A 57,671-nucleotide genomic window follows, 5' to 3' on the forward strand; every position below is an offset into this window, starting at 1 on the left:
CTAATTTTTCCTCCACTTGTCTGACCCCCAGTAAACGAATATATATAGTTTACTGAAAATCTATTAGATTAGCGAAAGTGTTCAATGTTATTTAGCAGAAACTGTCCATTTTATTTTAGCGTTTACACGAGTCCATTTGTCATAAACTGAAGTTCAGATTTTTTATCTTTGTTTTATTTATTATATATAAATACAAAACTACATGTTTAGTTGTTTATTACATAATGTTTATATTGTTTAAATGATTAATGTTTGTTTGTTTATTGTTTGTTAATCTCTAATCTCTTAGAGAATAGTAGATTGAGAGAATTTAAAGACAACACTTTTGGTGAGTAATACTACATAATTGGTGTCAACTATAACATTTTTGGTGAGTAATATTACTTTTATGGTGTTAAAGGCAACAGAAATGGTGTGAAAGATAACGATTATGGTGCGCGAAAGGCAACGAAATTGGTGTAAAAGGCAACAATATTGGTGATAATCAATTTAAAGGCAACATTTTTGGTGTAATACTTATAAAGGCAACAAAAATGGTGTCATTAAAATCGATATATTACTATAAATGTCAATAAATTATCTAAATCAAAGAGAAAGGCAACGTAATTGGTGTGAAAGGCAACAAGAATGGTGGAATACAGCGAAAGGCAACGCCAACGTCGCCTATATGTTATACTGTTTTTAACAAAGAAAGTTGGTGGATCAATGTCTGAAATAGTTGAATTAATTATTAGTAAAGATAATACAGTTACTAAATCAAACTTACTAATTGAAGCAGCATATAAACTTACTTCATCTGAGTTCAAACTAATACAAACCATTTTCTCTAATATCCAACCGGATGATACACAAACTAATACATATACTTTTCCAATTAAACAGTTTTTAGAATTACTAGAACTTAAAGGACAATCTGGATACTCCGAATTAAAAAAAATTACCTTTGATTTGTTTAAAAAACCAATTTCTATAACCATCGCAGAAGAAACAACACAAATAACTTGGTTATCTTTGGTTAAATATAACGACAATAAAGGGACGATAACGATTGAAATAAATAAGTTTTGGGAGAAATACTTACTTTCTTTAACAAGTAACTTTACTTCCTATAAGTTATTTAATATCACTAATCTAAAAAGTATTTATTCTCTAAGGTTATATGAGTTATTGAAGTCACGAATTAATCTCAATTCTAAACGAGTGATAACTTTACAAGATCTAAGAGCTAAAATGGGCATTGAGCCAGATCAATATCCTAAATACTCTAACTTTAAGCAACGTATTATCCTACAGGCTCAAAAGGAACTGAAAGCAGAGTCGGATATATACTTTGATTTTGTGGAAATTAAAAAGGGTAGGTCAGTAGATAAAATAGAGTTTCATATATTTAGAAATATCCCCAAAGAACCTAGTCAACAATTAACGGTAGAAACACTTTTAATTGAGCAAAATAATCTAAGTCAATTTGGTTTAAAACCAAAAGTAATAAGTGAACTTATAGATAAATATTCTACAGATCAAATTGATCGCAATATTGCTTATACTATGGAAAAAATGGTATATGGGGAAGTAAAAAAACCAGCTGCTTATGTGATTAAGGCGATTGAAGAGGATTATGCTGCAGATGTTCCTGTTAAAGAGGATTATCAAGATAAACTTTTAGCTAAACTGCAAGGGAACAGTGCTTCAGAAGAAAAAGATAAATATGACCGGACCATAGAGGATTTTGAAAGTCATCTGCTTAGTGTAATAGATTTAAAAGAATCATTAGGGATTAAACCAGACGACATTCAAAAGGCTGCCTATGAGCAGCTTATGGAATATCAAAAATATCAAGAGAAAAAATATGATAAATTGGTTAGTCCTAAGTCTATTAAAAATACCTATCTAAAAAGTATTTGTATTGAGGTTCTTAGTAACATTTATTCATCTAATACATAGATACTAATATAAAGGGGCTTCAAAATAAAAATCAGCACTTTTTCTAAGGCATTGAGAAGTAATTTAGTATATCGAAATTTAAGATACTTTCACTTTGTCTTGTATTTGAATTTTTGCAAAAGTAGTATGCAACTATTAAGTAAATCTGTTTTCAATTCTTGGCTATGTTAAAGGAAAAGGTTGATTTAAAATACACAAAAAATGAGCTAGGTTATTTTCTCCTGGCTCATTTTACTTTGATATTGTTTTTTACTGAAGCACCTCTTTAGTCTTAGTGAAACCTTTCACAAACCTTATAATATTTACTGAACTTCAACTTGCAACATTTACTTTAATTACAATCCTTCACAATAAAAAGTATTTCAAACTTATATCTCTTCTGTATACCATTTAGGTTTTAATTCACTAAAGTAATCATGATCTTCTAAAAAAGTGTAAACTTTGATGCTAGTATGGATGTATGGACACAAGTTAGTTAAGTCTCTATCCTATAAAATAGAGAGGATGTGTCCGGAATGAAACAAAAACGTTATAACCAAGAATTTAAACAAACAATTGTCGAACTCCATAGATCTGGTGCATCTGTGAGTGATTTTAGTAGCGAATATGGTATATCTGAAGTAACTATTTATAAATGGATTAAAGCACTTTCCCCAATCGAAAACAGTGGTGGGTTAACACCGGCGCAAATTGCAGAAATTCAAAAGGAAAACCTGCGGCTTCAACAGGAGGTAGAAATCCTAAAAAAGGCTATGACCATATTCGCCAGAAAGTAACGGACCAAGAGATCATTGATCATATCAAAAAGGAGAAAGAAAATTTTCCTGTTCAAGTTATGTGTAATGTACTTAAAATACCAAAAAGCACCTATTATCAATCACTCCATAAAGTAAAATCTTCGTATGCCCTAGCAAACGAAGCTGTTTTAGCACGGATAAAAATTATACACACGGAGAGTAAAGGTCGCTACGGTGCACCAAAAATTCATTATCTACTAACACAAGAAAAGGTCACTTTCAGCTTAAATCGCGTACAACGAATCATGAAAAAGGCAGGAATTCGATCAACGATTATGAAGAAGTACCGACCAGCCTCCTCCACCGTACAAGTGGTGGAACGTGAAAACCTGTTAGAACAAAATTTTGAAACCACGACCATCAATGAGAAATGGGTGGCAGATATTACGTATATCAATACATTAAGAGACGGCTGGTGTTATTTAGCTTCCGTCCTAGATTTACACACGAAAAAAATTGTAGGCTATTCCTTTTCCAAATCGATGACAACAGAACTTGTTTTACAAGCATTAGCGAACGCCATCGGCGTTCAACAACCAGAAGAAGGACTAATTTTACATACCGATTTAGGCAGCCAATACACCAGTGAAGATTTTGAAAAAGCAGTGAAAGAAGCAAAAATCAAACAATCTTTCAGTCGTAAAGGATGCCCATATGACAATGCTTGTATCGAGTCTTTTCATGCGATTTTGAAGAAAGAAGAAGTATATCAAACTTCTTATATAAACTTTGAAACTGCGCGATTGACCCTCTTTCATTACATTGAGTCGTGGTACAATCGGAAACGGATCCATGGGGCTATTAACTATTTAACACCACAACAAATGGAAGATTTATGTCGTAAAGAAGCAGTTTGATAGAAAAGTTGGCTTGGCTTTCTGATTTATCCTACCTACACAATTATTTGGACGACATCCATGGGTTATATTTCCTGTATCCAGCGAAAGCTGTCAAGTACGGTCTTTCACTTGACTGGTTTCGCTGGATACAGGACACTCCAGAAATGGATGCCGTTCTGAAACTGACTTAACTTTTTTGTGTCCAAGATATTGACGTAAATCCACTTTACCTAACATATCATTTAAGTTGTCTGGAACCGTTTTTAAGGTCCATATTACAGTAGAGAAGACGCACATTGCTAGATAAAGTGAGTAAAGCCTCCAAAAATATTCATCGGGTTCAGTATTATTAAAATATCCCCTTATTTGTCCAATTGAAAAAGGAATGCTTACTTCCCGACTGAAGATACCAATTTTAAGAAATTCATGTATAGGATCGCCCCAATCATATCGGTTAAAATCTATAACTCCAGCGAATTTTTTATTATTTACAATGATATTTCCAACATGAAAATCATCATGTTGAAACACGTTCGGCCGCTCTTTCATGAGGTGTATATTTTCTTCAATAAAATTCATTATTTTATGGTCATTTTCAATTCTAATTCCACACGCTAAATAAGCATCAATATAATTCTTGTGTTTTTCCTCTTTCCTTGAATGCCATGAAGAGACATGGTTTGGAGCCGCAAACTGATGGATTTTCCTCAATTCTTTCCCAGCTTCAAAGCCAATATTAAATTGCTCTAGTTCTGAGTATTTTCGGATTTCTTCCTCGGCATCTTTCCCCTCGATGTATGATGTGATCATATACCCCCGACTCCCTACCTGACCCATAGATATCGGCTGTGAACAATTAACGTTATATTCCTGCATCTTTTCTAGAATAGAATATTCTTTCTTTTTTGATTCAAACTCTTCTAACTTAAAGGTTCTAAGGAGTAACTTTTTGTTTCCATCATTCATATGTATTAAATATTTTTCATCTGAGGAAAACCCTTTTTTAATTTGGATAACGTCTTTACAATTGCTTAATACAGGAATCTGCTTTAATAGTGGTTCAATCATTTTCTCGCCTCTGTTCATTAAGTTTTTTTGAGAACAATCATTGATTTATAATAGATTTATATTTCTTCTTTTACTAACCTGCTGCGTTAGTTTAAGTGTAACACTTAACAAACAAGATCACCTCACGAAAAAACACCCCAAGCCTTTAACATAGCCAAGTTCTTCTACTGTTTAATCCAAGAATTCTAAGGTATGCACATCAACTTAAAAAAGGAGTAAACAATGTTATTGAAAAGCACGCATCTTTTAGTTGAGATGTGTGTTTTTTTGTTATAAATAATCACCGATGAAGGAAAAATTACAAACTCAGTACATAAGATATATATATAATTCTTCTATATATTAAAGAATTTTTATACACTATTAATTAAGAATTTATAAATAAATATAGAACAATTTTCTTTTAATTTATTATTGTAAAAAAAGAACAATAGGAATAATTGTATACCAAAAAAAGCCGTAAAAAAGAGTAACAAGTTACAAGGAAATATGGTTGTTGATACCTATATATATGATGTACTTCTTCCTAAAAAAGCCCACCGACTATTGTCATGTAGGCTTTTTTATTTATTTGCATAGTAAAACAAATCTAAGCAATTACTTAGATAAATATAATTATTTTAATATTTTATTAGACTTTTTTTTATGTAATTTTACTCATATCTAATTATTTTAATATAGTTTATTATAATCCTCGCTATGGAAAATATTCCTGCAATGGATATTAATTTTTTAGGAGGTAATAAGTTTTGTATAAAGCATTATTTAGCAAATATTTATGTAGCATTTTAGCAGCATTACTAATTTTTACATCAATACCTATTAACCATTTGGTAGTAGAGGCGACTGAAAATACAGTAATAGAAAAGGAGGAGGCGTCTGCCCAACTTAAACAAAATGAATTACCTGCTATTTCATCAGGAGAAGCTCCCCCTTTTGAAGAGTCGGAACCAAAGGAGGTGCCGGAACTTCGTACAGAATCCTCTAAGGTTATTGATAATGGGGATGGAACATTTACCATGCAAATGTTCCAAGAACCGGTTTTTCGTAAGAATAGCGGAAAGTGGAGAGAAATACAGCCGGAGATAAAAAAACAAAAAGCTGGAAAGTTTTTTGCAGGTGAAACTACTAGTGAACTTGCAACAGATAATACGCTTCTTGACATTCAATTTTCTCCTAAATTAAATGAAAACAAGTATGCGGTCCTTTCTTATAAGGGACACACGATATCTTACTCATTCATTAAAGCCTCCGGAAAAGAAGGGGTTCAAAAAGCTAAAAGTACAGATGCTACTTATGATGAAAATAAGATTGTTTATAAAGACATTCTCCCTGGTTTAACGTTACGTAATCTTGTATTTGATGGAATAGTAAAAGAAGATATTATTCTAAATCATAATAATGGGACAAATAGCTATCATTTCTTTGTAGAAACGGATCTAAAGGCAAATATAGAAGAAACAGGTGCCATTACCTTCAGAGACACATTGGATGAAATTATCTTTACGTTACCGAAACCATATATGACAGACTCTAATATCAATCCAGAGTCCACAGAACCTGAGCGCTCAGAAAATGTTTACTTTGAATTGAAGCAAGAAGAAAATGGATATGCGTTTACAGTCGTGGCAGATCAAAAATGGTTGGAAGACCCAGCGAGAGTATATCCCATCTATATAGACCCAACGACGAAGGTGCAAGCGACTCAAGATGCTTCTGTGTCGAGTGCTTATCCCGACGCCAACTATGGAAAAGACTGGGATAGTGGATTAGGAGCGTTTATATTAAAGGCAGGGAATTATAGTTCCGCAACGGGTGAAAACTTTGCCTATGTGAAAACACCTACCCCATCATTACCCTATGCAACTATTGAAACAGCTATATTCAACATATACAATGTTCATTCGTATTATCCTGAAACGAATACTGGTATATGGCTTGATCGAGTGAATGGTCCGTGGGACGAATCAACTCTCAAATGGAGTAACAAACCAACATCTTCCTTGTTTACTTCAACAAGTGTCTATAAAGGAAACTGGGCTACTTTCAATGTTAAAAATGCAGTAAATGATTGGATCAAAGGAACAACTCCTAACTATGGATTTAAACTCCATACGAATGGAAATGGCCAAACGTTCTGGAAAAAATTCTATTCCTATGAGCATAGTGTTCTAGATTACCGTCCGCATTTGAATATCTCTTATTCATATCCGTCTCCTAGTAATCTTTCTGCAGAGACCTATAGCTTAGGAAATGATACGGGTTACATTGATTTACAGTGGAGCGCAGTAGCAGGAGCTACTAGCTATAATGTGTGGTTCTTTGACGGGAAAGAGTATAAGCCAGTCAATGTAGGTAAAAACACCAAATGGTCTACAAAAGATAAATCAGTGTGGCCAAAAGAAGGAAGCAATCTTCCAGTTAATCCTCAAGCTGTTTACCAAGCTTCGGGAGGGAATACTTATAACGATAGAACCAACTATGCCATCTCTGTAAGTGCAGTGTTTGCGAATGGAGAAAGTCCAAAAGCAAATCCTATTGTACCGAACATTCCGGACTTAGCGATGCCTCAAATTTCTACAGGAGTTGCCTATAGTAATCAAATCGGGACAAACTCTGGTTATGTTAATTTAGATTGGGAACCAATTGAGGGAGCTACAGGCTACAAAGTTTGGATTTTTAATGGACTTAGTTATGAATCTTTTGATGTGAAAGATGCTACTAGTTGGACGACACAAAATAAAGGTATTTGGCCAACTGCTGAGGAAATAAAAAACGGAAGTCCAGAGAATCTGAAACTACACCAGGATGGTAAAGGACTTGAATTTCCGGTGGATCCTTCACCGATGTACGCTAAAATGGGAACAAAATATGCCAGTTCTAAAAACTACTTCTTCCGATTAAGTGCGTATAATGCACATGGAGAAACAGTATTTTCCAATGATACATTGATCACTAAAATGCCTCAAGGAACTGAGCTTTTAGGAGCAGAAGACTATTGGACAATGATTGGTGTTTCAAATGGTACAGTCAATGCAGCAACAGGAAATTTAATGTTAACAGCAAATGACATTTCTATATCCGGAAATGGGCCTGGCATAGGAATATCTCGAACATATAATAGTCTATCTCCAACAGTTGGATTATTCGGGAAGGGCTGGCACAGTGATGCCGAAATGAGTATTGTTCAACAAAATCAAGATGCTAAATTCACTGACGAAGATGGTACTGTTCATCTATTCAAAAAGCAAATCGACGGAACTTATAAAGCCCCAACTGGTATATATCTCGATTTAACAGAAACAGATGAACAATATAAGCTTGAATCAAAAGACCAGTCAATCTATTACTTTACGAAAAGTAACGGAAACCTATCGAAGATAACGGATCGCTACAATAACTCAACAGAATATCTATTTACTTCTAATCAATTGACAATAAAAGAATCATTTAAGGATGAAACAAAAAATGCCACATCTCGTGAGATAATAATCTCGCTCAATGCAAATGGGCGAGTTGAAAAAATAACAGATCCATTACAAAGAGTCATTTCATTCAAATATAATCCTTTAAATCCTGATTTGCTTGAACAAGTGATTGACAGTAGTGATCAAGTTACAGAATATGAGTATAATGCAAACGCGGAATTGATTAAGTTATATGAGCCGACACATACCACAGTTAAACCAGTAGTAACAACTTACGCATATTTAAATAATCGCTTGGAAAAAGTGACGGATGCCAAAAAAAATGACTATTCTTTAGACTATAACGAACAAAAAAGACAGTTATTGTTGACAAATCCTAATAATTCACAAATCCAATACTCATTTAACGAAGCAGGAAATCCTGTTCAAAAGATTGAAACGGATGAGGATGGATTGAAGCTAATCACTAGCTATGTTTATGTAGGAAACAATTTAGAAGAAATGAGAAGCCCTAAGGATCAAAATACTTTGAATCCAACCGAAACATATAGTTACGATGATAATGGAAATTTAAAGACATCTTCAATCTATCAAGACAATCTGAAATTTAAGTATGATTACAATGAAAATAACGACATTAAAAAGTCTGTTGTGATCGAGGGTGAGAATCCAAAGGAGAAAGAGACAACTATATCCTATGATGAATATAATCCAATATCAGAAGTAGACTTAAGTGGAAATATATCATCTTTTTCAAAATACAACCAATTTGGAGATATACTAGAATCAAGTGCACCAATTGGTGTATCAAATAATTTGCTTATAAACAACAGTTTTGAAGAGGGAACAACATCTTGGACAATATTACGTAAAAATGATAAAGGAACTTTGGCTATCGACACAAATGCTTCCAATGGTTTGTTTGGGGTTAAGACATTAAAGATAAATGTAGATTACAGTTCAACAACTAATGAACTGGGATATGTTGCTGCATCTCAAGAAATGACAGTCGAACAAGATAAAAACTATATACTTAGTGGAAGAGTGAAGACAACTTTAACAAAAGCATATGCATTTTTTAAAATTGAGTTCTTAGATAAGGAAAACAACATTATATCATCGGTACACAATCGTAATAGCACATTGGCTGGAGACAGAGGATGGACAGACCGTCAGTTAACATTTAAAACACCTAAAAATACAGCCAAAGTTCGTGTATTTTTAAATGTGGAACATAAAAATTCAAATGCTTCAGGAGAAGCGTGGTTTGATGCTATCCAATTACAAAAAGGAGAAGTTTCTTCCAGCTATAATCCTATTGTTAACAGTAGCTTTGAGGGAGGGCTTACTAATTGGGCAGGAACTGGTGGTGTCTCAGATACGAGTGCGTTTGACGGAAGTAAGTCATTAAAACTAACAAGATATGCCACACAGGAACCAGGAATTTATAAACAAACAATTAATATTGGACAAGATTCAACAGATGAACCGTTCCCAATAACATTAACTGGATTATCTAAGACAAGCGATATCAGAATGGTTGAAGGGGTGAGTAAAGAAGATTATTCCATCGCCGCATCAGTTCACTATGTGGATGGTACTTCCAAAGAATTTATGGAAGGTTTGAGTAATAATCTGGATTGGAATCTCGCGTTGATTAGCATTCCTTCAACAAAGCCGATTAGTAAAATAGACGTCTCTCTCCAATTTAAGGGGAATTATGCTGGTACTGCATGGTTTGATGCTATACGTTTGACAAAAGGATCGGTCGTTACTAAGACTAATTATGACAGCAACGGATATTTAAATAAAATTGAAGATGAAATGGGATATACGACATCCATTCAGTACGATTCTGTCGGCAATAAGAAAGAAGAGATGGATGCAAAAGGTTCGAAGAAAATTTTTAACTATTACGCAACAGACCTTTTGAAGAATCTTCTACTCTCTAATGGAACGTCCATTCAATACGGATACGATAAAAACGGGAATATGAAATCGAAGTCCATCACAGATAAAGATGGGAAGTCACAAGTTTTTGGATATGAATATGATGAATTGGACAATCTGACCAAAACAACAGGTTCATTAAATGATGTGACTATCAATGAATATGATACTAACAAAAACCTAACGAAAACAATTTTACCAAGAGGAAACGCTATTTCGTGGACTTATGATGGTGTAGATAGAGTTAAAAGTATTTTCTATAATAATGAAGAGTATTTTAACTTTAAGTATGATTTAAATGGAAATGAAGAGTCCGTTATGTATGTAAAGGAAGCAAGGCAGAAATCTAGAGCATTTGATTCCTCTAACCGAGTCAAAGACTTGAAGGATCGGGAAGGGCACCAGCAGTGGAACTATCTTGCCAAAACCGATAAGTTAGATAGTTTCATCTTTTCACATGGGGCCTTTACGCAAACAAATAAATACGAATATAACCAGTTGGATCAAAATACACTTGTTACCACGGGAGACGGCACTTACCATTTTGGCTATAATGATAAAGGAAATGTTCAAACATTCACATCAGCTAACGGGGCAGGGTCAACTTTTAACTTCGATGATCGGGGACTAGTAAGCAACCTTGCCATTGGAACAGCAGACGGAAGAGAAATTTTAACGGAAGACTACTCTTATGACTCGAATGGAAACCGTACAAAAATAGACTATCTTGATGATTCATTTATATCATATGATTACGATGACCAAGAACAATTGATAAAAGAATCTTTAAGAAATGGACAGGTCAATGAATACGCCTATGATGGCTTTGGAAACAGAAAGAAAATAACCATTACAAATAATGGTCAAACTACAAATAAAATTGCAATATATAATATAGCCAACCAATTAACGCAATTTGATGATGAGACCATTACTTATGATACCAACGGCAACCGAGTAATAGATGGACAGTATATCTATGAATGGAATAATGCAGATGAGCTTATTTCTGTTACGAAAATAGGAGAATCTACTCCTTTTGTCACATATCAGTATGATGAGAGTGGAAGACGAATTCAGAAAAATGCTAATGAAGTTGTTACCAACTACCATTATAATGGGGATAGTATCAACGTTCTTTATGAAACAGATGAGAAAAACAATGTCATACGTTCTTACACGTATTCAGAAAATGGTCAGTTGCTTTCGATGAAGAAGGGAGTGCAAACTTTCTTCTATCATTATAATGCCCACGGAGATGTTATAGCTTTAACTAATCGAAATAGTGAAATAGTGGCTACCTATAAATACGATGCATGGGGGAATGTATTAGAATTTGATGAAACAGACCAAGTGAAGGACAATCCTTATCGTTATGCAGGCTACCAGTATGACAAAGAAACAGGATTATATTACTTGATAGCTAGATACTACCAACCAGAATCAGGTGTATTTTTATCGCAAGATCCTGATCCTGGTGATAGCGATGATATGCTTACACAAAATGGGTATAACTATGTATCAAATAACCCTGTCAAGTATGTTGATCCAGATGGTATGAAACAACTGGAACAAGGACCAGGTGGCGGCGGAGGAGTACCTTTCAGCGCTTATAAAACGTTGATGAAGCTTCCAAGTAAAATTAATTTTACAAGAAGTGGTACCAAGCATGTTGCAGAAAGGCATATTGGAAATAAAAAATGGAAACATAAAAGTAAATGGACTGTTAAGGGAGGAGACTGGAGAACATTTACAAGGAAGACCTTTAGAGATCCAACACGTATGTCCAAACAAAGTGATGGTAATATTATTTATGAAAAACGATTTAATAATCCGGTTGGTGTTGATGCAACTGGGAAAAAGCTTTATTATGTAAGAGTTGTGGTTGATAAAAATGGTAATCTAGTGACTGCATTTCCTCAAAGCGGTTTTAAATAAACAAAGTAATGGAGAGAGTAAATATGGGGCTTGATTTGGTAATGTTCGAACATAACAATAAAATCATAGGAATAGTGGAAATCGATTATTCACTACATGAATCAATATTTCAAAGTAATAATAATTGGAAAAGTTACAACTATTTAAAGAAAATTAGTAATTATTATTTAACGGATATTGTATTGGAACGAACAGAAATTAAAAAACTTATAGAAGATTTGATGAATATAAAAATCTTCATTCCTAAAAATTTTCATTCTTCTTTGGAAGAGCTCGTAAAAATATTAAAAAACAATGAAATAGAAAAAATACACATTGGAGGTGATTAATAATTAAATATTTGACGCAAATAGTCGCGACATTGATGTATTAATGACAATAAACATAGTATCTACCTAGTTAAACCGATAGGTTAGCCTTGAACTGACCTAAAAAAATGAGACAAATAAAAACACCTACGAATCGATACACTACTTAAAAGTGTAAAATTGGAGGTGTTTTTATTTGGGAAAAAATTATCTTAAATTTTGGATGAATTTGATTTCTCTACCAGCAACCGTGTTTAGTTGCTGCTTTTAATAGGTGTACATCTCATATTACTTTTCTTTGCGTGAAAAACAGTCATATGAGATGAAATTGTATCTTCTTCAATTATTTCTGTTAATATACTCGTTATTGCCATTGCAGCAAACTTGTTAACGATAAGTCGTTGAGGTTCGCTAGCCGTTAAATCTGTGCAAGATAGCTCACTTGGCCGTAATTCATCTGTATCCTCTAAAATGTCAGGGAATACTTTAGCAACTGGGTCTTGTTTAAATAAATTAAAGTTGACTCCAGTGACTACTTGACCAGTCCAACCACTTGCGTTAAATTCTTCAATTTCATTTTTGGTCCACTCATTTTTGGGTCTGTTCATCCAATCCGCTGGCATTTTAGGAGCCTCATTACCAGCGTCAATATAGATACAAGGTTTGTTTTCCATAAAATACTGATGCATAATTTTTCGGGAGTAATTATTATCAACTGCTCCTATTAAAATTTTAACTCTCATCTGATTGTAAGGATATTGATAGTATTCCGAGGAAAACAGATTCTCAATATCCTTTGTACTTTCAATATACTTTTCACTATAAGTACCAATTCTTAAATCGTAAGCATGAGAATATCGGGCTGCTAAGACATCCGCCTTTTTAAGACCCACTTCCTCTTCTAAGAACAATTGATTACCCAAATTTTTCTCTTCAATAATATCAGGATCTGCTATTACGTATTTTGCTTGGCTTTTTGATACTCCAATTAGTTGGCTAATATGTTGAGCTAAATATCCACCTGTCCCACCTGAGCCGATTTGTAATATGTTATAAAAAACGCCTTTATAGGGTGTATAGTTACTCTTAGCCTTATCTTTTATCTTGATTGATTCAGTCATTACTAAATCACCTCGATTTTACTATCTTCATAGTTTGGTAACTCTAAAAATGGATTCTCAAAAATATCATCCATATGTTTTTCTTTATGACCTATACTCTCTGATATGAACTGGCGAATATATAAGTCAGGAAAATATTTATTTATTCTCCCTACAATTGCATAATGCATACCTGGTATTCGTTCAGATTCATTGTCTTGCTTAGAGGGTGCCACTGCAAACAAGTGATGAGAATGAATTTCTAATATCTTGGTCGCATCGATAAACCTTTCTGCTAGCTCTCTACTACTTTCCGTCACTTCCACGTTGTATCTATTAATATTTTGTTGAGGAAAATCCAAAATAAAAGATTTCGTATGTTTTTGATAATATATATCAGCATGTACTTCTAATTCATGCTCCCCGTATAACTTAGCAACACTAATGAAGTTTGATAGGATTTTGTAAGGAATTTTAAGCAAAGGGAAAGTGTCGCCAGATGGCAACACTCTACAATTCCCTTTCTTTTTAGCTTTCATAGTTGGAATAACTAAATTTTTCTTGGCTAAAAAAATCATTTCTGTATAATCCTTTACCAATTCAGGGAAAACCTTTTCCATTCTTTGGCGAAGCAACTCAGCTGTTAATGGTGCACGGGTAGGTTCTTCATCTTTTTTGTGGATTAATAACCCCTCTGCGAGTTCTTCTGAGCTGAAATACTCTGTAATTTCTATACTCTCTCCAAAGTAACGGATGATAGTTGCCTCATTTGGAGCAAATGGTTCTACCTTTGCTGCAGGCTCTTTCTTGCTACTATCACTTTTATTGTTGCTTTCCTTATTATTTGTTTCTTTTTTCTCCGCAACTTCTGCAGATTTTTGTTCTGCTATAGCTTTCTGTTTTGCTATTTTTTCTTGTCTTTCATTTCTTTCTTTTTCATCGCGTTCTTTTTGTTTTTGTGCATCTGCCTCTTGTGCTTTATTTAACATTGAAAATAGGTCGAATTGTTCTGACATTATAATTTCTCCTCTCATGCCTCCCTATAAGGTGAGGGCTTACAGTTTATATTCACGCTAATTTTTCTTTATTTCTCTCTCAAATATCTTTGAGTGCTTGATTTATCGGTATTAGCCACTCATCATCAAATGGTAGCCCTTCAATACAATCGATTAGTTTTCTGAAATTACCAATCCCATGAGTGGTTCGTACGCCTCTATCTTCATTAAAAGGACTGGAGATAAACATTTGAAACGCACGATTAAGTTCAGATAGTTCCTCTAAGTACAGAGCTGTATTACTTCCCCAACATACAACTCCATTCTGTTTACCTACGTTGGTATATGGAAACGAGTAGAGGGGGGTCTCTTCATTAATTGGTTTACCATCATCCAATACTGCAAATATCTTGGTATCAACTAACTTTCTTTTAGAATTCTCTTGTTTAACCAAACTAAATTGAACAACCATTCTAGGGAACCCCAAGAAAAAGATGTTTTCAGCATTAGTATTTTGGTATTTTATATCAAATTGTTGCTTAGGTAACTCAATAGTAATTTGTTCTTTAGTTTGCTCTTTATTAGTGGCATAGTTGATTACATTCTTAGGTAACACAGGGGAGCAGATTGCCTCTCCGTGTATTAAATATTCTGTTTCTTCATGATCAACTTCCATTTCTTCTCTCATAGCTCGTATAAGTTCATCTATACTCAGATAAAAAGGACCTCTTTTTTCTCCGCTGTCTAATTCTTGATAAGCTATGAGTGGATAAAAAGGATTCTTAGGCAAATCGGTAAACTCAAATAACCATTTCATAATATTCACGCTCCAGATTCTTCTTAAACTCACCATTTTTGCGATACTTATCTAATAACGTGTCATACAGCAAGGCCCAGTCAACTGTCCCATAGTCTGTATCCGCTATTATTACTACACCATCATCGATAGGGTATATCGTTATCTGACCACCTAGTTCACTTAAAGCGGATTCCACTTTTAATGGAATATCAAATAATAATTGGCTATCTAAAATGATTAACACAAAAGAATACAAATGCTTAGTTTTAGATATAGGAACTCTAGCAAGCTCTAACCAATAAAAAATATCAGGCTCATCCTCTTCTGGGAAAAAATAATCCATTACCTCAAAAGTATTCTGGGAAATTTTTAAAAAAGCTTCCCATGATGGTTCATCATTTGAATAATCATCTGGCTGAATAGAGGTATGATGCAGTATTTCCTTAACATCTAACCCTTGCATATGTGCTAGTTTGCATAAATACAAGTTATTAAGATAAGCTTTGGTTTTATAGATTTCCTCCATTGATAACATATTATTTCCTCCCTATAAAAAACGTATGGTGGAGGGGACAATTTTTAAGTTTGCTAGCTCCATTCCAACAGCTTTATATCCTAAATTAATAACACGGCCAAAAGCAGATTCCGAAGAAATACGTACATTGCCGTCCTCATCTTCATAAATAATAGAGTCTTCTAAGTTATTTATGATGTTCTTTAATTTACACAGATTAATTGCTTCAAAGTTTATATTCTTAACTTCTGGTTGGTTGTGTGCCAAGTGATAAATATAAGTCGCTTGAGACAAGTCAGGAACATCTTCTAATAAGCATTCATTCAATTTGTTAGTAAATAGTTGAAAATCAACCATTTTTAATCCTCCTCATAAACTAGAGAAAACCCTAGTCTTTAGTTAACTGATTCTCACAGGTAAAATAAGATGTAAATCTTCAACTGGTTCTTCAGTGACAGCAGTAATAACAAAAGGTCTTAATTGTCCTGTAAAAGAGATTTTTACTGAATTAGTGTTTAAAGTTTGAAGGGCAGCTATGGCATATTTACCGGATAAACCGATTGTAAATCCATCTGTTCCGGTCCAAGATTCAAACGCTATTTCTTTTACACCTTTTGATATAGAACTACTAGTTGAAAACTCAGCAAACAACGTACCTACCTTTAATTTAATCGGAACACTATCGCCTGCTAATGAAAGGAGTAGAGTTAATGTATCAATCAACTCTTGTCTATTCACTACTAATTCCTCTGAAAATTCTTTTGGAATTAATCGAGAAGTATCTGGATAGTTACCTTCTAACAATGTAGAAGTTAGAAGAGTCTGACCGTTAGCAAGTGCAATCTGATTTTGACTAGGAAATATAACCACGGAGCGGGTGAGATCAAAAGATTTTAATGCATGATCTAAGAGATTGGCAGGTACAGTAATACTAATTTCTTCTGTATATGCACCTTGTATGACTTTACCTAGTCGGTGACTATCGGTAGCAACAAAGGTATTCTCTTCACCGAACTTCATATTCACTCCTGTTAAAACTGGTCGAGAATCACTTGTAGAGGCACAATAAATCGTTTTTCTTACAATGTTCTCGAAATCTGCTCCATCAAAAGTGATAGCATTTTTTGTGTTTTCCATACTAATTTTGGGAAACTCATCGGCTTCCATAGTAGAAAACTCTAAACAAGTTTTATCTTCGGTGACTTTAACCGTTCCATCCTGTAAATCAAAGCTAATATTTCCTTTTAATTTTTTAGTTATAGTAAAAGCCTCTTTAGGGAGAATGCTTTTTCCTTCATTCTCAATTACGATTCCTGATTCTTCATTAGTTGGTATCGTATGAATAAGGTTTTCTGTTCCATCACTGATCGTAAAGATAATACAATCTGCTTTAACTTGGACTAGAACACCGTTAAGAATTGGATTTTGTGGTTTCGCATTCATTAATCTTCCGCTTTTGCTGATTACCTCAGTTATTAGTTTATTAGGGACTGTAAATTTCATTTTATTTTTCTCCTCTCAAATCATCTTTGGTTGCTGCTTTGTAAAATAAAAAGGAGACGAAACAAGGTGCTGTTTCTGTCTCCGTTACTCTCTTTTAGCAAAAGAACCTTCCTTAGCTCACTTTTTGAATGGTAGCAAGGTCTTCTTTAGCCAGTATTATTGTTGTATTTGTTAACTCTGGTGTCAGATACAAAGCTAATTCATAAATGTGAATTAGTTGTTGCCGTATCAACGGTGCTAAATTAATATTTGCATAATAGAGCATTTGACTGTCCGTAAGATTTAATTTGTTCCTACAATACTCGACATATCGATAAGCTGGTTCAAGTGACGGAAGAAGATTCTCTAAGTCTTTTTGTGAAGCTTTCTCTAATTGAACAGGCTTATAACCGCTCTTCTCTAAAATCTGAGGAACCAAATTTAATGGAACTTGAAGATATTGAAGAGCTGAGTGTACATTTGCTTGTAACTTATCTAATACGTTTGATTGGTCATCATTACTTTCAACACGTGGCTGTTGCTGTTGCTGTTGGCCTTGTTTTTTGTGATTATTTTTTTCATTATTAGGTAGCGCCCAATTAGGTAAAGAAGGGGTGTTAAAGTACCCTTTAACCTGTTGAAGATTACCTTTAACCTTAAAGTTCCCATCAACAGAGTGTGGGCCTTTTTCTTGTCGTACCTCTACCCAACAATCGGGTAAATCCTTCAGATATCTACCGATTTCCCATTTAGCTCCAGCTCTTTTAAAAGCACTAGAATAACCGCCCTTAATAGGTTCGATTACAGGGAGTTCAGCAGCATCTTGCTTAGAAATCCATTCGTCTCCAATTTTGAGAGACAAAGTACAATGAAAACCAGTATAATCCTTTACTGAGATTGTTTCATATTTGTCTTTCCAGTACACTCCAACTGCTTCATCTAAACGTTCTGCTATAACTCTTGCATTCACAAAAGGAACTACAAGTACTTTTAGTTTTCCGTTTCTTTCAGTTGCAGCTGTTGCTCTCCATTCGATTAATTCTGGTTTGAATGGCTCTTTTAACCTCTGTAATACATTTTGTGATTCAGTGATAGCATCGGCCATCTATAACACCCTTCCTCCCGGTTTTTTAACAATTCTTTTTAAGAAAACGAAAAAAAGGCCTTTGGAAAATTAGTCGGATAGCCAAAAAAAGCTATATACACTAATAGTCCAAAGACCTTTGTTATTCATCACCGCAGAACCACTCATAAAGAGGGCTTGCAAAAAATATAAAAAGAAATATTATATCTTCATTTTAACAAATGATGTTAGAAAAGCACAAGACATAGATTATAAAATCATTACCATATTAATCTTTAAATATGATATAGTGGGATTAATCTAAATATCGGAAAAGCATGTACTGCTCATACTAACCTGTTTAAACAGGCGTAGTATGGGCTTTTTTATTTTAAAAAATAAAGATTGGAGAAATGTTTTATGGAAAATACACGAAAATCTTATGCATTGGTGTATCTATCTCCTTTAACCAATGAGAATGAAATACAAGAGATAGAAAAATTACTAATAGCAAATAACTTAGACTATGATTTTTTGGGCTCTGAAAAAGTTTATCGTGATTGGTGTAAAGATAAAAATTCTATTAACCCTGCTTTGTTTATTTCAAATATGGTTTCACTGGTAGGGGAATATGAGTATTTGTATAAGAAACTTTCTAATGCCATGATGTTACTGGTTGGAAACTTAGAGCATATTCGCCCAGTAGAAGAAAAAGGGACTAACCAAGTAATAAAATTCAATAATATATTGGGAATGATTAATTACCTTGACTCTGCTAAAAATTCCGTGGAATTTAGAAATTTAGTAATAGGTTCACAATTAGCAAAGTCTTCTACTCGCACAATGAATCAAGAGAAATCGCAACCAGCAACAGCAAATATAACGCAACAACACCTGGAAGAACAAAAGAAAGCAGATAATCATGAGGAGGTTAATCCTGGCCATGAAGTAACTATAGAAAAGAAAGACGAAGTAGGGGGCACACTAGGCGGTGGTAATACTAACTTCACATACCCTATGGATAACGAGAACTATGATGATCACAATTTAGAATCTATTTATGAAGTAGCTCAGATGAAAAAGAAGACAAAACAAATAGAAGAAGAAAAAGAAGTAATTGACACAAAAATTCCAACCATCAATAACGAAATACCCGTTATCTACGAAGAAAACCCTTATTTTAAAAGGTCTCGTGATTTACAAAAACAAGTATTTGCAAAACATAAATGGGAACAGCACAAGAAAATCGGTATTTGGTCACCATTACAGCGTACAGGCGTAACCTCTTTTGCGATTAATTTCTCTTTGTTTTTAGCTCAAAATCGAGTGTATACTGCGGTATTAGAAGGGTTAACAGAAAGGCATGCCCTTAAAAGTTGGTTACAAAGGTATACCACTATGCCTGCTAATTGGAGTAGTTATGCTAAAGCAATTCATTCGGATGGATTAACAACTGAAGCGGAATGGATGTATAGAGATGTCATGTTTTTACCTTTAGATACAATGGATCCCCAGTATGAATGGAATGCGAAATCTTTAGAGAGCTATATGACTGCTACAAATATTATTGACGTAACATTGGTGGATTTGCCAACAGGAAAAATGACCGCGTACACAGAGGATTCTTTACATTATTTAGATGAGCTTTGGATCCTAGTAGATGATGCTGCTCAGGAGTACCTAGCTTGGGACGAATATATACAATCTCTGAAGTCCAAAATCCATATTCCATTTTATTTAATATTCAATAAGACATATAAGTTCTCCCAAGTAGAGAGATTAAGCCTAGAGTTAAAGATACCGTTATTGACTCAGATTCCTTCATTACATGAAGAAACTATGAGAAATTATTATGAGAAAGTTCCCCTTTATTATCATCAAGAGGTTCAAGAAATATTAATTAAACCTTTTACAGACTTATCGAAACATATTTTCGGTTCTGATTTTCTTATTAATGAAAAAATTCCTTATTATACAAAGGATCGCCTATTCACTCGATTGATTAAGTTATTGAAATTCACTTAAATAAATGCTATATTCACTGTAGATTAATTATTTCATTTTTTTGGCAAATTACTCATTCGAGTAATTCTGCGGTGATAAACAATAACAGTCTTTGGACTCAGAGTGGAATATATGTATGGCTATGCCTATGTATACTACAAATGAGTTCCAGGACTGTTTTTTTATTTCTTTAGAAAGGAGGAAACAGAAATGGAAATCAAAGAAATTAAGAAAGCTTTACTACGAGGCGACAGTATACGTTTAACTAATCACACATTAAGACGTATAGCAAAGCGTGGCTATACCAAAACAGATTTGATTTCGTGTATTTTAAATGGTGAGATAACGAGGCTACAAACTTATCGGAACAGGCTAAGTGCATTAATAGAAGGAGTAGATAAAGATGGATTACCTATGGTGGTGGTAGTAGGATACGACTTTACTAAAAAGACCAAATTTGCCATAGTTACTGCTCTTCCGCCGATAGAAGAAAAATTTAAGAGAGTTATTTAAAAGATTAGGGAAAGGGTGTTATGCTAATGCAAACGTTAAGAAGAACCAAAATAAAAGGTTGGTTGGAGTATACAAGAGAGTTATGCCCTATTTGCCATAAGTCTGGAGGGTGTATGATTCATGAAAATGGAAATGTGGTTGTTTGTATTCGGACAGAGAGTGACAAACCTTTTTCAGTAGAATTTCCTTCTTGGATTCATTATTTAAAAGAAAAGAGAAAACTGGAGAAAAGAGAATTTATAGAAGGCAACATTAAAGCTGGGAGCGGGCAATTAAATCACGTATATAGATGCCTATTGAATCATTTATCGTTAGAAGAACATCACCTGAATCATTTGTTAAGTGTTCAACGAAAAATGACAGTCAATGAAATAAAAGTTAGAGATTATAAGAGTTTACCAGACAATACTTTTACAATAGTAAAGCGTATGGGTGATTTAATAGCACCTGAATATTTGAAAGGTGTACCAGGTTTTTTTGAAGCAAAATATGGATGGGGAGTATCGGGTAAAAATGGCATTATGATTCCTTACCGTGATGAGGAAAATCAAATTATTGGTTTTCAAGTTCGAGTAGATAACCCTCCAAATGAAGTAGTATTAGATAAAGGTTCTTTTAAAAATTTGAAAGCCTTTGTTGTTGAACAGCCAAACTTAGTTAGAATTCAAGATGGAGAAGAGTTTATAAAAGAAATACAACTAGAAGTAGGGGAAAGTCATTCCATCTACCATGGTAGTAACTATGGATTTATTAGAATGAAAAAAGGGCAACGATATTTTTGGTTGTCTTCCGCTAATAAGGTAAATGGCACTGGAGCAGGAGATCCACTCCCAATCCATGTAGCAGTTCCCACATCGAGGTTAGAGAGATGGGAAACAGGGGAGGCTTTAAAAACAAATGCAGTATGGATAACAGAAGGAGGATTGAAAGCTGATATTACAGCTAACCACCTTCCAAAAGTCTATAATGAAGAAGAAATTGAAGTACTAGGGGATACTGTACTAGGTATACCTGGTATAAATACTTGGAAATATATACTTCCTGTGCTAGAAAAAATGGAAGTTAAACATGTAAACCTTGCAATTGATATGGATTTAATGACAAATCCTGATGTCGCTTTTCATACGAGAAACTTTATTCTCGAATTAAAAAATAGAAATCTTACAGCTAACATGGTTCTTTGGAATGAAGAAGATGGTAAAGGAATAGATGACTTATTTCTTAATGGTAAATACCCACGTTTAGAAAAAATTTTCTAAGAAATGTGTTGATGTCCAGTTACAACATAGTTGGTAACTTTACAACATAGTTGGTAACTTTACAATATAGTTAGTAACTCAAGCAGATATGAACATTAATTTACCATTTCAAAAAAACAATCTTAAAGCATGAAAATGGTTAAAAATCTATAAATCAAAATTACTGTTAAAGACGCCTGTGGATGCTACAAAACCACAGGCTGTTTTTATTTTATGTAAGAGTTAGTATTAAATAAATTTCGAGAGACCTCATCTGTAAAAATAAGACCGAATTAGGTACTTTTTTGCTTATAAGTATATGTGGTCTATATTTAGATGCGTTAACTCCTGAAGTACTTTACTAGAAACATGAGGGACATTGATATATAATTTCTTTTTTGCTACTTAATGCGACATAGTAAACGCGGTGATCTTCTTTACTCATATCAGGTGTCAGCAAAAATTCAAGGCTTTTTACACTATTGGTCTCTGGAATTACAACAAGAACATTATCAAACTCATCGCCTTTTGACTTGTGGATAGTCTTGAATTCACCTATATCATCTGAAATTTTTACTTCAGTTGCTGCTCTCTTATAAAGTAGTTGTTCATAGTAGTCTTTCACTTTTCCACTCGAAATTTTTCCTTTAATTCCATAATGACCAAAAATGTAATTGTTATAAAAATCTTTAATATTTCCCTCGCAAAAATTGTTATATGCTTCTAAGAGTCTTTTCAGATTGCTAAATGCTTTCTTATCCGAGAATCCATCAATCTTTCTGTAAGCTTTTTTCATAAATTTGATTGCATCTTGCAACTTCAATTGTCTGCCGTATTCAATTGCATGAATAATATAATAAACCATCCATCCTCTCGAACTATCTCCAAAAATTAAATCTATTCCCTCAGTGTAATTATCCTTGAAATTATATTTAATAGCATTAGTTTCATTATTTCGGTAAGCCAGTGTATAGAAACTGTTAATCCCAAGAGTTTTTGAAATATACTTATGAGCTGTAAATGAACTCCCAATTAACAATACAGGCATCTCGCCAACCTTTTTGTCAGGACTGCATTGATCAAAGTCCTTCTGGGTTCGTATATGATTTAGTATATTGATGATTTGTTCAGTAGATCGATGATTGTTTTCTAAATAATGAAGTGACATACCATCAAGTTTAAATTGATCAAACAAATTTTCATCAGTACCCTGAAATGAGAATATAGCCTGACAAGGATCTCCAATAACTCCGATTACCGTTTCTTTCTCGGCAATTAATTTAATAATTTCAGCCTGTAAAGGGCTTGTGTCTTGAAACTCGTCTAGTAGAATATAAGGAAATTTTGCTCTAATAATTTCTCGTATTTCATTTTTTTGAAGTAGAAGTAAATATGAAAAGTATAAAACATCATCATGACTCAAAAGTCCATTTTCCCAACATAATTCTTTATAAACTATGTATGAATTTTTTTTGATATTATAGCGTCCAACCTTTGATTGGTATACTTTGAGAAAATTCAATTCTATTGTAGTTCCATTTAACATCCATATTAAATTTCCCAAAGAATTAGCTAGATCCTTATTGAGACTCTCATCAAAATATTGTTTACTTCTAGTTTTGTATTCTTGAAGTAAAGACCTTCCTAATTTCACTTCTTCGTGTCCGTCTAAATGCTCAATTGGAAAAGGACAGTCATCTAGCATCCATAAATACGGTTTTAAAATATGTTTGTAAAGAAAGCTATGTATAGTGCTTACTTCAACATCTTCACCTGTATCTTTGAGACGACTTTTTAAGGTTTCTACACCGATATTAGTGTAAGTAATACAAGCAACTTTTTTACCTTTCGATAGCTTTTTTGATTGATTTAAAATCCAGTGAATATGATGAGTTAAAAACGTGGTTTTTCCTGCACCTGGACCTGCATAAAGTTTGAAGTGATTGTCAATTGGTATATTTTCCTTACTATCTTTTAACTTTACTGCTTTTGAGAAATCCATGTTATCGCCTCTTTAATATAGTCTGGTGGACTAATTTTATCTTTGTTACTTGTAGCAACAATATAAGCTAATTCCTGTGCTACTTCGCCTTTTTTTATAGAATTTAAATATCGTCCGGCTATTATTTTCGCTTTTATCTTTTCCACTGTTTTAGGTTCATCAATTTTTGCACTACTAACATACTCTCTAACTTCCTTTCCATAATTATTATTGCTTAATATATCTGTAATAGTTTGAATTGATTTCCCATCATTAAAAGCGCTCATTAATCGTTTTATTTCTTCTTTATTAGAGACCGATTCTGTTAGTAGGCTTTCAGTAGTAATATTTTTCAATAAAAGATCATATTCAAATGTTGAACTTTCATTTTCTTTTTGGCTAAATACCTCTATTAAATCGTGTTTGTTGTTTTTTCTTTTATCAATCAACGTATTCGAATAAGATTTATATTCATAGTTATTTGGGGCAGCGTCTAGAAACAATGGTGAACATGCAACCCAAGAAGCACCCTTCTTTCTTTCTTTTCTAACAGGATCTAGATCTGTAATACATGCAATTTTTTTCTTAATAGCATACTCGCTCTTTTCTTGATTAAACAATTTTAAAAAGTGATCAAAGTAGCGACCACCAATATTAATTATTGAGGTATGCGTATCCACTAGGTCAATACCCATCTTTTTTGCAAACTCTGGAACTAACAACAGCTCTGCTAAACCCTCCACCAAAATTAAACTGTGAGCAAAGAACATATCAGCTTTTGTCACATCAATAAAACGTTTTACGTAATTTTTCGATTTTTGGTCTTCGGTGCTATCAGTAAATACTCTCCCTGGATAAGCCACATGAATATTTTCCTGTTCTTTTTGCAATACAATGATATCATCCAATTCAACAGCTGCAGTGATATTTGGTGAATGAGAGGTAATAAAAATTTGATTTACTTGTGAACTTTGATTTTCTTTTAAGAACTTCAAAAACTTGTATTGCATATTTGGATGTAAATGTGCTTCCGGCTCTTCAATAGCTAAAATTGAATAGACCTTTGCATTTGAGCCTAAGTAATCTCCGGAAGCATCTTTCTGCATTTTTGCTAGAAGTAGAGAAATGTAAATCAAGTTATTGTAGCCAAGACCATTATGTATAGCGGGAAGTTTAATACCCGTTTCACTTTCTATACTTAGTTTTAGAGCAGAATATAGTTCTGTATCTAATATTGTCCCATCAAAAGAGGGCTTCATACCTCCAATTCCAGCTCCAGTATCTTCAACATATTTAAGCATGTGAATGTTGCCTTCACTCATCCGAGCTTGCAATGAAGTAATCAAAAGTTGTGCATCAGTTGAAAAAGCTTTCTTCTTAGCCTTTATTTGTTGTATTTTTTCATCTTTGTTAAGATTTTCATCTATTTTAATCTCGTAGTCCATAAAAAAATCTATTACTTCTTTTAGCAAGGTATTTCTTCCAGTGAATAGATCACGTTCAACATCTCTAATGGCAGTTAAGAATTGAAAGGCAAATTTATTTATGTTTTCTTGATCTATTAGATTTTTTTGTTCTGGATTTCCTATATAAATTTTTTGTGTGTATTTTCTCAAAAAAATGTTACGAATAGTGTTCCAGTATTCTTCAGTTTGGTTTTCATCTATGCTAGACATCGTTTTTACGTAAGAATCTACTTCCTTATCTGGTAGGAAGAACTCGTAGGTAATGCGAGCTTCATACGGACTCTCAATTTTAGTAAGCCAAGTTGATACAGTTACAAGGTGATCGGAGTACTCAGGTTCCACTAGTGACTCAACTAATTTTGCTGAAATTATTATTTTTGGGGGAGCCTTTTTTAATTCTGCAGTAGTAATAGTTCTATTAAAATCATCAACAGATAAACGTTTGTTCTGTTGATTGTCAAATAATAACTGCAATGCTTTGATAACTGTTGTCTTTCCAGCATTATTTTGACCGATTATCACATTAGTACCTTCGTGAAATTCAATTGTTGTTCTAGAATTAAAAGTTCTAAAGTTCTCTATACTTAATTCAGCGATATACATGGTTCAATTCATCCTTTACTTTAAGGTTCCTACTATTTTTTAAATAGTGTTTTAAAATAGTCCATTAAGGTTATTATACTACATATAGAATAAATAATTTGACTTTTCTGATATGTCAAATTCAAAGTGAAAATTATTACAACTATCATTGAGGTGCATAATGGAATACCGTTATGTGCCTTTTATTATATTGGAGGTTGTTAAATGAGTAATAGTAGTGTTAGTAAGTCACATGTAAATCGTTTGAATGATGGGAGGGGCCAGGGGAGAGGGAAAGACTATACACCTTTTATACAAGCAAATGACAATAAGGTAGCTTCTGAGGGGTGGTTGACAAGGACGCTTGGCTGGAAAACAAGGAGAATCCATCATACTCTTTCCAAACATGAAAACCAGTTTCTTCTTGTTCAGGAATGGTCGGACAGTGTGGTTGATATTCGGGAACAATATCCGTTGACCCCAATAGAACTGACTATTGAAATTGCAGATAAGTTAAATATTCGCCATCCACATTACAAAGGTGAGAAGGTAATTATGTCAACTGATTTTATGTTAAGTGTGGTAAATGAAGACGGAGAAATAACTGATGTAGCTAGAACTATAAAACCAGTGACAAAGCTTACAAAGAGAACATTAGAATTATTTGAAATAGAGAGGCGGTATTTCCAAGAGATAGGTATAAGTTGGAAAATGGTATTTGATAAACCAAAACCAATAAATATGATTAAAAATATAGACTGGATGTATGATGCAAAATTTTTAGGTACACGGCCAGGTGTTGACTCAGAAATAATAGATTTAATTTGTGATCCTTTACTTAAAGCTCTTGACTCTTGTAGCCCAAAAGATTCTATAAGTAAAAAATGTTTGAAATGCGATATGAAACTTGGTTTGGAGGCTGGTACATCTTTATATATTGTTCAATACATGTTGGTAAATAAATTATGGAAAACAGATATGAATTTGCTTATAAGAGAAAATAGACCTCTAACTTTGATTGTTAATGGACAGTAGTATAAAAAATATGAGGTGAGTTATTATGCAATTATTTGAAAATACCATAATAGAATTTGAGAATGTTTCCAACCAAGAATTAGTGTTGGAAAGAATATTATGGATTTCTGAGGATCGTAGTGAAGTAGTTCTTATGAATATAAAAGACAAGAAAAAAATGCAATTTCCCTATTTTCGTTCTTATCAAGATTTAATCCAGCAAATTGAAGGTGGGGTTGCAAGAACACATCATATAGAGCCAGATATAAGGTTAATTAAAGCCGATGAAGAATATTCGAAAAGGCATATTGAAAGCAGAGATATTAAGTGGGAGATAATAAAGTCAATAGTTACGAAAGAACCAGAGATATACTATCCAGAATCTAGAGGTTTAATGGTTAGAGAGGTAATGAGTAGTACAGGAAAACAAAGAAAAACTATCCATGAATGGATAAAAAAATACTGGTTTTATGGAAAATCGATTAATGGTCTATTAAATAATTACCTTGATTGTGGTATAAATAATAGACAATATTCTGATAATAAAGCTGGTCCAAAAGCTGAAGATGGAAACGAATATATTATCCGCGATGAAGACAAGGAAAATTTCCTTTGGGCAATAAAAAAATTCCATATTGAACAAGGATTAACTATTACAGAAACCCATAAAAAACTTTTACAACATAGGTATAATACAGGATTTTATCGAGAATTTAACGAAATGGTACCCATAGTAGAACCCGAGAAATGTCCAACAATAAGAATGTTTCGCCATTGGTATCAAAACAATTTTAACTCAAAACAGAAATACAGTGCGAGGTATGGTGAGCGGAAAGCAGAGATGAATGCAAGAGCTTTTAAGGGAACGCCAGAGGAAAATGTTCAAGGTCCAGGTGCTTATTATGAGATTGATTCGACTCCAGCAGATGTAATTCTTGTGTCGTTAGATAGAGAAACGGTAATAGGAAGGGCACATGAAATGCCATTCGCTCCTTTTATGAGGAATGTCATTTGCCATTTCTTCAGTTTTTTCAATTGTTTTCCTACAATTCTCAACAAGTGCTTTATCAAATTGGCAAAGCTCTTAACTCTCTTGAACCAGACCTATCAGGTTACATATTAGAAGAATTTTTAGAAGGAGAACTGGAGCAGGGATTGACACTTATTGGCCAACTTACCGCTAGTCTAACAGACGAAGCAAATAGTATCATGGATCAGGTGAGTGACATTGTAGCACTACCCCATTTAGATGATAGCGCAGTGCAGGAGGGGGTTATTAGTTCTAAGAGAAAGCGTGATGATACCCTTTCGCAACTGCATGAATTTGATGCAACACAGACGACTGCTTTAAACACCATGGAACAGGATATTCGGACAATGGAAACATGGCTCTCTGATATAGAAGGAATGTTTAATAGCGGGCTAACGGATGTTCATTTCCAAGCAGATAATTGGGGAGCATTGACTGCTAAAAATAATTTGAAGACAGATTTGGCATCTCGTACATCTCCTGTTGCCATACTTTCCTCCATAGTGAATAGAGAAAATCAGTTGACAACTATGCTTCAGACATTTATAGCTGGTAATGGTCCTATACGATTTGGCTATGGTGGTTTAATTGGGATACACAATCCTTTTGTGGGTACAGATATGATTGCCTTATCCTGTGCAAGACCCAAGAACAATGGGACAGAACAAGAAGCTGTTGATCAAAACATATTCGTAAAATCCTTCCATAGTTTCAAAGGCATTGCTAAAGATTTTTGGGAGGGTGTACGCATACGACGTGAAAAAGCACTAGATTCTCCCTATGATTTTGTAAATTATTGGACTTTTGGTATTTTAGATGGAATTGTATCAGGATCCAATGAAAGAAGTGCCAAGATGTTTGACTCGAAACTTGATTTATTAAATTATGCTACATTTGGTTTTAGTAGAATGGTTAAAGAAGCGATCTTTCCAGAGGATCCTTTGTCCAAAGAACATTGGCAAAATAGCTTTGGTTTTGTAGGAAGCATAATTGGACTTAAATTGGCAACATCCCCATCATCGGTTAAGAAACCAGGGAATGCTGCAGGGGATGGTAAAGCAACACATGATGGGAAAAATGTGAATGAAGGTACAAGTAATGCTGGTGGTGAAGGAACATCTAAGGGTACTGATAAAGTTCAAACTGGAGGCAGGGAACTTTCAGTTGATGAATATCTAAAGCAACTTGATAAAGCAGAAGAAATGTATGAATCCTTTAGAAAATCCAAAACTGATGTCCAGTCTATTGCTAACAGTACAGGAATAACTGAACAGCGAGTACAAAGAATAAAAGAGCATTTATTTATCAAAGAGCACATAAAAGAACATGGAATTGGACGCTTTGAATCAGATTATCAAATTTGACAAGCTTGGGATAGGCTTCAAAAAGGTACTTATAACAAGAATGATATTGATTTACTGAATCATGAACTTTTTGAATCAAAATTTGAAGGAATATTCAAAACAGATTACAGGACCGCACACGATAAAACAGTTGAATCTGGGCGTCCGTGGTATCCAGCAGAGGAGGAGTAAAAATGGCTTCGTATGTTTTACTATTAAAGGAATATGAAGATGATGAAACTGTAGTTTACAAATTTGGACCTAATGAAGAGATTATGGGTAAAATTGAGTTAAATAAAATAACCAGAAAGTTTTCAGAGTTAGAAAGTTTACCTGATCAAAATATTCCCTCTAAGTTTTATTTTGATCGAGCTGCTCAAAGATTGGCAGTTTGCCTTGTAAGAGAAAATGGTATATTTCCAGATAAAACAGCTTTTGAGTCATAATAGACATAAAAAAACTTTGTTGGGGGTGGAGGGCACTGACTATAATTTTTGAGACAGGAATAAAACACCCTATCATGCAGCCAATTGACGGTATTGAACCCGCGATTGGCTGTTTGTTTTCGTTTGAATCATGGATTAAGTGAGTGATATTGTTGGTCTACCCCATTTAGTTCAGTGCAATTTTATTTATGTAGAATAGTGAGGTTTTTAATCTACGGTGGGGTTGCTACAAGAAGGATTAACGCAAAAACGCCGGAATATCGAGCAAAAAGGATGAATTAAAGGAAAAAGGGTAGTATTCAACCGAGTTGGAGAAAGGGATATCAGGAGATCCGAGCTTTCAATTATTAATTTATTAAAAAACAGATAGGAACAAATTGGATGGTTATGTTAAGATTTGAATAAGAATGTGAAGGTTTTCACTTAAACTAAAGATAATAACAAATACATTATTGATTATAATGAACTTGTAAAAGAGGAACTTACAAAAGAGGAATACATGCCGCAGTTTGGTACAAATGGAACTAGTACGTGGTATGCTACTTTAGGAAATAGTGAAACTTCCGGAAAGCATTATTTGGTTGGAGCGGGTACTAGTACGCAGTTTTCAACTTATGGGCCAGCTGAGCAAAGAAGGATGATAGTTTATGATCCGAACTGGAATATAATATCTACAGTTAAGGGTAACGAAGGTGGCATTGTTATGGTTACAAAGGCAAGAGTAACTGGTGAACATCGCTTTTATCTTCAAAACATGAGTGCATCAAGTAATTTCTATAGATGTGAAGTAAAATTTTAATACATTATCAGACAAAAGGCGTCCAAAAGAAATTTGGATGCTTTTTGTATTTAATGAATAAATATACATATTTTTTATAGTGAACTGTACAAGGACAAGAATCTTCATTCACTTTAATAAAAAGATAGTAGATGCTACATAGGTATTTTTCGTTATTTAGTATGAATGTTCTTGTCCTAAGTAAATGGAAGTTGTTGATGTGGCTTTGAAATAAATTAGATAATTTACAATAAAGATTGATCATTTATAATCTAAATTTAGTGTTTTCATTTTTTAAATAGAAAATATTAAAATGCCTTAAAAAATATTGCAAATTTTAAGAATATTTGATATGTTGAAATAGAAAATTGAATAGGTGTAGAAATAGGTGCCGCTTAGTATTGACTATTCGGCTTAATAGGGAAGTTCGGTTAGAGTCCGACGCTGTCCCGCAACTGTATATGGGAGCGATTCGAAAAAGCCACTGTTTTCTTAAAGAGAAGATGGGAAGGTACGAAAAGCGATGATCATAAGCCAGGAGACCTGCCTATTTTAGCATGCATCAATACCTACGAGGATAGGGGGTGTTAAGTGCGAGAGTTATGGGCGTGTTTTCTTATTAAACATGTTTATTAAAGTATTCCTTCGTGTCTTAACAACTTCTTAAAAGAAGTTGTTTTTTTATTGTTTATTTTTTTAAACAATCGAATTGAAAATGAGGATTATTTTCTTTCACTAGCATATTTGTTTGTGGAAACATGAAAAACTTAAGCGAAAAGAGTAATTTTATAGCTTTTTGTAAGGGCTTTCAAGTGCTAAAAATGTAAATGGGGATGGGAGGAAGAGAAATGGAAACCGAAACCGAACAGAAATATTATCCTGGCCTCGACGGTGTAGTCGCGGCGGAAACGGAAATTTCGTTTCTAGATACAGTACAAGGCGAAATTGTTATTCAAGGATATGATCTAATTGAGTTATCGAAGACAAGCCAATATTTAGATATTGTTCACCTTTTACTAGAAGGGGAAATTCCAAATACAGTAGAAAAAGTTGCTTTGGAAGAAGTATTAAAAGGTGAATATGATGTACCAAAGGAAATATTAGATATCTTTACGCTATTACCTAGCAATACTCATCCAATGGACGCTTTGCGTACGGGGCTTTCTTCTCTTGCAGGGTTTGATCAAGAAATCGATGATTGCACGGTGGAAGCAAATTTGAAAAAGGCATACAAACTATTGGGAAAGGTTCCTAATCTAGTTGCAAATAGCTATAGAGTCATCCAGAAAGAAGATGTAATAGCACCTCTTCGAGAATTGTCGTATAGTGCAAACTTTTTTTATATGCTAACAGGGAAAAAACCTACCCCCTTAGAAGAAAAGATATTTGACCGTTCGCTTGTTTTATATAGTGAGCATGAGATGCCCAACTCGACCTTTACAGCAAGAGTGATCGCCTCCACAAAATCCGACATGTACGGAGCACTCACTGGCGCAGTGGCTTCCTTGAAAGGTAATTTGCATGGTGGAGCAAACGAAGCAGTCATGTACATGTTGTTAGAAGCAAAAACGGTAGCGGAATTTGAAAAAGTGCTTAAAGCAAAACTAGCAAATAAAGATCGAATTATGGGATTTGGTCACCGAGTTTATATGAAAAAAATGGATCCTAGAGCGACTATTATGAAAGATGCTTTACGTCAATTGTGTGAGGTAAAGGGAGATGATCTTCTTTATCAAATGTGTGAAGCTGGGGAAAGAATAATGGAAAGAGAAAAAGGTATCTACCCAAATCTTGACTATTATGCAGCACCCGTATATTGGATGCTTGGTATTCCGATTCCTCTATATACACCAATTTTCTTTAGTTCTAGAACAATAGGATTATGCGCACATGTTATGGAACAGCATGCACATAATCGATTATTCCGTCCAAGAGTGCATTATACAGGCGAGCGACGCGCCATTATTATCAACCAATAGACAAATAGTAGCTTAAGCACGCCGCCAAGTGGATGTTCTGCAAAACATCCACTACAATTTTAAACTAATATCATCAGGAAGGAAAGATGAACTTGTTATATATAAATGATCGAACGAAGACGGATAGTTTACTAGAGGAAATAGCGGATTATGTTTTGCATAAGGACATAGTAAGCACCGAAGCTTTTCAAACAGCCCAGTACGTATTATTAGACACGGTTGGATGCGGTATTCTCGCACTCAATTACCCGGAATGCACAAAGCTATTAGGTCCTGTTGTGCCAGGAACGGTTGTTCCTAATGGATCTAGAGTACCGGGTACCTCCTTTGTACTTGATCCAGTAAAAGGGGCTTTTAATATTGGGTGTATGATCAGATGGCTAGATTTTAATGATACATGGTTAGCAGCAGAGTGGGGGCATCCATCAGATAATCTTGGAGGGATTCTTGCAGTTGCTGACTATTTATCTAGAAAAAATTTAGCAGAAGGAAAAGAACCACTAACTGTACAAGAAGTTTTAGAAATGATGATAAAAGCACATGAAATACAAGGCGTTCTTGCCCTAGAAAACAGTTTAAATCGGGTTGGTCTAGATCATGTTTTATTCGTCAAAATTGCTACTACCGCTGTTGTAACTAAAATGCTTGGAGGCTCAAAAGAAGAGATTGTTAATGCTTTATCCAATGCATGGCTTGATAATTCTAGTCTAAGAACATATAGACACGCTCCTAATACTGGCTCACGTAAATCATGGGCTGCAGGCGATGCAACAAGCCGTGGAGTATATTTAGCAATGATGGCAATGAAAGGCGAAATGGGTTATCCTACGGCTCTATCAGCACCAGGCTGGGGCTTCCAAGATGTCTTATTTAATAAACAAGAGTTGAAGCTTGGAAGAAATCTAGATTCCTATGTAATGGAACATGTCTTATTTAAAGTTTCATATCCTGCAGAATTTCATGCGCAGACCGCAGCAGAGTGTGCGGTTAAGTTGCATCCACTAGTGAAAGAACGTTTTGAGGAAATTGAGCGGGTTACAATTACTACGCATGAGTCTGCAATTCGAATTATCGATAAGACTGGACCTCTTCATAATCCGGCTGACCGAGACCATTGTTTACAATATATTACCGCAATCGGTCTTTTGAAAGGGACTATAACGGCAGAGCATTATGAAGAAGAAACGGCTTCAGATCCTTTAATCGATCAACTAAGAAATAAGATGGAAGTAGTAGAAAGCAAACAATACAGTCAAGATTATCTCGATCCGAGCAAGCGCTCGATCGCCAATGCTATTCAAATTTATTTCAAAGATGGAACTTCGACGGAAAAGGTAGAATGTGAGTATCCTTTAGGACATCGCTTCCGTAGAGAGGAAGCTTTTCCAAAAATCAAGGAAAAATTTTCTTTCAATATACAGTCTCATTACACAAAAAAAAAGCTACAAAAAATGGAAGAGGTTTGTTACGACTATAAAGCGTTAGCAGAAATGAACGTAAATGAATTTATGGAGCTGTTTCTACTTTAAAAGGAGGAATTTAAAATGGCTTGGATAGTAGATCAAGACTCTACTCAAAAAGAACTCGCGGAACAATTTCGTACTTTAATAGCAGATGGAAAAATTTTACAAATTCCTGGAAGTCATGATGCGATGGCTGGATTAATCGCCAAAGAGGTTGGCTTTTCTGCATTATATTTATCTGGAGCTGCTTACACAGCTAGTAAAGGATTACCGGATTTAGGGATAGTTACATCTACGGAAGTGGCTGAGCGTGCAAAGGATATTATTCGTGCAACGAACCTTCCTTTATTAGTCGATATTGATACGGGATTTGGTGGAATATTGAATGCTGCGAGAACTGCTAAGGAGATGCTAGAATCTAGAGTTGCTGCAGTTCAAATAGAGGATCAGCAGCTCCCTAAAAAATGTGGACATTTAAATGGGAAGCAGCTTACTTCAACAGAAGAGATGGTACAGAAGATTCAAGTGATCAAGGAGGTTGCCCCTTCTTTAGTAGTCGTTGCTCGTACAGATGCACGAGGAGTGGAAGGTTTAGAAGCGGCCATTGAAAGAGCAACTGCATATGTGGAGGCTGGAGCGGATGCTATTTTCCCAGAAGCACTTAAATCGGAGGAAGAATTCCGTAAGTTTTCGAATAGAATATCCGTTCCATTGCTTGCAAACATGACTGAATTTGGGCAGACTCCTTACTATACAGCGGAACAGTTTGAGGAAATGGGCTACAAAATGGTCATCTATCCAGTTACATCCCTTAGAGTAGCAGCAAAGGCTTATGAAACAGTTTTTCATTTGATCAAAGAACGCGGCTCTCAAAAAGTAGGATTATCTAGTATGCAAACAAGAAGCGAATTATACGAAACGATTTCGTATTACAAATTTGAAGAATTAGACAAGGCTATCTCTAAAACTGTACTAACCACTCAACAATAAAGACTAGGATAAAGCTGTTGAAACAGCTTTATCTTCATTAAGTTAGGAGGCTTAGGATGGAAAAACAATTGGTCCATGTGCAGAACCTCTTTTCTCTAGAAAAAGAAACGCATGCTAATTTATTCACTCCAGAAGATTTCACGGAAGAAGATCATCTCATAGCAAAAACGACGGAGTCATTTATTAAACAAGATGTGATTCCTCACTTATCGCAGTTTGAACAGCATAACTATGCTACGACAAGTGAGTTGTTTAAAAAAGCGGGTGATTTAGGATTGCTAAGTATCGAAGTCCCAGAATCATATGGTGGTTTATCGTTAAACAAAAAAACTGCAGGATTGGTCGCAGAAAAAATGGGTCAAAGTGGTTCTTTCAGTGTTTCGTTTAATATTCATGTAGGAGTTGGAACACTTCCGTATGTCTATTTTGGGACTGCAGAACAAAAGGAAAAGTATTTACCAAAGCTTGCTTCTGGTCAATGGATCGGAGCCTATGCCCTAACCGAGCCGAGTGCTGGTTCTGATGCTTTAAGCTTAAAAACGACAGCTAATTTACAGAATGATGGAACATGGTTGTTAAATGGAGAAAAACAATGGATAACGAATGCAAAAGTTGCAGATGTATTCGTTGTATTTGCGAAAACAGTAGATGGGGTCACTGCTTTTATTGTAGAAAAATCCTTGCAAGGCGTATCAACGGGACCTGAAGAAAAGAAAATGGGGATTAAAGGTTCATCCACAGCAACTCTTATTCTAGATAATGTATCTGTTCCAAGTGAAAATATGCTAGGTGTAAGGGGAAAAGGTCATCAAGTCGCGCTCAACATCTTAAATATGGCACGTCTCAAACTTGCTTTTGCGAATATCGGTACTGCAAAGCAAGCAACCCAACTTTCGATCCAGTATGTAAATGAACGAAAACAATTCAACAAACATTTATCTAACTTTACGATGATTCAAGAAAAAATAGCTAATATGGTCATCTCTATATATGGTGCAGAAAGTGCTGCTTACCGTACAGCTCACTGTATAGACGAAGCTTTGGAATCAATCGAAAGTGATCAAGAGATTCCTGCATTATTAGCCAATTTTGCAATTGAATGTGCATTAAATAAGATTAATAGCTCCGAAATATTAGATGAAATTGTAGATGAGGCGGTACAAATTCATGGAGGTAATGGCTTTATGCAAGAATATCCAGTCGAGAGCCTTTACCGAGATGCGAGGATTAGCCGTATTTTTGAAGGAACAAATGAAATAAATCGTTTAACTATTGCTAAATTAATATTAAAAAAACAGCAAGAACTTATTTCAACTGTTCCACTTGTTGGGAGTGAATCCCCGTCCAGCTCAAACCGAAATTTCCGATATATTGTTCTATCACTAGAGCTGCTACACGACGTTCTGAAAGCCTTCTCGGAAACTACTTTAAACTTAGAGCGAGAACAAGAATACTTACGACTTCTAGCTGATATGACAAAGGACATTTATGTAATGGAGTCATCCTATTTAAGATTAGAAAAATATATAAACAATAAAGAGAGCAATAAAGAGGAAACAATCCACCAATTAGTTACCGGCATCATCTGTGAGGAGGGTTACCGGAAAATAGAAACTGCTGCTATTACGATACTTACCTCATTAGAAATAGATGAGCAATTACAGGTGGTTATGCTACAACAAATAAAAAAACTGTCCGTACCACTATACAGCAATCTGTTTATAAAGAAACGGAAAATTGCAGAAGTAATGATAAAGCATGGTCGATATTTCATATGAATGGGAGTGTTCTAATGAAAAAGATAGGCTTTGTAGGGCTAGGAAACATGGGGTTACCTATGTCTCACAATTTGATCGCATCTAATTTTGATGTGTACGGAGTTGATTTGAACAAAGAAGCTTTACTTCTTTTTGAGAAAAATGGTGGAAAAGTAGGCTATACGATTGCGCAATTGGCAAACAGCTGTGACGTTATTTTTACGAGTCTTCCGTCCAATGGTGCTGTGGAAGCAATCTATTTGGGCGACCAGGGACTCATCGAGCACGCTCATCCAAACATCCTATTAATCGATACAAGCACTGTTTCTCCCGAACTTAATATAAAAATTGAACAAAGCGCTAAGCAAAAAGGTGTAGATTTTCTTGCAGCACCTGTTAGTGGCGGGGTTATTGGTGCCATTAATAAAACGCTCACATTCATGGTTGGTGGCTCGAAGGATGCTTTTGAAAGAGCATTGCCAATCATTAACGTACTAGGAGAAAACATATTTCATGTTAGTGAAAAGATTGATAGTGGCACTGCTACAAAACTGATCAATAATTTACTAATTGGCTTCTACACGGCTGGAGTGAGTGAGGCGCTTACCCTTGCGAAAGAAAGTCAACTAGATTTAGATAAATTGTTTGATATGCTAAATGTCAGCTATGGTCAAAGCCGAATATACGAACGAAATTATAAGAGTTTCATAGCAAATGATGATTATGCACCAGGATTTGCACTCAATCTATTAAAAAAGGATATGGGTTTTGCATTAGAGCTTGCGGATAAAAACCATATCGATTTACCGATAAGTAAAATACTTTACGAAATGTATGAAGAAGCAGAAAAAAGTGGATTTGGGGAACAGGATATGTCAGTCCTCTATAAAAAAGTTAGTGCACAAACACCATCCATTCATTAACGATTGGTAAGACTCCCACTTCAAGGTTTAAGGGCAGCGAGAAGATAGGTGGGAGATCAGCTGTTGGTATTTCCTCGATAAAATGAATAGCAGACTAAGTATGCAACATCGTGTTTGTCCTAACTAGCAATCAGTGGAGATAAAGAACCACCACTGATTAAAGTTTCACTTTATGAAAAGGAGAATCTGTCATGATTACTACAACGATCAAAAGAATGCAAAATAATATTGATGGTAAATGGGTCGAGTCAAGAGGGACGGAAGTTGAAACTATTCCGAACCCAGCAACTGGAGAAACAATCGCATATGTTCCTATCTCTACAAAAGAGGATGTGGATTTAGCAGTACAAGCGGCTAGTAAAGCCTTTGAAGAGTGGTCGTTAGTTCCTGTTCCGAATAGAACACGCTTTTTGTATAAATATCTTCAATTATTACTGGAAAACAAAGACGAATTGGCAGCGATCATTACAGCGGAAAACGGGAAAACATTAAAAGATGCCAGTGGTGAGGTACAACGTGGTATCGAGGTAGTTGAACTGGCTACTTCAACACCAAGTATGATGATGGGGGATGCACTTCCGAATATTGCAGAAGGGATTGATGGATCGATTTGGCGATATCCGATTGGTGTTGTTGCTGGAATTACACCATTTAACTTCCCAATGATGGTTCCTCTTTGGATGTTTCCACTGGCAATTGCGTGTGGAAACACATTTGTTTTAAAAGTATCGGAACGTACGCCCATTTTAGCGGAAAAACTGGTCGACTTGTTCTATGAAGCAGGGTTTCCGAACGGAGTCCTTAATTTAGTACACGGTAGTAAGGATGTCGTGAATGGTTTGTTAGAGCATCCAGCTATTAAAGCCATCTCCTTTGTAGGTTCGGAGCCAGTTGCCAAGTATGTCTATGAAACGGGTTCTGCAAATGGTAAACGAGTGCAAGCCCTTGCAGGAGCAAAAAACCACGGACTTGTTTTAGCAGATTGTCATTTAGAAAAAACTGTTCAAGGTGTCATAGGAGCCGCTTTTGGCAGTAGCGGCGAACGCTGTATGGCATGTTCTGTTGTAGCAGTTGAAGAGGATATTGCAGAGGAATTTATCAATCTACTCATCTCTGAAACTCGCATGCTAAAAGTCGGAGATGGTCGCTATGAAGAAAACTTTGTAGGTCCATTGATCCGCGAGGTACACAAAGACCGTGTGTTAAATTACATTAACATAGGTGTAGAAGAAGGCGCAAAATTAATAATAGATGGCAGACAGCCAGAAAACCAAGCAGGATATTTTGTAGGGGCTACCATTTTTGATCACGTAAAACCGGATATGAAAATTTGGCAAGAGGAGATTTTTGCTCCTGTTTTGAGCGTAGTGCGAGTAAGAAATTTGCAAGAAGGAATCGAATTGACGAACCAATCTAAATTTGCGAATGGAGCGGTAATTTATACCTCTAGTGGTAAAAGTGCACAAATCTTCCGAGAAAAAATAGATGCAGGTATGATAGGAGTGAATGTGAACGTACCAGCTCCGATGGCATTTTTCTCATTTGCGGGAAACAAAGCATCGTTTTATGGTGATCTTGGAACTAATGGGAAAGACGGTGTGCAATTTTATACGCGTAAAAAAGTTGTCACAGAACGCTGGTTTTAATTTATATTTAGCATTACACCAAGCGACCAACATTCTTTTGGTACACGGATCTCGAAGGAATTTATCGAGCTAGTCCGATAAAAATCTAGTCGTAAATATGCTAGGGCATATTTGATAAGCAACTATTATAAATTCCCTTTTGCAAAAACATAGAGGTAATTCTATTCGCTGCAAAAGGGATTTTTCAACAACCCTATTAATATTGGAGGTAATGATAGATGGAATCTAAATTTACAAGGGTGACAAAGGATAACTTTATTACGACGATAGAACTAAATAATCCACCAGCTAATACTTTATCTTCTTCCTGTATTGAGGAAATACGCTTTTTGCTAAGATCTCTAACAAACGATGAGGGAACAAGAGCTATTATTCTAACTGGCGCTGGCAAATTTTTTGTCGCTGGAGCGGATATTAAAGAATTTGTTGCTGCACTGGGAGACGAAGGAAAAGGTCTAGCGATGGCAAAAGCGGGACAAGACCTTTGTAATGAAATAGAATCGATGAACAAACCCGTTATCGCTGCTATAAATGGCGCTGCACTTGGCGGAGGCTTCGAGCTAGCAATGGCTTGCCATTATAGAATCGCTGTAGATTCCGCGGTTCTTGGGCTACCAGAGTTGAAACTTGGACTTCTACCGACATTTGGGGGCACCTACAGACTGACAAAACTAACAGATGCTTCGACAGCATTAAATTTAATACTTACTAGTAAACAACTAACAGCGGATGAGGCATTGAAGCATAGTATTGTACAATTAGTTGTGTCACAAGAGGAGCTTTTAAACACTGCTCGCACGATTGCAGAATCATTTATTGAAGGAAAAAGTAAGACTAGCATCACTAAAGTAATAGAATGTATTGTACAGGGAAACAACGAAAATTTACTGGATGCACTGGAAAGAGAACGAAAGAAATTTGCTGAATTGTTTTTGACTTCAGATGCAGAGGAAGGAATTATAGCTTTTATAGAAAAGAGAAAGCCTAATTTTACTCATTCCTAAGGGGGAACCATTATGACAAATGAAGTTTTATTTTCAATTAATGATAATGGGATAGCCACAATCACATTAAATCGTCCAAAAGCATTAAATTCCTTGTCGTATGAGATGGTAAAACAAATAGAACGGAGACTAAAAGAATGGCAAGCCGATGATAACATATGTCTTGTCATTTTACAGGGAGAAGGAGAAAAAGGATTTTGTGCTGGTGGAGATATCAAAGCACTTTATCAATCCAACTCTAGCGATTCAGCATTGCAAGAAGCAAAACAATTTTTTAAGAAAGAATATGAAGCGGATCGACTAATATATACTTACCCTAAACCGATTATTGCCTGTTTAGATGGAATTGTGATGGGTGGAGGTGTCGGCTTATCCTACGGAGCAGGTTATAAAATTGTGACGGAACGGACTAAATGGGCTATGCCCGAAATGAATATAGCTTTTTTCCCGGACGTTGGAGCTGCTTATTTTTTAAATAAAGCACCTGGCTACATAGGACGATATTTGGCATTAACAGCTTCTGTTATTACAGCTCCTGATATTTTATATATAAAAGCTGCGAATATTTATATGACTCAGCAATCGCTTGGACAGTTTATCCAATCGGTTACTGAAACAAACTGGCAGGGACGATCTATACAGGATGAGCTTTCTATTTTGATGGAGAAATATGCAAGTTTACCTATAGAAGAAAGTGAGCTTAAAAATCTAGAAGAAAGTATAAATGAGCATTTTTCTTTTAACACGATGGAAGGTATTATTTCATCGCTAGAGGACATAGATGATTCATTTGCTAAGGAGACTAAGAAAACACTTTTCTCAAAATCACCTTTTTCTTTAAAAATAACTTTAAAGCAGCTAATAGATGGTCAAAACAAAACAATAGAGGAATGTTTGGCAACAGATCTAACACTAGCAAAAAACTTCTTGAAACATCAAGATTTTTTTGAAGGAGTCAGAACCGTTTTGATCGACAAAGGGCAAAAGCCTCAATTTAAGTACGAAAAGTTATCTGATGTATCCGAAATAGTAGTTAATGACTTTTTTAAACCTATTTAAATGATACAATATAGGTAATTATGTTTGAAGATCGATGTTAATCAAGGAGATTTTTTAAGTATCTTTTCTTGAATAAAAAAGCAAAATGGAAAATACTCAAAAAAAATTTTACACTCAAGCTATTGTTCATCCTTATGTTATTTAAGTAGGAGCCGCATCTTTAAGTTCATAGCTAAAAGTATGTTCCTTTATGGTAACTACAAGCGCAGCATTTCACAACTGATAGTTATAATCCAATTTATGATCTTGGTATCACGAGACTAATATATAGACTTTTGAATATAGATGAGGGCAAAATAACGGTGGCAAATATGGATGTAACTGCATCTAAATCAGAAGACTTAACCAAAATCGTGACTATTTTGCGACAAGAAAATCATTTTGTAACAAGGCTTACTGTTAGACAATTAGCCGAATTTGGACGATTTCCTTATTCCAAGGGAAGATTAACGAAAAAGGATGAGGCAATTATTTCTAAATATATTGATTTTTTAGGATTGACTGATCTAGAAAATAGATATTCCTAAAGGAAATTTTATGCTTTACGTCACAACAATAAAGCTTTTATCGATAGTTCTTATAACGTGGAGACAGTGGGAGTCAAACTACTGTATCTCAATTGGAAAGCCACTGTCGACAAACTCTGACAAATTGCAGCAATAATCATTGCAATCAGAGCTACTATCCTTCTTTTAACAACTGGGATAAAAGAAGGTGAATCTATTGGAACTGGATTGTTATAAACCAAAAGTCATTTCTGCAGTATCTACTTTTATTGGACTCCTTTTTCAAATGTCGCAAAGTATTGAAAGTTGGTTTTTAGGCTCTTTTGCGGCGGTTCAAGTAGGAAGATACGAATACTTATGGATAAAAGTACAATATTCAATTCGTATACCTCATTTTATGCTGTAATAAAAAAAACTTTAAAGTATTCGAAACGAAACGATTCGTATCAAATACTTTAAAGGGGTTAAGGATAATTCGCTATTTTTGAAACATATCTCGTTAAAAAATATCACTACGTTTCATCAATACCATTTTATTGTTAGTTATTCTGTGCGTGGAAAGCTAATAATGCTTCAGCCCTGATGCCATTTGGATATTCTTGTTCCTAAACATCTTTTGTCGTATGTTATACCACATATCAGGAAACACTTCTGGATCACTCACACTCTTGGTGTGGATTGATATGTCCTCGAAGCATTAGTTCGAGTTCATCCTTTTCTTCTTCATTGGAGGGGCAAACATTCGTACTCTAGATTTAAAAGAAAAATGCGCCGTTTTTAGAAATACTTACTGGGAATGTAGCAGAGAACGGAAAATTTACTCCTTGATAAGTGTATGTTCCTGTAAATTGATATGGGAAATAAATATACGGTTGACCTTGAGGCCATGATGATACGCCCGCATTTGATTGACTCCAAGTACCAGAATCAGAGCCTATAGACGTTAAGATACTTCCCGGACTTGTCAAAACCATGCCACCACGATCACTATCATGTGCAGAAACTGGTGCTACTGTTGCGTTGATTTTACCGATAACAGTGCTTTTGGAGTTTGTAACATTGAATGATTTCGTGATGCTTTTTACAATGTTTTGTGTGGAAATAGAATTTTCTACTTCAAAAATTTTACTTGTGATAACTTCGTTTACAGTGGCTTTGTATTCTGATGGTACAAACCATCCATTTTCTTCGAAATACTCAAATTCAGCAACAGAAACATCCAATACTGCTTGTCCTTCGTATTGCGTTTTTAAGTCATTTAAATCTTTTTGATACTGCTGATAATACTGTTCTTTCTGTTCTTGTGTTAAACCGATTCCCTCTGCTGTAGCTGTTAAACCGAACACACTTACTAAACAAAAGAAAGTAATCGCAAAAATACCATTAATAATACGTTTCATCTCTTAATCTTCCCCCTTTGTTAGAATTCATAATCACACTAACATATTACTTATACAATTGTAAAATTGTTACAGAGATTAATACTCCTCTTTTTCTTATAATTTTCTTCGTACTCCGCTTCTGATTTGTTAAGAGAACTAGTAATTGGTCATTCATTGTTTATCCTGAAAGTGCGCCCGAAAGTTGGCGTGAAATAATTGACGAACTTCATGTTCCTTGGGTTGAAAGTCCATTGCATGATAAAGACGTTAATCCTGATAGTGAACTGAAGAAACCTCATTGGCAATGTGATGATAATCTTTTCTATTAAAAAACCCTTGAAAAAAACATACAAAACTGGCCTATACTTGTCAATATATTTCTACTATTTTCTAGATAACTCTAGACTTCATAATTTATGTGAAATTTCTCACCAGAGCCGTCCTTATCGTGTTTGTAAAAAAGACCATCTATTTGTAAGCATCCCAATTGTTAGACACCATCTAACAATTGGAGGTGCAGTTTTTCTATGACAAAATATCAAGTTGAGACCAGATATGCTTTGTTAATGTTACACTTAAACCAAACCAGCTAATAGTTTGTCAATATTTTTCACTAAAAAAATTATTAACCTCATGATATACTAAAAAAACACATGCCAAATAACCTTCCTCTAAATCACTTTTGGAAGTTTTTGGTGAATTAATATTAATGCGGTTTCTATGCTATATCCTGGAAAGTAGTTCTCTTTTTTAGTAAGGCATAAATCCAGTGTAAGAGCTTATTTACACAGGCAATAATGGCTACCCTAAAGGGTTTTCCTTCTTCTCGTTTCTTGTCGTAAAATTCTCTCAGTCTTTTATTTCGAGGAATGATTTCATCCGTTGTCTTCATTTTTCTTGCATCTCGAATACCACTTTGAATAGCCATATACAGGGCGTGACGCAGTCTACTGGAACCCCGTTTGGTAATTCTGTTAATAGATGCAGTAAATTTACCCGAAGAATAAACACTAGGGTCAACTCCTGCGAATGCAACGAGTTTTTTAGCGGCGTCAAACCGATCTATCTCCCCGATCTCCGAAATAATCGTTGCAGCGATTTTTTCTCCGATTCCGGGGATAGATTGGAGTATTTTATATTCTTCTATCTCTTTTGCGATTGAATCTATTTCATTTGATAGCTTTGACAGATGCTCTTGATATTGCAGAACAATATTTATTAACATCTCCAAATTAAAAATATGGCTTTGGTACTGGTTATGTTGAAACGGGTTTCGAAGAGCGGCCTCTCTTAATTTCTGTGCTCTTTCATTTGCCCATTTCTCCGAACGACTGTTACAGAGGGAAGATATCTTCTCGGTCAATTCTTTTTCATCGACACTTAATACGCTTTCGGATGTTGGAAATGCGAGTAAGGTAAGTAATGATATCTTAGAGTAGAGACTTCCAAATACACCTCTAAATTCAGGGAATACCTGATCTATTAAGGAATGTAGCTGTAACTTGGTTTTAGCTGCCATTTCCGCAATACTTTCTTGTTGCCTTGTTAAATTACGAAGATTTAATAGTTGTATTCCTCTCTTTTTATATGGTTCTAATTCTTCTTTATAATAAAGTTCACAAAGATGATAAGCATCGATCGCATCTGTTTTTACCTTTCGTAAACTAGAGCTTTTGGCTCTATGAGAAATAAGGGGATTGATCACTATATAAACATAGTTTTGTTCCTCTAAAAACTGGATAACTGGAGTATGGTAGTGTCCAGTTGATTCTAATACGACCGAAGGTTGATAACCGCCAGAAGCTATTTCTATTTCTTGAAGAAAATCAAGAAAAGCCTTCAATCCTTCCAAGTTATGTGGAATACTAAAACTCTTTCTATAAGGTTTGCCTTTATCTAAAAATGCTTGAACCTGACTCTCTCCTTTAGCTACATCAAGACCCACAACTGGGTTCATACGTAAATCTCCTCCTAGTAATATAAAATTAGTCGGTATCCCCTAAGGCTTCTTGTAATGTCATAGGTTCGCTTGTTAAACGGGATCAATGTCCCAACCAGCCTGAAACATGCTTATACAAGTAGGGGGTGAACAGTTTAGCTGACGGAATCTAGCCCCACGGGTGCGACGTTCTACCCCGACTACCGTTATAATAAGACCAAATAGAAAAAGGTCAACCAGAAAAATCTGGCTAACCTTATATTACGAACGGGTGCTTTACTTCAAGAAGGAGTAAAGCCTTTTTTCTTATTGAACTAAAGCCGCAGGTGTGCGGCCGAGCCTAGGTCGTATCATATAGCGGGTGGGATTCCCGTCGAGAAAGAACTAGCCATTCACTCGTAGCGAGTCTTGGAGGGCTAATGGTAACATTCGCCTTTAAGCGTAGACAGTTAGGTGGCGGGCCGAAAGCCAACTGGTTGAAGGGATTGAGCTCCATAATGTTAGTAAATCGAGAGGGCTGATGCCTTACCTGCGGCAGAAAGCTACATTTTATCCATCGTTAAAGGCAAGAAGGATAAAACCTCTCTGGAGTCAGAGACCTTGGCACGTCACACATCGATATGATACGGCAACTCGGGAGACCCTACCGGTCTTTTCTTCTTATAGAAGAGTATGGTGTACAAGCGATAATAAGCGAGGAAACCAAATGCCGTTGTAGGGAGTCGGATAGCAGCGTAGTACCAATGAAGTAGGGTAATGCCGATGGAGGAAAGGCTGCTACCAAGTTATCACCCTTACTAGGGACACATTTACTACACGCGGAGGTAGGAATACTAAATGGAAACAAAACTATTAAGGATAGCAGAATTAGCAAAAGCTGAACCGAGAATGAAATTTACATCGCTTGCACATTTACTAAATAAGCAATCTCTAGTTCAATGCCATCATGAATTACCTAATAAGAAGGCAACTGGGATTAATGGCACAACTAAAGAGCAATACAGTGAAACACTAGAGGTAAATATAGTGGACTTAGTAAGTAGGCTCAAAAGTAAAAGCTATCATCCTGTTCCGGTAAGGAGAATGTATATTCCCAAGCTTAACTCCAGCAAGAAAAGACCGTTGGGGATACCGGAACATGAAGATAAGATTGTACAGAAAGGCGTTACAAAAATACTAAATGCCATCTATGAAAATGATTTTCTAGACTGCTCTTTTGGGTTCCGCCCAAATCGTAATTGCCACGATGCTTTGAAGATTTTAAATCATTATATTGAAAAGAAATCAGTAAGTTATGTAGTAGATGTAGATATCAAAGGATTCTTCGACAACGTTGATCACATATGGATGATGGAGTTCTTAAAACTGCGTATTTCTGATCCTAATCTACTAAGAATAATTGGTAGGTTTCTTAAAGGTGGATACATGGAGGAAGGTAAGAAATACAAAACAGATAAAGGCACACCGCAAGGTGGAGTCATATCTCCGATACTTGCCAATCTATACCTCCACTACGTTCTGGACCTTTGGTTTGAGAAAAAGGTCAGGAAAGAGTGCGAAGGGCAAGCATATATAGTGAGGTACGCAGATGATTTTGTGTGTTGCTTCCAATATAAGAGAGAGGCAGAGGAATTCTTTCAATCATTAAAGGTAAGATTACAGAAGTTTAACTTAGAAATAGCGGAGGATAAAACCAAAATTATTCCCTTCGGGAGGTTTGCGGAGAAAGATGCAAAACAAACGGGGAATAGAAAACCTGCAACCTTTGATTTTCTCGGTTTCACGCACTATTGTGGGACGAGTAAAGAAGGAAACTTTCGTATGAAACGGAAAACAAGTAGGAAGAAGCTACAAGCTAAACTAAAGGAATCGAAAGAATGGATAAAGACTAATCGAAATAAAGATATTCATATGATTATGGATAGATTTAAACGCGCGCTTGTAGGTTACTACAACTACTATTGCATCACGGATAACACTCCAAGTGTTCACCAATTTAGAGATAAAATTCGATATTTACTCTTTAAATGGCTCAACAGAAGAAGTCAAAGAAAATCCTTTACTTGGGATAAATTCAATCTCTTTCTTCATAAATACCCGTTACCTTCACCAAGAATTAAAGTGAATATATACGATTTAAGAAAGAAGATTGGCTACATTTTGTGAATGATGATTTGGAGGAGCCGTGTGCGTGAATTGCGCAAGCACGGTTCTGTGAGGGGGAAGGAACACAATCTACCGTAAGGTAGAGAGGTTCCTCTCTACTCGACTAGTTCAATAATTTAATCTGTAAAATCAAATGATAATAGATGAATAAAAATTGCGGAGGTCTTCAATGATGTTCAAAAATATTTGGAAAGTTCTATTTACTATATACATATTACTAGTGCTTAATTTTATAGTGATTAAGTTCAATGGAAATATACAACATCTTATCAATACCATACAAATGAATATGGAGCGTAGAGCTCAAGGAGAATCAAGTGCAAACTTAGTTCCTTTTAGAACAATCAAAGCTTATATAGATGATATAAGCTTTGGTATAGCTTTTATAAATATTCTAGGGAATATCATTCCTTTTATACCTCTGGGATTCCTAATACCCGCGGCTATTCCTTCCCAAAGAAATATAATTAAAACGATGATTTCTTGTTTCTTGTTAATACTCAGCATAGAAATTCTCCAATTAATTTTCTTTTTAGGTAGTTTTGATGTAGATGACGTTATTCTAAACCTACTAAGTTGTTTTATAGGATTCATGCTATTTATAGCGTACAAAAACATTTTTAAGATAGTGGCATAAAAAATAGACTTTGCTATTATTGGACAGTACGGAGAAAAATAGCTTTTGTTTTTTTCTAACGGGAGCTTCGTATTATAAGGTCAACCAGTTTTAACTGGTTGACCTCATAATACGAACGCAGCAGGTTAGTTCAATAAGAATTCCTTGAAAGAAGGTAATATAATGGAACAAGAACAAAATTCACTGGTGTTGTATGGAAAAAGAACGCTGAAATGGATACAAAATAATTTACCCTCTCTTGAAAAAGATGAAATCCTAATAAAAACTATTGCGGGTGCAATCAGTATCGGGGCAGAACTGCCACAATATATGGAAAGTGATCTTACTGATAAATCTCCTATTTATCCGAAAGAGACTGGGTATGAAAGCTATGGTGAAATTATAAGGATAGGTGATAATGTAAAGTCTTTAAATATTGGAGACCGGGTAGTAGCATTTTATGGGCACAAGGATTTTGGAGTAATTAAAGAATATAAAGCTATTCCAGTTCCTAAAGATATTCACTATTCCTACGCATTACTCACTATTTTATCCTGTGACTCGTCAAAGGGTGTCCTGAAACTCAAACCTAAAGAGTCGGATAGAGTAATAGTAAGTGGGATGGGGACAATAGGGCTTTTAACTCTATATTTCTTAAAACAAAAAATAAAAGTTCAACATGTGGATGTAATAGAACCAAATACCTCAAGAGGGCAATTGGCTAAGCTACTGGGGGCAGACTCTGTTATTAATTATGGATCTGCATGCCCAATAAATCATTATGATTATGGATTAGAGTGTTCAGGACATAATGATGCATTTAATATATTACAGAAATCACTAACGAAAGAAGGCAGTATATGTATTCTTTCAGATGGCAATAAAGAGAGGTTTGAAATACAACCTGAATTTTATGAGAAAGAACTAAAAATTGTTGGTTCAAGTGACGGTTGGGATTATAAGAAGCATTCCGAATGGTTTCTTAATGAAGTACGGAATGATACTAAATTAAATAAAATATTCGAGAAAAAAATAAAAAAAGAGGAACTGATTAGCTGTTTTGAGGACATAGCTGAAGGAAAAATCAATCCTTTAAAGGTCTTAGTAGAATACTAAATTGCATTGTGGCATTTTGCCGCTACTTCACGACGTATCGTATCATAAGTAGGTGACATTCTTTAGTAAGAAGTGTTTTTCTTGTTCAACTAACGAGTGCTTTACTTCAAGAAGGAGTAAAGCCTTTTTTCTTATTGAACTAACGCAACAGGTTTCTTTAAGAAGGTGATAATAGATATTTGGCGAATAGATATTAAAGTTTGGAGGTGATGTTTTTGAAGAAGGTAATTATAGGATTATGTATAGTTGTATCTGGATTTATCCTCTTTATCGTACAAAATGAATTTGAAGAGAACGAGACTGCAAATGGTATTGATAAGATGTTTTCTGGTCAAATTTTTGAGGACGCACAAGAGGAATTTACTCTACAAGCTATGGGTTTAAGTCCTGAAGAAAAAGTCATTACAGTTAGAATTGAAAAAACACAATATAAAGGGCAAGCAGAGGAATACTTTAGAGACATTTTAGATTCTCATGATATGAAGAGTTATGAACTTGAGGTCTTCGCTGATGATTTAACTTTACAATAAAAAGGTTTGTGAAAATTTACACTTAAAGTAACGGGTGCTTATAGTTAAATATTCGCTATCCGAAATAATTAATGTTATTACGGCGAGGCGTATTTAAAAGTTAAAATCATAATCGGGTAACTATAATGTTAAAACCTTAAAGTTCGATTAGATGGGTTACCAACTATGATTTGTCCAGTTACATTAAAGTCGGTTACTGATATTTATAAAGAAATCTTAAATCACCTATTTTACTAAGAGGTGATTTTTTTATTGGATACTTATGTTAAGAAGCGACGCACTCCGGCAAAGAAGAAACGTCGCAACTAGAAAGAGGGGAAGTAATTCCCCTTCTCTTAAATTGTAGCACATCCACTTATGAAGAAAATGCTTAAGGGATTTGGGTATACAAATATTGCTTTATTGATGTTTGGAGCATACATAATTGTTCTTTAAGTTGATTTTAACAATCTAAAGACGTTCGATTATTTATTAATGAGTCTTTTCGGTATAACAATTCTTATTCACATTGTTAGGTTAATAATATTTGCAATATCTAAAGATTGGAGGTAGATGTATTGAAATGTCAATTCGCTTAAACAGAGGAATTATTACAATTTCTAAGTGAAGAAATTATTTCGACAGGGGAGGCAGCTGAGATACTAGAGGTTTCCAAAGCTAGGATAGGTAAGCTTGTAAGTGATGGTAAACTCGATACTGTTAAAGAACAGCCTAAAATGTTTCTAAGAAGCATAGTCCTTGAGGAAAAAGAAGAACTTGAATTGTTTAAGAACTAAATATCGTCCCTACGATATATAGTCTAAAATATAAAACGATTTACTCTTAAAAGGGTAAGTCGTTTTTTGCTTTCCTAAAATTCCTAGTTGTAAAATCAAACGGATGTTCGTATAATAAGTGAAAAGGAGGGAACGAATGTGCGTATTTTAATTTTAAAATCAATGAAAACCAACCAAGTATCTGAAATGATTTACATGAAAAACAACGGAGAAATCAGTCAACGAAGAGTAAAGGTGCTAAGTGTTTCAAAGGACTCATTCCAGGCTTATTGTTTCTTAAGAGGTACAAAAAGGATTTTTAAAATAGAAAACGTACTTGCTTTTGTTCCCGTAATTTGTAAGGAAAGAACGGTGATTTAATTAGAATGAGACAACAGGACATATATAATTTTATTAGAGGTTATGTTTCCGAAAATCAATACTCACCCTCTTTAAGAGAAATAGCTGATTCAGTAGGTTTAAGCCTCCTTCCACAGTACATAAGCATTTGAATACATTAAGAAATAAAGGATACATTTGTTATATTGATTCACATCCAAGAACCATACAAATTACTTGAGGAGGGAAGTTTGACATATGGGTTTTCATGATTCCTTTTTCGAAGAAATAAAGAAATCTAAGTATCCACTTGATCCACGCAGAAATATTAAATGGGGCACATCGATGATGTTAACGGAACATGTAGGTATGCTTCGTGACTATTACGAGGAAGTGAAGAAAGAGCCTAAACCAGAGTTAACAGAAAATGACTATATCCTTTTATCGGAGACAATTGAGCTCGCTTTCTCCTCCTATGCAGATACTAAAATTAAACGTTGGAAAGATGGCCAGTTTATTTATAACAGAGGTACCATTGAGGAAGTGGATATAAAACGGAGGGTGATTCAGCTACAGGATCCTTTTTATTTATTAGCAATAAAAATGGATGATATAGTAGATGTAACTATCATGGACTAAGGAGTAGTTGTGTGTGAAGACTGATGAGCAATTAAAAATTGAGCAAACAGTAAATGAACTATATAATAAGTATCCAAAAGACACAGTTAATACATTTTTAGAGTGGATTAGCGAAATGACAGCTGAAGAATTTGAGGCAACGGTAAAATTATGCGAGATAGAGAGTGTAGAAGCCAATAGACAGCAAGAAACCACCGACCGCTGCTGAAAGGTAAAGGTGGTTATTTTATTTAACTAATTCGTGCTATAGTTAAATAAAATGGAATTGATTAGATAGCCCATTTTCTGATTGTAATAAAAGAGATGGTTAGTTAATTAGAATTAAATGCTTAGATCTTTATAAAAATAAAACGACCACCAAATATTAGGTGGTCATTTTTTATTTACAGTGAATTTAATAATCCTTTGTGATTATTCTTCGGTGAATTTACGTCACTCGAAACAGCATAAGCCTCCATAAAGGATGCATCGTAAGGGACTAATAACTTTTTCAAAGTTTCTATTTCTTGTAGTTCTGGATTTAACCAAACCTTTACATCTTCAGGTCTTAATATTACAGGCATACGGTCATGTATATCAGAAACTAAGGAATTTGCTTCTGTTGTCAGTATCGTACAGGAATGAATGGTTTTACCGTCAGGTGCATCCCATGACTCCCATAAACCCGCAACAGCAAAAACTTCATCTGATTTCATTTTAATTCGCATGGGTATCTTACCAGAATCATGTTTTTTCCATTCGTAGAAGGAATCCATTGGTATCAAGCATCGCCTTTTAAAAAAAGCATTACGATAACTTGGCTTTTGGTCCACTGTTTCGGAGCGTGCATTAATCATTTTGTATGAAATTTTTTCATCCTTTGCCCAACGAGGTATGAACCCCCACCTTAATTTGCCTAAACGATTCTTAGTGCCATCATAAATAATAGAGACTACATGTTGTGAGGGAGCAATATTATAGCTAGGTATGAATTGGTTCTCTTCAATAGAAGATTCAATATCGAATCGTTCTATCAGTGAATCAAAATCTGTAAAAAGAGTATATCTACCACACACATTTATCGCCTACTTTGTTCTTTTTTAATAGTATAAATTAGTGACCTCGATTATGGTAATGAAACGTTTACCCGTTTTGTTCATCTTTTTTTATTTCCGGGAAAAGTCTTGTCTTTCTATTCTTTTCATCAAAATTTTCGATACTTTCAAAAGCGCTGGTTGCATTCTTTGTCTCTTCTCCAAAACTACTAAAGTAAAGTACGAACCTTTCATGTTAAATATGAAACTAGAAATTCCAGACAACTTGTGAGCTTTTTTTGTCGTAAAATAGTAGCTTAATTCGTCCCTTTTTGTAATAATTGGAATTAATTACATTGATAGAGATTGGAGTAATAATACTTGATAAACAAGCGGACAATCCACACTTTTTATGATTTATTAACAAGCTATGGGACACTTGCAACTATTCAAAAACTCTTTGAATGTGAATACATTTTTGAATCTGAAAATCATGTTCCCACTTTAAGTGGACAAAGACGATCACTTGCTGACTCTTACGTTTCTTCACTTGATTTAAAAAATCCTGTTGATTTGCGAAAATTGTTCAATGTAATAGAAATGTTTTATCTCGAAAATGAAGAAAATGAATATTTTCAAAATGATACTATTCAGAAGCAATTTTTAAAATTGTTGGAACGTGACGGCTATACCTTTGTAGATGGAAAAGTTCAATATGAAAACACAACATATATTCCAAAAGAGCTTGAAAGCTTCACTGGGGAGTATAATATCGAACACGTTGAAAATGATTGGAATAGAGCGTTAAGTCAAGCAAAGACTGATCCAGAAGACGCTATCACTGCAACTAGAGCAATGGTTGAAAGTACGTTGAAATGGATACTTGACGACATTGAAGAAGAATATAAAGAAACGGACAATTTAAGTCAATTATACAAGAAGGTTGCTCAATTGCTAAACTTATCTCCAGACCAACATGGAGCGGAAATCTTTAAACAAATACTAGGTTCAATAAATGGGGTTGTAACAGGACTTGGAGCTTTGAGAAATACATATGGAGACTCACACGGCAAAGGAAAAGTGAATTACAAACCAAGCGAACGACACGCAAAATTTGCCATTAATTTAAGTGGAACACTTTGTATTTATCTTATAGAAACCTATATGATTAACAGAAAAACTCCTTAAACTAAGTGAGCAAAAAAAAGTGGGGATTATATGGTAGCAAAAGACGAACATTTAGCCCTCAGTTCTGGAATTGGGCTAGCAGGATTAGCTGTTTCAAATTTTTGGGATTATAGTTCATAAGCATTCTCTTGTTTCAAAGACGAAATTTTTGAGAGCATTGTTAAACCAAATAAATTGACGGCAATTCATCACTATTTTTTTTTCTTTCAAGACATTGAAGATGAATTGGGCAAAATTTATAAAAACATTGACGATTTGCAATGGATTTATAATTTTATGATAAAAACCCTTGAAGAAGTAAACTTGCAACAGAACTTTCCAACTCCAGACTTTGCTGTTTGTAGTGACGAATATCATACAGATTGTAATTGTAGAGAAATCATTGAGGAGTTAATGGAATATATAAATGAACATCAAGACAAAATTGACGACCTAATCGTCCATGCAGCGTTTCAATTCATTTTTCAAGATAGAAAGTTTTTGCATGATTTTCATTTAGAGCTTTCTGATTTTATACAAGAACACATGGAAGAAATTGAGGAAAAATTTCCAGAGTATGTTACCAATAAAAAACGTATAAAGAGAATTTATTTCCCAAAATGGTTGACCGACGCTGTTTTTTATCGTGACAAAGGAACTTGTTCAAATCCTGAGTGTCGTTGTGACCTATCTAATTTAATCAGAACACAAAATACAAAGCATATTGACCATATTGTTCCTTTGTACTTGTATGGTAGCAACGATGCTTCAAACTTTCAATTATTGTGTGAAACTTGTAATACCTCAAAAGGAGCAAGGTCAACTGCAAGTAGTTCAGTAAACGCACCATATTGGAATATAGAAAAAAAGTAAAGTATAAGGAGTGAAGAATATATGAGCGAACAACTTCAATTGAATGTACAGTTATCTAAACATAAAAGAGAGCAATACCTTTCCATTTATAAAAAATTACAAGAAAAGTTTGCCGTTTCAATGGATACCCTTTTTAGTGATATTGAAGGTTCTGCAAACAAATACAAAGAGAAGTTGGTTGAAGACTATGGGACGGCTTACAATTATGAAGTTGTTGATCCTAGCGATATATTTGAAAATATCGAAATGGAAACTTACGAATTTTATAAATCTGAGAAACTCATGGAATATAATTTCCACTTGTCATTGTTGGCTACAACATATCAAATTTTTGAACAACAATTAAGGGGGTTTATCTACTCGGAGCTAAATCATAAAATAAGTCCAATAAGAACAAAAGATGAATTTTCAAATTTTGGTTTTAATATGGGACAAATAAAAGAGGTATACGAATTTATAAATTACGATTTGACAAAGACTTCCCAATGGGAAACTGTTGAACTATTAGCTGATCTTGTAAATACATACAAGCACGGTGACGGACGTTCTGCTACTAGGTTATATAATAAGAACAAAGACTTGTTCTTAAAAGGTTACTTTGGTGACGAGAGACTCATGGACGTTGAACTAACAACCAATGCTGAGATTGTATTCGATATTGATAAAGTTGGTTTTGATAAATATACCAATGCTATTATTGAGTTTTGGGAGGAATTTCCTGAACACTTAAATCCAGTTGTCAAAGTTGATTGAAAATTGGAGGTGTTTAAGCTTTTTTCGTACCTTATTAACTTTATATGTTTATAGATAAGAAGATGAGATAAACTCACCTATGAGTGATTCAGATAACAAATGGTTTTCTGGAGGACAAAGAACATAATATTACTAGATGTATAATTTTCCAAAAGGATATTGCACAAAATAGGAAAGTTAGTTAAAATAGGAATCAAGTTAATAGAACCGAATGGGAATACCCCACTCTAAACATGTTTCAACAACACGTATTATACGTGTTTGTTAAATTTGCATGTTTAGAGTGGGGTATTTTTTTTGTTTTATTAACCTACTTACAGATACAAAAGGGAGGTAAGTTGATGAAAGGTTTAGTAAAAGGAATCGGAACCACAATTTCAGCTGCAGCTTTGGCATTATTTGTCTCTGCACAAAGTGCATCTGCCCATGTTAAGAAGGCTTTCACTGATGCAGGTATCAAAGATACTGGTAGTATAGACGGCCTTTATGCCGATCTAAACTCCGCATTAGGAGTTGTCATTATGATTGGTGTTATCTGGTGTATTTTTTGGTTGATTGTAGCTGCTCTTACGTTAGCTGGAAGTAACGGTAACCCTCAAAAACGTAACGTTGGGATTAGTGCAATTGTGTTCGTTATTATAGGTATCTTTGTACTTTACAAATCGTACGACATCGCTGGATGGGCTACTGGTCTGGGGTAAGGGTATCTACTCCAAAGGAAAAGCATTTTCTCTTCTTTTAATACAAGAGAAGATGCTTTTTTAATCTAAAAGAGAGGAGCCACATAATTGAGAGTTGAGAAAGTACCAATAGATATGTCAAGTGAACAGAAAGAAATACTAGGACTCGTATCGAAGAGGCAGGTTTTATATTTAGTCGGAGGAATACTGGTGTTGTATTCATACGTGCCAAAACTATTTATGTTTGTATTGCCTTTAGGTATTGTTCTCGCTTTACTAGTAACCATTCTCGCCGCATTACCAGTACTTACTATCGTAGGTTTCTTAGGATTTTACGAAGTAAAAGAATACAACATGAATCGAGATTACTATTATTACATCAAATTGACTAGAAAGACACAATACGGTTCCTGGAGAAAAGGAAGATAGGAGGTAAATTTTTGAAAGATATTCTCTTTTTATTGGCAATATCTCTAGCAGGCTATATTTTGGTCAGGATTCTTTTAAAAGAACCAATCCTACCGTGGAAGGAAAAGAAAGCTTCAGCTTTTGTTCCGAAGCCTAAAAAAAAGAATAAGAAAAACAAGTCATCTACAAATCCTCTTGAGGAAGAGGAAGCAGCACCTTTTAGTGATTTATTTCCTAATGTGAAAACAGTTGCCAACCACATGATTCATTTTTCTGACAATCGCTTTGTAATGATGGCAGAAGTAGAACCCGTCAATTACTTTTTGTTGGATGAAGATGAACAAGAAGCCATAGACACAGTTATCGAAACTTGGACTGCTCAGATTAGCTATGATGTACGTCAATACCTTCAAAATCGGTTTGTAGATTTAACTGAACCGATCTTAGAAATTAAAAAGACAATGGAACGAGAAGATACTTTGAATGAGGAGGCACGTACATTTGGACAAAATATGATTAGAGACTTGGAGTCTTGGCAGAAATCAACTCCCAGATATGATACAAAAAGATACATTTTGTTTGAAATGCAAGTGGATCCTAATGATATAAAACTACACGAGGAAGACGATATGCAAGAAAGAATAATAGACAAAGCCTTCCAAGAGTTATACCGCAGAGTCACTACTGCTAAAAATCAGTTAAGAAGAGCAGATGTGTTTGTTGAATTGCTGAGTACAGATGGAATTTGTGAAGTGCTATATTACGCTTTCAATCGTCGAAAAGCTTTAAAGAATCGTTATAGCGATATAGAGGAACATGAAATGCTATCTCTATATGTAACTGCAGACACACCAACTAAACGGATTATTAAAGTGAGAGGGGAGTTAGAGCGTGTTCAAAAAGAAGAAAGAGAAAAGAGCGAACAAGCAGCTGGATAATATTGATTCAAACCAGTCCACTTCTGAAGAACCACCTTCTTTAAGTGAACTGGAAGAAAGTATAGAAACTCCATTAGATATTAAACCTGACTTTTGGGATGTCATATCTCCGGAAGGAATAAAGATAAATAAAATTTCTGATGATCACGGAATTATGAAGCAATCACTTGGTACAAAAACATATTTTCGTCCTTTTTATATTCCAAGAGATGGATATCCTCGTAAATTAATGACCAACTGGATATCTACCCTTACCTCAACTGGGGAAACGGATCTTATGATAGACATTCATAAACTCTCTAAAAGTGGAGCTATGAGGATGCTTCAAAAACAAAATACAATTATTAAAGCTAATTTAGACTTTCAATTGAAAAGAGGAAACCAGGATTCTGTCATTGATAATAGGACAAAAA

The 57,671-nt window shown here is 34.8% G+C and carries 47 protein-coding genes, 5 pseudogenes and 1 riboswitch (1 of these 53 running past the window's edge); of the genes and pseudogenes, 38 read left to right on the forward strand and 14 right to left on the reverse strand.

The features are described 5' to 3' along the window. Nucleotides 1–705: 705 nt before the first annotated feature. Both M3627_RS08280 and M3627_RS08285 read left to right on the forward strand, forming a co-directional pair. Nucleotides 706–1,941: a replication initiation protein gene (locus M3627_RS08280; RefSeq protein WP_251553638.1), complete on the forward strand. Its 1,236-nt coding sequence runs from the start codon at nucleotides 706–708 to the stop codon at nucleotides 1,939–1,941. A gap of 515 nt (nucleotides 1,942–2,456) precedes the next feature. Further along, nucleotides 2,457–3,595 (forward strand): IS3 family transposase gene (locus tag M3627_RS08285; RefSeq protein ID WP_251553640.1). Its coding sequence is split into 2 segments (ribosomal slippage): nucleotides 2,457–2,682 and nucleotides 2,682–3,595, totalling 1,140 coding nucleotides; the frame shifts between segments, so codons are not numbered across the junction. A 93-nt stretch (nucleotides 3,596–3,688) separates the two neighbouring features. On the opposite strand, the gene M3627_RS08290 is transcribed toward M3627_RS08285, so the two are convergent. After that, nucleotides 3,689–4,663: an aminoglycoside phosphotransferase family protein gene (locus M3627_RS08290; RefSeq protein ID WP_251553642.1), complete on the reverse strand. Its 975-nt coding sequence runs from the start codon at nucleotides 4,661–4,663 to the stop codon at nucleotides 3,689–3,691. Between the two features lie 731 nt (nucleotides 4,664–5,394). Here M3627_RS08290 and M3627_RS08295 point away from each other — a divergent pair. Then, complete coding sequence (locus M3627_RS08295; protein WP_251553644.1) at nucleotides 5,395–11,961, forward strand: DNRLRE domain-containing protein; 6,567 nt, start codon at nucleotides 5,395–5,397, stop codon at nucleotides 11,959–11,961. A gap of 8 nt (nucleotides 11,962–11,969) precedes the next feature. After that, on the forward strand, nucleotides 11,970–12,290 hold the full coding sequence (locus M3627_RS08300; protein WP_251553646.1) for a hypothetical protein: 321 nt from the start codon (nucleotides 11,970–11,972) through the stop codon (nucleotides 12,288–12,290). Between the two features lie 233 nt (nucleotides 12,291–12,523). Here the strand turns inward: M3627_RS08300 and M3627_RS08305 are convergent, their stop codons facing one another. The 7 genes from M3627_RS08305 to M3627_RS08335 all read right to left on the reverse strand — a co-directional run bounded on the left by M3627_RS08305 (nucleotide 12,524) and on the right by M3627_RS08335 (nucleotide 18,264). Further along, nucleotides 12,524–13,390 (reverse strand): ThiF family adenylyltransferase, encoded by an 867-nt coding sequence (locus M3627_RS08305; RefSeq protein ID WP_251553649.1) that lies wholly within the window; start codon nucleotides 13,388–13,390, stop codon nucleotides 12,524–12,526. Between the two features lie 2 nt (nucleotides 13,391–13,392). After that, nucleotides 13,393–14,385: a hypothetical protein gene (locus tag M3627_RS08310; RefSeq protein WP_251553651.1), complete on the reverse strand. Its 993-nt coding sequence runs from the start codon at nucleotides 14,383–14,385 to the stop codon at nucleotides 13,393–13,395. A 79-nt stretch (nucleotides 14,386–14,464) separates the two neighbouring features. Then, nucleotides 14,465–15,181, reverse strand: coding sequence for a prokaryotic E2 ligase family D protein (locus M3627_RS08315; protein ID WP_251553653.1), 717 nt, complete (start codon nucleotides 15,179–15,181; stop codon nucleotides 14,465–14,467). Continuing rightward, entirely contained in the window at nucleotides 15,165–15,698 is a 534-nt protein-coding gene (locus M3627_RS08320) for a hypothetical protein (RefSeq protein WP_251553655.1), read from the reverse strand. Before M3627_RS08320 ends, M3627_RS08315 begins: the two co-directional genes overlap by 17 nt. A gap of 12 nt (nucleotides 15,699–15,710) precedes the next feature. Continuing rightward, the gene (locus tag M3627_RS08325) at nucleotides 15,711–16,034 is read right to left on the reverse strand and encodes a hypothetical protein (protein WP_251553657.1); all 324 of its coding nucleotides are present in this window, start codon (nucleotides 16,032–16,034) and stop codon (nucleotides 15,711–15,713) included. A 42-nt stretch (nucleotides 16,035–16,076) separates the two neighbouring features. Continuing rightward, nucleotides 16,077–17,180, reverse strand: a complete 1,104-nt coding sequence (gene dnaN / locus M3627_RS08330) for a DNA polymerase III subunit beta (RefSeq protein ID WP_251553659.1) — start codon at nucleotides 17,178–17,180, stop codon at nucleotides 16,077–16,079. Nucleotides 17,181–17,292: 112 nt separating this feature from the next. Beyond that, nucleotides 17,293–18,264, reverse strand: coding sequence for a Rad52/Rad22 family DNA repair protein (locus tag M3627_RS08335; protein WP_251553661.1), 972 nt, complete (start codon nucleotides 18,262–18,264; stop codon nucleotides 17,293–17,295). A 378-nt stretch (nucleotides 18,265–18,642) separates the two neighbouring features. On the opposite strand from M3627_RS08335, the gene M3627_RS08340 reads away from it, so the two are divergent. From M3627_RS08340 to M3627_RS08350, 3 genes are all read left to right on the forward strand, one after another. Continuing rightward, the gene (locus M3627_RS08340) at nucleotides 18,643–20,247 is read left to right on the forward strand and encodes a hypothetical protein (protein WP_251553709.1); all 1,605 of its coding nucleotides are present in this window, start codon (nucleotides 18,643–18,645) and stop codon (nucleotides 20,245–20,247) included. Between the two features lie 189 nt (nucleotides 20,248–20,436). Next, on the forward strand, nucleotides 20,437–20,739 hold the full coding sequence (locus M3627_RS08345; RefSeq protein ID WP_251553723.1) for a DUF4258 domain-containing protein: 303 nt from the start codon (nucleotides 20,437–20,439) through the stop codon (nucleotides 20,737–20,739). 26 nt (nucleotides 20,740–20,765) lie between these two features. Next, complete coding sequence (locus M3627_RS08350; protein ID WP_251553746.1) at nucleotides 20,766–21,998, forward strand: toprim domain-containing protein; 1,233 nt, start codon at nucleotides 20,766–20,768, stop codon at nucleotides 21,996–21,998. Between the two features lie 340 nt (nucleotides 21,999–22,338). Here M3627_RS08350 and M3627_RS08355 read toward each other — a convergent pair whose 3' ends face one another. After that, nucleotides 22,339–23,979, reverse strand: a complete 1,641-nt coding sequence (locus tag M3627_RS08355; protein WP_251553763.1) for an ATP-dependent helicase — start codon at nucleotides 23,977–23,979, stop codon at nucleotides 22,339–22,341. Further along, nucleotides 23,958–26,027 (reverse strand): ATP-dependent nuclease, encoded by a 2,070-nt coding sequence (locus M3627_RS08360; protein WP_251553800.1) that lies wholly within the window; start codon nucleotides 26,025–26,027, stop codon nucleotides 23,958–23,960. Before M3627_RS08360 ends, M3627_RS08355 begins: the two co-directional genes overlap by 22 nt. Before the next feature lie 204 nt (nucleotides 26,028–26,231). Between M3627_RS08360 and M3627_RS08365 the strand changes: the two genes are divergently transcribed. The 14 genes and pseudogenes from M3627_RS08365 to M3627_RS08430 form a co-directional block, all read left to right on the forward strand. Beyond that, nucleotides 26,232–27,041 (forward strand): TnsA endonuclease N-terminal domain-containing protein, encoded by an 810-nt coding sequence (locus tag M3627_RS08365; protein ID WP_251553823.1) that lies wholly within the window; start codon nucleotides 26,232–26,234, stop codon nucleotides 27,039–27,041. A gap of 25 nt (nucleotides 27,042–27,066) precedes the next feature. Next, nucleotides 27,067–28,143, forward strand: coding sequence for a hypothetical protein (locus M3627_RS08370; RefSeq protein ID WP_251553833.1), 1,077 nt, complete (start codon nucleotides 27,067–27,069; stop codon nucleotides 28,141–28,143). After that, on the forward strand, nucleotides 28,056–29,414 hold the full coding sequence (locus M3627_RS08375; protein ID WP_251553842.1) for a T7SS effector LXG polymorphic toxin: 1,359 nt from the start codon (nucleotides 28,056–28,058) through the stop codon (nucleotides 29,412–29,414). The genes M3627_RS08370 and M3627_RS08375 overlap by 88 nt, the downstream gene beginning before the upstream one ends. A gap of 173 nt (nucleotides 29,415–29,587) precedes the next feature. After that, entirely contained in the window at nucleotides 29,588–29,839 is a 252-nt protein-coding gene (locus M3627_RS08380; RefSeq protein WP_251553862.1) for a hypothetical protein, read from the forward strand. Nucleotides 29,840–30,338: 499 nt separating this feature from the next. Next, on the forward strand, nucleotides 30,339–30,638 hold the full coding sequence (locus tag M3627_RS08385; RefSeq protein ID WP_251553870.1) for a hypothetical protein: 300 nt from the start codon (nucleotides 30,339–30,341) through the stop codon (nucleotides 30,636–30,638). A 348-nt stretch (nucleotides 30,639–30,986) separates the two neighbouring features. Then, nucleotides 30,987–31,182, forward strand: a riboswitch (cobalamin riboswitch). 283 nt (nucleotides 31,183–31,465) lie between these two features. Beyond that, nucleotides 31,466–32,596 carry a citrate synthase gene (gene mmgD, locus M3627_RS08390; protein ID WP_251553922.1) on the forward strand — a complete coding sequence of 377 codons (1,131 nt, stop codon included), beginning with the start codon at nucleotides 31,466–31,468 and terminating at the stop codon, nucleotides 32,594–32,596. Between the two features lie 86 nt (nucleotides 32,597–32,682). Beyond that, a complete protein-coding gene (locus tag M3627_RS08395) occupies nucleotides 32,683–34,125 on the forward strand; it encodes a 2-methylcitrate dehydratase (RefSeq protein WP_483315283.1) in 1,443 nt (480 codons plus the stop codon). Nucleotides 34,126–34,140: 15 nt separating this feature from the next. After that, nucleotides 34,141–35,049, forward strand: a complete 909-nt coding sequence (gene prpB, locus M3627_RS08400; protein ID WP_251553924.1) for a methylisocitrate lyase — start codon at nucleotides 34,141–34,143, stop codon at nucleotides 35,047–35,049. Nucleotides 35,050–35,105: 56 nt separating this feature from the next. After that, on the forward strand, nucleotides 35,106–36,827 hold the full coding sequence (locus M3627_RS08405; RefSeq protein ID WP_251553952.1) for an acyl-CoA dehydrogenase family protein: 1,722 nt from the start codon (nucleotides 35,106–35,108) through the stop codon (nucleotides 36,825–36,827). Between the two features lie 14 nt (nucleotides 36,828–36,841). Then, nucleotides 36,842–37,729: an NAD(P)-dependent oxidoreductase gene (locus M3627_RS08410; protein WP_251553967.1), complete on the forward strand. Its 888-nt coding sequence runs from the start codon at nucleotides 36,842–36,844 to the stop codon at nucleotides 37,727–37,729. Between the two features lie 191 nt (nucleotides 37,730–37,920). Then, a complete protein-coding gene (locus M3627_RS08415; protein ID WP_251553969.1) occupies nucleotides 37,921–39,375 on the forward strand; it encodes a CoA-acylating methylmalonate-semialdehyde dehydrogenase in 1,455 nt (484 codons plus the stop codon). A 218-nt stretch (nucleotides 39,376–39,593) separates the two neighbouring features. Next, nucleotides 39,594–40,379 carry an enoyl-CoA hydratase-related protein gene (locus M3627_RS08420; protein ID WP_251553971.1) on the forward strand — a complete coding sequence of 262 codons (786 nt, stop codon included), beginning with the start codon at nucleotides 39,594–39,596 and terminating at the stop codon, nucleotides 40,377–40,379. Nucleotides 40,380–40,391: 12 nt separating this feature from the next. Next, nucleotides 40,392–41,438: an enoyl-CoA hydratase/isomerase family protein gene (locus M3627_RS08425; protein WP_251553973.1), complete on the forward strand. Its 1,047-nt coding sequence runs from the start codon at nucleotides 40,392–40,394 to the stop codon at nucleotides 41,436–41,438. A gap of 260 nt (nucleotides 41,439–41,698) precedes the next feature. Next, nucleotides 41,699–41,959 (forward strand): annotated as a pseudogene (locus M3627_RS08430) (siderophore ABC transporter ATP-binding protein); the annotation flags it as partial. Nucleotides 41,960–42,057: 98 nt separating this feature from the next. On the opposite strand, the pseudogene M3627_RS08435 reads toward M3627_RS08430, so the two are convergent. Then, nucleotides 42,058–42,189: pseudogene (locus M3627_RS08435) on the reverse strand (iron chelate uptake ABC transporter family permease subunit); the annotation flags it as partial. On the opposite strand from M3627_RS08435, the pseudogene M3627_RS08440 reads away from it, so the two are divergent. Then, nucleotides 42,189–42,314 (forward strand): annotated as a pseudogene (locus M3627_RS08440) (ABC transporter permease); the annotation flags it as partial. The pseudogenes M3627_RS08435 and M3627_RS08440 sit on opposite strands and share 1 nt — an antisense overlap. Nucleotides 42,315–42,699: 385 nt before the next feature. Here the strand turns inward: M3627_RS08440 and M3627_RS08445 are convergent. Beyond that, nucleotides 42,700–43,344, reverse strand: coding sequence for a hypothetical protein (locus M3627_RS08445; protein WP_251553982.1), 645 nt, complete (start codon nucleotides 43,342–43,344; stop codon nucleotides 42,700–42,702). A 143-nt stretch (nucleotides 43,345–43,487) separates the two neighbouring features. Between M3627_RS08445 and M3627_RS08450 the strand changes: the two are divergent. Then, nucleotides 43,488–43,655, forward strand: a pseudogene (locus M3627_RS08450) (Rep family protein); the annotation flags it as partial. 389 nt (nucleotides 43,656–44,044) lie between these two features. Here M3627_RS08450 and M3627_RS08455 read toward each other — a convergent pair. Beyond that, complete coding sequence (locus tag M3627_RS08455) at nucleotides 44,045–45,283, reverse strand: IS110 family RNA-guided transposase (RefSeq protein ID WP_251554002.1); 1,239 nt, start codon at nucleotides 45,281–45,283, stop codon at nucleotides 44,045–44,047. An 819-nt stretch (nucleotides 45,284–46,102) separates the two neighbouring features. On the opposite strand from M3627_RS08455, the gene ltrA reads away from it, so the two are divergent. The 8 genes and pseudogenes from ltrA (at nucleotide 46,103) to M3627_RS08495 (ending at nucleotide 51,634) form a co-directional block, all read left to right on the forward strand. After that, entirely contained in the window at nucleotides 46,103–47,431 is a 1,329-nt protein-coding gene (ltrA, locus tag M3627_RS08460; RefSeq protein WP_251554004.1) for a group II intron reverse transcriptase/maturase, read from the forward strand. A gap of 169 nt (nucleotides 47,432–47,600) precedes the next feature. Beyond that, nucleotides 47,601–48,068, forward strand: coding sequence for a VanZ family protein (locus M3627_RS08465; protein ID WP_251554027.1), 468 nt, complete (start codon nucleotides 47,601–47,603; stop codon nucleotides 48,066–48,068). A gap of 162 nt (nucleotides 48,069–48,230) precedes the next feature. Beyond that, nucleotides 48,231–49,163 carry a zinc-binding dehydrogenase gene (locus M3627_RS08470; protein WP_251554036.1) on the forward strand — a complete coding sequence of 311 codons (933 nt, stop codon included), beginning with the start codon at nucleotides 48,231–48,233 and terminating at the stop codon, nucleotides 49,161–49,163. Between the two features lie 215 nt (nucleotides 49,164–49,378). After that, entirely contained in the window at nucleotides 49,379–49,693 is a 315-nt protein-coding gene (locus tag M3627_RS08475; protein WP_251554038.1) for a YolC/YozM family protein, read from the forward strand. A gap of 914 nt (nucleotides 49,694–50,607) precedes the next feature. Then, on the forward strand, nucleotides 50,608–50,829 hold the full coding sequence (locus M3627_RS08480; protein ID WP_251554040.1) for a transcriptional regulator: 222 nt from the start codon (nucleotides 50,608–50,610) through the stop codon (nucleotides 50,827–50,829). Between the two features lie 5 nt (nucleotides 50,830–50,834). Further along, a pseudogene (locus M3627_RS08485) lies at nucleotides 50,835–51,028 on the forward strand (LexA family protein). Nucleotides 51,029–51,045: 17 nt separating this feature from the next. Then, the gene (locus M3627_RS08490) at nucleotides 51,046–51,426 is read left to right on the forward strand and encodes a YolD-like family protein (RefSeq protein ID WP_251554042.1); all 381 of its coding nucleotides are present in this window, start codon (nucleotides 51,046–51,048) and stop codon (nucleotides 51,424–51,426) included. Between the two features lie 13 nt (nucleotides 51,427–51,439). Beyond that, nucleotides 51,440–51,634: a hypothetical protein gene (locus tag M3627_RS08495; RefSeq protein ID WP_251554050.1), complete on the forward strand. Its 195-nt coding sequence runs from the start codon at nucleotides 51,440–51,442 to the stop codon at nucleotides 51,632–51,634. 175 nt (nucleotides 51,635–51,809) lie between these two features. On the opposite strand, the gene M3627_RS08500 is transcribed toward M3627_RS08495, so the two are convergent. After that, nucleotides 51,810–52,481: an SOS response-associated peptidase gene (locus tag M3627_RS08500; protein ID WP_251554052.1), complete on the reverse strand. Its 672-nt coding sequence runs from the start codon at nucleotides 52,479–52,481 to the stop codon at nucleotides 51,810–51,812. 339 nt (nucleotides 52,482–52,820) lie between these two features. Between M3627_RS08500 and M3627_RS08505 the strand changes: the two genes are divergently transcribed. The 7 genes from M3627_RS08505 to M3627_RS08535 form a co-directional block, all read left to right on the forward strand. Continuing rightward, the gene (locus M3627_RS08505) at nucleotides 52,821–53,627 is read left to right on the forward strand and encodes an abortive infection family protein (RefSeq protein ID WP_251554054.1); all 807 of its coding nucleotides are present in this window, start codon (nucleotides 52,821–52,823) and stop codon (nucleotides 53,625–53,627) included. A 174-nt stretch (nucleotides 53,628–53,801) separates the two neighbouring features. Continuing rightward, a complete protein-coding gene (locus M3627_RS08510) occupies nucleotides 53,802–54,479 on the forward strand; it encodes an HNH endonuclease (protein ID WP_251554064.1) in 678 nt (225 codons plus the stop codon). A 21-nt stretch (nucleotides 54,480–54,500) separates the two neighbouring features. Then, the gene (locus tag M3627_RS08515) at nucleotides 54,501–55,232 is read left to right on the forward strand and encodes a hypothetical protein (protein ID WP_251554070.1); all 732 of its coding nucleotides are present in this window, start codon (nucleotides 54,501–54,503) and stop codon (nucleotides 55,230–55,232) included. A gap of 341 nt (nucleotides 55,233–55,573) precedes the next feature. Continuing rightward, nucleotides 55,574–55,933 carry a hypothetical protein gene (locus M3627_RS08520; protein WP_251554072.1) on the forward strand — a complete coding sequence of 120 codons (360 nt, stop codon included), beginning with the start codon at nucleotides 55,574–55,576 and terminating at the stop codon, nucleotides 55,931–55,933. Nucleotides 55,934–56,020: 87 nt separating this feature from the next. Continuing rightward, entirely contained in the window at nucleotides 56,021–56,341 is a 321-nt protein-coding gene (locus tag M3627_RS08525; protein WP_251554074.1) for a PrgI family protein, read from the forward strand. An 11-nt stretch (nucleotides 56,342–56,352) separates the two neighbouring features. Further along, nucleotides 56,353–57,258, forward strand: coding sequence for a hypothetical protein (locus M3627_RS08530; protein WP_251554076.1), 906 nt, complete (start codon nucleotides 56,353–56,355; stop codon nucleotides 57,256–57,258). After that, nucleotides 57,212–57,671 carry the beginning of a VirB4 family type IV secretion system protein gene (locus M3627_RS08535; protein ID WP_251554140.1) on the forward strand. 1,658 nt of this gene lie beyond the right edge of the window, so 460 of the gene's 2,118 nt are visible here — the first part of the coding sequence; its start codon is at nucleotides 57,212–57,214; the stop codon falls past the right edge of the window. Before M3627_RS08530 ends, M3627_RS08535 begins: the two co-directional genes overlap by 47 nt.

This window comes from Psychrobacillus sp. MER TA 171, assembly GCF_023713305.1.
In the GTDB taxonomy this organism is placed as follows: Bacteria; Bacillota; Bacilli; order Bacillales_A; family Planococcaceae; genus Psychrobacillus.

What these genes read in the sequence shown, in the direction of transcription:
- M3627_RS08280 (WP_251553638.1), top strand. Translation starts at nt 706, where the DNA reads ATGTCTGAAATAGTTGAATTAATTATTAGTAAAGATAATACAGTTACT.
- M3627_RS08290 (WP_251553642.1), bottom strand. Translation starts at nt 4,663, where the DNA reads ATGAACAGAGGCGAGAAAATGATTGAACCACTATTAAAGCAGATTCCT.
- M3627_RS08300 (WP_251553646.1), top strand. Translation starts at nt 11,970, where the DNA reads ATGGAGAGAGTAAATATGGGGCTTGATTTGGTAATGTTCGAACATAAC.
- M3627_RS08305 (WP_251553649.1), bottom strand. Translation starts at nt 13,390, where the DNA reads ATGACTGAATCAATCAAGATAAAAGATAAGGCTAAGAGTAACTATACA.
- M3627_RS08310 (WP_251553651.1), bottom strand. Translation starts at nt 14,385, where the DNA reads ATGTCAGAACAATTCGACCTATTTTCAATGTTAAATAAAGCACAAGAG.
- M3627_RS08315 (WP_251553653.1), bottom strand. Translation starts at nt 15,181, where the DNA reads ATGAAATGGTTATTTGAGTTTACCGATTTGCCTAAGAATCCTTTTTAT.
- M3627_RS08320 (WP_251553655.1), bottom strand. Translation starts at nt 15,698, where the DNA reads ATGTTATCAATGGAGGAAATCTATAAAACCAAAGCTTATCTTAATAAC.
- M3627_RS08325 (WP_251553657.1), bottom strand. Translation starts at nt 16,034, where the DNA reads ATGGTTGATTTTCAACTATTTACTAACAAATTGAATGAATGCTTATTA.
- dnaN (WP_251553659.1), bottom strand. Translation starts at nt 17,180, where the DNA reads ATGAAATTTACAGTCCCTAATAAACTAATAACTGAGGTAATCAGCAAA.
- M3627_RS08335 (WP_251553661.1), bottom strand. Translation starts at nt 18,264, where the DNA reads ATGGCCGATGCTATCACTGAATCACAAAATGTATTACAGAGGTTAAAA.
- M3627_RS08340 (WP_251553709.1), top strand. Translation starts at nt 18,643, where the DNA reads ATGGAAAATACACGAAAATCTTATGCATTGGTGTATCTATCTCCTTTA.
- M3627_RS08345 (WP_251553723.1), top strand. Translation starts at nt 20,437, where the DNA reads ATGGAAATCAAAGAAATTAAGAAAGCTTTACTACGAGGCGACAGTATA.
- M3627_RS08350 (WP_251553746.1), top strand. Translation starts at nt 20,766, where the DNA reads ATGCAAACGTTAAGAAGAACCAAAATAAAAGGTTGGTTGGAGTATACA.
- M3627_RS08355 (WP_251553763.1), bottom strand. Translation starts at nt 23,979, where the DNA reads ATGGATTTCTCAAAAGCAGTAAAGTTAAAAGATAGTAAGGAAAATATA.
- M3627_RS08360 (WP_251553800.1), bottom strand. Translation starts at nt 26,027, where the DNA reads ATGTATATCGCTGAATTAAGTATAGAGAACTTTAGAACTTTTAATTCT.
- M3627_RS08365 (WP_251553823.1), top strand. Translation starts at nt 26,232, where the DNA reads ATGAGTAATAGTAGTGTTAGTAAGTCACATGTAAATCGTTTGAATGAT.
- M3627_RS08370 (WP_251553833.1), top strand. Translation starts at nt 27,067, where the DNA reads ATGCAATTATTTGAAAATACCATAATAGAATTTGAGAATGTTTCCAAC.
- M3627_RS08380 (WP_251553862.1), top strand. Translation starts at nt 29,588, where the DNA reads ATGGCTTCGTATGTTTTACTATTAAAGGAATATGAAGATGATGAAACT.
- M3627_RS08385 (WP_251553870.1), top strand. Translation starts at nt 30,339, where the DNA reads ATGCCGCAGTTTGGTACAAATGGAACTAGTACGTGGTATGCTACTTTA.
- mmgD (WP_251553922.1), top strand. Translation starts at nt 31,466, where the DNA reads ATGGAAACCGAAACCGAACAGAAATATTATCCTGGCCTCGACGGTGTA.
- M3627_RS08395 (WP_483315283.1), top strand. Translation starts at nt 32,683, where the DNA reads ATGAACTTGTTATATATAAATGATCGAACGAAGACGGATAGTTTACTA.
- prpB (WP_251553924.1), top strand. Translation starts at nt 34,141, where the DNA reads ATGGCTTGGATAGTAGATCAAGACTCTACTCAAAAAGAACTCGCGGAA.
- M3627_RS08405 (WP_251553952.1), top strand. Translation starts at nt 35,106, where the DNA reads ATGGAAAAACAATTGGTCCATGTGCAGAACCTCTTTTCTCTAGAAAAA.
- M3627_RS08410 (WP_251553967.1), top strand. Translation starts at nt 36,842, where the DNA reads ATGAAAAAGATAGGCTTTGTAGGGCTAGGAAACATGGGGTTACCTATG.
- M3627_RS08415 (WP_251553969.1), top strand. Translation starts at nt 37,921, where the DNA reads ATGATTACTACAACGATCAAAAGAATGCAAAATAATATTGATGGTAAA.
- M3627_RS08420 (WP_251553971.1), top strand. Translation starts at nt 39,594, where the DNA reads ATGGAATCTAAATTTACAAGGGTGACAAAGGATAACTTTATTACGACG.
- M3627_RS08425 (WP_251553973.1), top strand. Translation starts at nt 40,392, where the DNA reads ATGACAAATGAAGTTTTATTTTCAATTAATGATAATGGGATAGCCACA.
- M3627_RS08445 (WP_251553982.1), bottom strand. Translation starts at nt 43,344, where the DNA reads ATGAAACGTATTATTAATGGTATTTTTGCGATTACTTTCTTTTGTTTA.
- M3627_RS08455 (WP_251554002.1), bottom strand. Translation starts at nt 45,283, where the DNA reads ATGAACCCAGTTGTGGGTCTTGATGTAGCTAAAGGAGAGAGTCAGGTT.
- ltrA (WP_251554004.1), top strand. Translation starts at nt 46,103, where the DNA reads ATGGAAACAAAACTATTAAGGATAGCAGAATTAGCAAAAGCTGAACCG.
- M3627_RS08465 (WP_251554027.1), top strand. Translation starts at nt 47,601, where the DNA reads ATGATGTTCAAAAATATTTGGAAAGTTCTATTTACTATATACATATTA.
- M3627_RS08470 (WP_251554036.1), top strand. Translation starts at nt 48,231, where the DNA reads ATGGAACAAGAACAAAATTCACTGGTGTTGTATGGAAAAAGAACGCTG.
- M3627_RS08490 (WP_251554042.1), top strand. Translation starts at nt 51,046, where the DNA reads ATGGGTTTTCATGATTCCTTTTTCGAAGAAATAAAGAAATCTAAGTAT.
- M3627_RS08515 (WP_251554070.1), top strand. Translation starts at nt 54,501, where the DNA reads ATGAGCGAACAACTTCAATTGAATGTACAGTTATCTAAACATAAAAGA.
- M3627_RS08520 (WP_251554072.1), top strand. Translation starts at nt 55,574, where the DNA reads ATGAAAGGTTTAGTAAAAGGAATCGGAACCACAATTTCAGCTGCAGCT.